The 57,671-nt window shown below is 40.0% G+C and carries 51 protein-coding genes and 1 tRNA gene; 45 read left to right on the top strand and 7 right to left on the bottom strand.

The window, feature by feature from the left end:
* Positions 1 to 52 precede the first annotated feature (52 nt).
* The 4 genes from H5S39_RS04010 (at position 53) to H5S39_RS03995 (ending at position 3,832) form a co-directional block, all read left to right on the top strand.
* Positions 53 to 1,522 carry an APC family permease gene (locus H5S39_RS04010; RefSeq protein WP_182596991.1) on the top strand — a complete coding sequence of 490 codons (1,470 nt, stop codon included), beginning with the start codon at positions 53 to 55 and terminating at the stop codon, positions 1,520 to 1,522.
* The gene (locus H5S39_RS04005) at positions 1,494 to 2,858 is read left to right on the top strand and encodes an aspartate aminotransferase family protein (protein ID WP_182597038.1); all 1,365 of its coding nucleotides are present in this window, start codon (positions 1,494 to 1,496) and stop codon (positions 2,856 to 2,858) included. Before H5S39_RS04010 ends, H5S39_RS04005 begins: the two co-directional genes overlap by 29 nt.
* A gap of 206 nt (positions 2,859 to 3,064) precedes the next feature.
* Positions 3,065 to 3,138, top strand: a tRNA-Thr gene (locus H5S39_RS04000).
* Between the two features lie 253 nt (positions 3,139 to 3,391).
* Positions 3,392 to 3,832, top strand: a complete 441-nt coding sequence (locus H5S39_RS03995) for a nuclear transport factor 2 family protein (protein WP_182596992.1) — start codon at positions 3,392 to 3,394, stop codon at positions 3,830 to 3,832.
* A gap of 84 nt (positions 3,833 to 3,916) precedes the next feature.
* On the opposite strand, the gene H5S39_RS03990 is transcribed toward H5S39_RS03995, so the two are convergent.
* Positions 3,917 to 5,191 carry a ClC family H(+)/Cl(-) exchange transporter gene (locus tag H5S39_RS03990; RefSeq protein ID WP_182597039.1) on the bottom strand — a complete coding sequence of 425 codons (1,275 nt, stop codon included), beginning with the start codon at positions 5,189 to 5,191 and terminating at the stop codon, positions 3,917 to 3,919.
* Positions 5,192 to 5,394: 203 nt separating this feature from the next.
* Between H5S39_RS03990 and H5S39_RS03985 the strand changes: the two genes are divergently transcribed.
* The 3 genes from H5S39_RS03985 (at position 5,395) to ndk (ending at position 9,429) form a co-directional block, all read left to right on the top strand.
* Positions 5,395 to 6,561 carry a cation:proton antiporter gene (locus H5S39_RS03985; RefSeq protein WP_182596993.1) on the top strand — a complete coding sequence of 389 codons (1,167 nt, stop codon included), beginning with the start codon at positions 5,395 to 5,397 and terminating at the stop codon, positions 6,559 to 6,561.
* Positions 6,562 to 6,577: 16 nt separating this feature from the next.
* Entirely contained in the window at positions 6,578 to 8,896 is a 2,319-nt protein-coding gene (gene helD / locus H5S39_RS03980; protein WP_182596994.1) for an RNA polymerase recycling motor HelD, read from the top strand.
* A gap of 89 nt (positions 8,897 to 8,985) precedes the next feature.
* Complete coding sequence (gene ndk / locus H5S39_RS03975; protein ID WP_182596995.1) at positions 8,986 to 9,429, top strand: nucleoside-diphosphate kinase; 444 nt, start codon at positions 8,986 to 8,988, stop codon at positions 9,427 to 9,429.
* Positions 9,430 to 9,693: 264 nt separating this feature from the next.
* Here ndk and H5S39_RS03970 read toward each other — a convergent pair whose 3' ends face one another.
* On the bottom strand, positions 9,694 to 10,641 hold the full coding sequence (locus H5S39_RS03970) for a DNA-methyltransferase (RefSeq protein WP_182596996.1): 948 nt from the start codon (positions 10,639 to 10,641) through the stop codon (positions 9,694 to 9,696).
* A gap of 281 nt (positions 10,642 to 10,922) precedes the next feature.
* On the opposite strand from H5S39_RS03970, the gene trpS reads away from it, so the two are divergent.
* From trpS to H5S39_RS03945, 5 genes are all read left to right on the top strand, one after another.
* Positions 10,923 to 11,945, top strand: coding sequence for a tryptophan--tRNA ligase (gene trpS / locus H5S39_RS03965; protein WP_182596997.1), 1,023 nt, complete (start codon positions 10,923 to 10,925; stop codon positions 11,943 to 11,945).
* 141 nt (positions 11,946 to 12,086) lie between these two features.
* Positions 12,087 to 13,028: a Ppx/GppA family phosphatase gene (locus H5S39_RS03960; RefSeq protein ID WP_182596998.1), complete on the top strand. Its 942-nt coding sequence runs from the start codon at positions 12,087 to 12,089 to the stop codon at positions 13,026 to 13,028.
* Positions 13,021 to 14,271 carry a hydroxymethylglutaryl-CoA reductase, degradative gene (locus H5S39_RS03955; protein WP_182596999.1) on the top strand — a complete coding sequence of 417 codons (1,251 nt, stop codon included), beginning with the start codon at positions 13,021 to 13,023 and terminating at the stop codon, positions 14,269 to 14,271. Before H5S39_RS03960 ends, H5S39_RS03955 begins: the two co-directional genes overlap by 8 nt.
* Positions 14,272 to 14,275: 4 nt before the next feature.
* Positions 14,276 to 15,235, top strand: a complete 960-nt coding sequence (locus H5S39_RS03950; RefSeq protein WP_182597000.1) for an HELLH-NELLK family protein — start codon at positions 14,276 to 14,278, stop codon at positions 15,233 to 15,235.
* A 5-nt stretch (positions 15,236 to 15,240) separates the two neighbouring features.
* The gene (locus H5S39_RS03945) at positions 15,241 to 15,939 is read left to right on the top strand and encodes an NAD-dependent protein deacylase (protein WP_182597001.1); all 699 of its coding nucleotides are present in this window, start codon (positions 15,241 to 15,243) and stop codon (positions 15,937 to 15,939) included.
* A gap of 57 nt (positions 15,940 to 15,996) precedes the next feature.
* Here the strand turns inward: H5S39_RS03945 and H5S39_RS11565 are convergent, their stop codons facing one another.
* On the bottom strand, positions 15,997 to 16,122 hold the full coding sequence (locus H5S39_RS11565; protein ID WP_259407319.1) for a hypothetical protein: 126 nt from the start codon (positions 16,120 to 16,122) through the stop codon (positions 15,997 to 15,999).
* A 265-nt stretch (positions 16,123 to 16,387) separates the two neighbouring features.
* Between H5S39_RS11565 and H5S39_RS03940 the strand changes: the two genes are divergently transcribed.
* The 15 genes from H5S39_RS03940 (at position 16,388) to H5S39_RS03870 (ending at position 31,171) form a co-directional block, all read left to right on the top strand.
* A complete protein-coding gene (locus H5S39_RS03940) occupies positions 16,388 to 17,236 on the top strand; it encodes a DUF72 domain-containing protein (RefSeq protein WP_182597002.1) in 849 nt (282 codons plus the stop codon).
* A gap of 77 nt (positions 17,237 to 17,313) precedes the next feature.
* The gene (gene metG / locus H5S39_RS03935; protein WP_182597003.1) at positions 17,314 to 19,341 is read left to right on the top strand and encodes a methionine--tRNA ligase; all 2,028 of its coding nucleotides are present in this window, start codon (positions 17,314 to 17,316) and stop codon (positions 19,339 to 19,341) included.
* A 1-nt stretch (position 19,342) separates the two neighbouring features.
* Positions 19,343 to 20,149 (top strand): TatD family hydrolase, encoded by an 807-nt coding sequence (locus H5S39_RS03930; RefSeq protein ID WP_375139109.1) that lies wholly within the window; start codon positions 19,343 to 19,345, stop codon positions 20,147 to 20,149.
* Positions 20,146 to 20,712 (top strand): ribonuclease M5, encoded by a 567-nt coding sequence (gene rnmV, locus H5S39_RS03925; protein WP_182597005.1) that lies wholly within the window; start codon positions 20,146 to 20,148, stop codon positions 20,710 to 20,712. Before H5S39_RS03930 ends, rnmV begins: the two co-directional genes overlap by 4 nt.
* The gene (rsmA, locus tag H5S39_RS03920; protein ID WP_182597006.1) at positions 20,705 to 21,598 is read left to right on the top strand and encodes a 16S rRNA (adenine(1518)-N(6)/adenine(1519)-N(6))-dimethyltransferase RsmA; all 894 of its coding nucleotides are present in this window, start codon (positions 20,705 to 20,707) and stop codon (positions 21,596 to 21,598) included. Before rnmV ends, rsmA begins: the two co-directional genes overlap by 8 nt.
* 93 nt (positions 21,599 to 21,691) lie before the next feature.
* Positions 21,692 to 21,937 carry a Veg family protein gene (locus H5S39_RS03915; protein ID WP_182597007.1) on the top strand — a complete coding sequence of 82 codons (246 nt, stop codon included), beginning with the start codon at positions 21,692 to 21,694 and terminating at the stop codon, positions 21,935 to 21,937.
* Positions 21,938 to 22,110: 173 nt separating this feature from the next.
* On the top strand, positions 22,111 to 22,962 hold the full coding sequence (ispE, locus tag H5S39_RS03910) for a 4-(cytidine 5'-diphospho)-2-C-methyl-D-erythritol kinase (protein ID WP_182597008.1): 852 nt from the start codon (positions 22,111 to 22,113) through the stop codon (positions 22,960 to 22,962).
* Positions 22,963 to 23,086: 124 nt separating this feature from the next.
* On the top strand, positions 23,087 to 23,998 hold the full coding sequence (locus H5S39_RS03905; protein WP_182597009.1) for a metal ABC transporter solute-binding protein, Zn/Mn family: 912 nt from the start codon (positions 23,087 to 23,089) through the stop codon (positions 23,996 to 23,998).
* Positions 23,999 to 24,005: 7 nt separating this feature from the next.
* On the top strand, positions 24,006 to 24,677 hold the full coding sequence (locus tag H5S39_RS03900) for a metal ABC transporter ATP-binding protein (protein ID WP_182597010.1): 672 nt from the start codon (positions 24,006 to 24,008) through the stop codon (positions 24,675 to 24,677).
* Complete coding sequence (locus tag H5S39_RS03895) at positions 24,678 to 25,475, top strand: metal ABC transporter permease (protein ID WP_182597011.1); 798 nt, start codon at positions 24,678 to 24,680, stop codon at positions 25,473 to 25,475.
* A 118-nt stretch (positions 25,476 to 25,593) separates the two neighbouring features.
* Positions 25,594 to 26,439, top strand: a complete 846-nt coding sequence (gene purR, locus H5S39_RS03890; protein WP_182597012.1) for a pur operon repressor — start codon at positions 25,594 to 25,596, stop codon at positions 26,437 to 26,439.
* 3 nt (positions 26,440 to 26,442) lie between these two features.
* Positions 26,443 to 27,810, top strand: coding sequence for a bifunctional UDP-N-acetylglucosamine diphosphorylase/glucosamine-1-phosphate N-acetyltransferase GlmU (gene glmU, locus H5S39_RS03885; protein ID WP_182597013.1), 1,368 nt, complete (start codon positions 26,443 to 26,445; stop codon positions 27,808 to 27,810).
* Positions 27,811 to 27,886: 76 nt separating this feature from the next.
* Entirely contained in the window at positions 27,887 to 28,876 is a 990-nt protein-coding gene (locus H5S39_RS03880; protein ID WP_182597014.1) for a ribose-phosphate diphosphokinase, read from the top strand.
* Positions 28,877 to 29,030: 154 nt separating this feature from the next.
* Positions 29,031 to 29,762 (top strand): hypothetical protein, encoded by a 732-nt coding sequence (locus H5S39_RS03875; protein WP_182597015.1) that lies wholly within the window; start codon positions 29,031 to 29,033, stop codon positions 29,760 to 29,762.
* Positions 29,763 to 29,845: 83 nt separating this feature from the next.
* A complete protein-coding gene (locus H5S39_RS03870; protein ID WP_182597016.1) occupies positions 29,846 to 31,171 on the top strand; it encodes a replication-associated recombination protein A in 1,326 nt (441 codons plus the stop codon).
* 48 nt (positions 31,172 to 31,219) lie between these two features.
* Here H5S39_RS03870 and yidA read toward each other — a convergent pair whose 3' ends face one another.
* From yidA to H5S39_RS03855, 3 genes are read right to left on the bottom strand one after another with little or no spacing between them, the layout of a single operon-like run.
* Positions 31,220 to 32,041, bottom strand: a complete 822-nt coding sequence (gene yidA, locus H5S39_RS03865) for a sugar-phosphatase (protein WP_182597017.1) — start codon at positions 32,039 to 32,041, stop codon at positions 31,220 to 31,222.
* A gap of 6 nt (positions 32,042 to 32,047) precedes the next feature.
* Positions 32,048 to 33,409, bottom strand: coding sequence for an HD domain-containing protein (locus H5S39_RS03860; RefSeq protein WP_182597018.1), 1,362 nt, complete (start codon positions 33,407 to 33,409; stop codon positions 32,048 to 32,050).
* A gap of 1 nt (position 33,410) precedes the next feature.
* The gene (locus H5S39_RS03855; RefSeq protein WP_182597019.1) at positions 33,411 to 34,235 is read right to left on the bottom strand and encodes a lipoate--protein ligase family protein; all 825 of its coding nucleotides are present in this window, start codon (positions 34,233 to 34,235) and stop codon (positions 33,411 to 33,413) included.
* Between the two features lie 127 nt (positions 34,236 to 34,362).
* Between H5S39_RS03855 and H5S39_RS03850 the strand changes: the two genes are divergently transcribed.
* The 13 genes from H5S39_RS03850 (at position 34,363) to H5S39_RS03790 (ending at position 49,095) form a co-directional block, all read left to right on the top strand.
* Positions 34,363 to 34,791 carry a YwiB family protein gene (locus H5S39_RS03850; protein WP_310735857.1) on the top strand — a complete coding sequence of 143 codons (429 nt, stop codon included), beginning with the start codon at positions 34,363 to 34,365 and terminating at the stop codon, positions 34,789 to 34,791.
* A 45-nt stretch (positions 34,792 to 34,836) separates the two neighbouring features.
* Positions 34,837 to 35,394, top strand: coding sequence for a DNA-directed RNA polymerase subunit delta (gene rpoE / locus H5S39_RS03845; protein WP_182597020.1), 558 nt, complete (start codon positions 34,837 to 34,839; stop codon positions 35,392 to 35,394).
* Positions 35,395 to 35,570: 176 nt separating this feature from the next.
* Complete coding sequence (gene pyrG, locus H5S39_RS03840; RefSeq protein ID WP_182597021.1) at positions 35,571 to 37,175, top strand: CTP synthase; 1,605 nt, start codon at positions 35,571 to 35,573, stop codon at positions 37,173 to 37,175.
* Between the two features lie 273 nt (positions 37,176 to 37,448).
* The gene (gene murA, locus H5S39_RS03835) at positions 37,449 to 38,726 is read left to right on the top strand and encodes a UDP-N-acetylglucosamine 1-carboxyvinyltransferase (protein WP_182597022.1); all 1,278 of its coding nucleotides are present in this window, start codon (positions 37,449 to 37,451) and stop codon (positions 38,724 to 38,726) included.
* Positions 38,727 to 38,818: 92 nt separating this feature from the next.
* Entirely contained in the window at positions 38,819 to 39,064 is a 246-nt protein-coding gene (locus H5S39_RS03830) for a type B 50S ribosomal protein L31 (protein WP_003665599.1), read from the top strand.
* A 101-nt stretch (positions 39,065 to 39,165) separates the two neighbouring features.
* Positions 39,166 to 40,482, top strand: a complete 1,317-nt coding sequence (locus tag H5S39_RS03825; RefSeq protein ID WP_182597023.1) for a PTS sugar transporter subunit IIC — start codon at positions 39,166 to 39,168, stop codon at positions 40,480 to 40,482.
* On the top strand, positions 40,466 to 41,350 hold the full coding sequence (locus H5S39_RS03820; protein WP_182597024.1) for an alpha/beta hydrolase: 885 nt from the start codon (positions 40,466 to 40,468) through the stop codon (positions 41,348 to 41,350). The genes H5S39_RS03825 and H5S39_RS03820 overlap by 17 nt, the downstream gene beginning before the upstream one ends.
* Positions 41,351 to 41,399: 49 nt before the next feature.
* Entirely contained in the window at positions 41,400 to 42,104 is a 705-nt protein-coding gene (locus H5S39_RS03815; RefSeq protein ID WP_182597025.1) for a class A sortase, read from the top strand.
* A 439-nt stretch (positions 42,105 to 42,543) separates the two neighbouring features.
* A complete protein-coding gene (gene ppsA / locus H5S39_RS03810) occupies positions 42,544 to 44,931 on the top strand; it encodes a phosphoenolpyruvate synthase (protein WP_182597026.1) in 2,388 nt (795 codons plus the stop codon).
* A 19-nt stretch (positions 44,932 to 44,950) separates the two neighbouring features.
* The gene (locus H5S39_RS03805; protein ID WP_182597027.1) at positions 44,951 to 46,741 is read left to right on the top strand and encodes a right-handed parallel beta-helix repeat-containing protein; all 1,791 of its coding nucleotides are present in this window, start codon (positions 44,951 to 44,953) and stop codon (positions 46,739 to 46,741) included.
* A gap of 15 nt (positions 46,742 to 46,756) precedes the next feature.
* Positions 46,757 to 47,536: a triose-phosphate isomerase gene (gene tpiA / locus H5S39_RS03800; protein WP_182597028.1), complete on the top strand. Its 780-nt coding sequence runs from the start codon at positions 46,757 to 46,759 to the stop codon at positions 47,534 to 47,536.
* 17 nt (positions 47,537 to 47,553) lie between these two features.
* On the top strand, positions 47,554 to 48,420 hold the full coding sequence (fba, locus tag H5S39_RS03795; protein ID WP_182597029.1) for a class II fructose-1,6-bisphosphate aldolase: 867 nt from the start codon (positions 47,554 to 47,556) through the stop codon (positions 48,418 to 48,420).
* An 18-nt stretch (positions 48,421 to 48,438) separates the two neighbouring features.
* Positions 48,439 to 49,095, top strand: a complete 657-nt coding sequence (locus tag H5S39_RS03790; RefSeq protein ID WP_182597030.1) for a histidine phosphatase family protein — start codon at positions 48,439 to 48,441, stop codon at positions 49,093 to 49,095.
* Between the two features lie 50 nt (positions 49,096 to 49,145).
* Here H5S39_RS03790 and H5S39_RS03785 read toward each other — a convergent pair whose 3' ends face one another.
* Positions 49,146 to 49,610, bottom strand: a complete 465-nt coding sequence (locus H5S39_RS03785) for a low molecular weight protein-tyrosine-phosphatase (protein ID WP_182597031.1) — start codon at positions 49,608 to 49,610, stop codon at positions 49,146 to 49,148.
* 128 nt (positions 49,611 to 49,738) lie between these two features.
* Here H5S39_RS03785 and H5S39_RS03780 point away from each other — a divergent pair, with 128 nt between their 5' ends.
* The 5 genes from H5S39_RS03780 to H5S39_RS03760 all read left to right on the top strand — a co-directional run.
* Complete coding sequence (locus H5S39_RS03780; protein WP_182597032.1) at positions 49,739 to 50,308, top strand: LemA family protein; 570 nt, start codon at positions 49,739 to 49,741, stop codon at positions 50,306 to 50,308.
* Positions 50,309 to 50,310: 2 nt separating this feature from the next.
* Positions 50,311 to 51,207, top strand: coding sequence for a zinc metalloprotease HtpX (gene htpX, locus H5S39_RS03775; protein ID WP_182597033.1), 897 nt, complete (start codon positions 50,311 to 50,313; stop codon positions 51,205 to 51,207).
* 193 nt (positions 51,208 to 51,400) lie between these two features.
* Positions 51,401 to 52,780, top strand: a complete 1,380-nt coding sequence (locus tag H5S39_RS03770; RefSeq protein ID WP_182597034.1) for a UDP-N-acetylmuramoyl-tripeptide--D-alanyl-D-alanine ligase — start codon at positions 51,401 to 51,403, stop codon at positions 52,778 to 52,780.
* Positions 52,781 to 52,852: 72 nt separating this feature from the next.
* Positions 52,853 to 54,343 (top strand): degradosome RNA helicase CshA, encoded by a 1,491-nt coding sequence (gene cshA, locus H5S39_RS03765; protein ID WP_182597035.1) that lies wholly within the window; start codon positions 52,853 to 52,855, stop codon positions 54,341 to 54,343.
* A 348-nt stretch (positions 54,344 to 54,691) separates the two neighbouring features.
* Positions 54,692 to 57,671 (top strand): beta strand repeat-containing protein (locus tag H5S39_RS03760; protein ID WP_182597036.1); only part of this gene is annotated, 2,980 nt, incomplete at its 3' end.

The raw sequence follows: 57,671 nt of genomic DNA, 5'->3' as shown, positions 1-57,671 counted from the left end.
TTTTCTTATAATTCTAATCATATTTTAATTATAAATGTAAAGGAGGATGATTATGAGTCTTTGGAAAACAATTACACGTAAAGAAGACCCGCGTGTTTATGATAGTAAAGACGGTCACTTAGTACGATCTTTGAAGGTGCGGGACTTTTTAGCTTTAGGTGTCGGAACAATTGTGTCCACTTCCATTTTCACTCTTCCTGGTGAAGTGGCAGCGATGCATACCGGTCCCTCTGTTGTTATCTCGTTCTTGCTGGCAGCAATCGTAGCAGGGCTAGTAGCCTTTGCCTATGCTGAAATGGCAGCTGCAATGCCGTTCGCCGGCTCAGCATACTCATGGATTAATGTTGTTTTTGGTGAGTTTTTTGGATGGATTGCCGGTTGGGCACTTTTAGCAGAATATTTTATCGCATTGGCTTTCGTTGGCTCGGGACTTTCTGCTAACTTCCGAGCACTATTCGTTCCGTTGGGATGGAAACTGCCTGCTTCACTTTCTAATGCGTTTGGTACTGAGGGTGGGGTAGTTGACCTCGTGTCAGTTGTTGTAATTGTATTGGTTGCTGTACTTATTTCCCGTGGGGCATCACGGGCAGCGCGGGTAGAAAACCTACTTGTTATTTTGAAAGTATTCGCAATCTTGCTTTTCATTGTTGTTGGCTTGACTGCTTTGAAGGCTAGCAACTTCACACCGTTCGTTCCCGCTTACCGTGAAACAGCTAATGGGGCTTTTGGGGGCTGGCAAGGTATTTATGCTGGTGTATCGATGATTTTCCTTTCATACATCGGTTTCGATTCAATCGCTGCTAATTCTGCTGAAGCAATCAATCCTCAAAAGACTATGCCACGAGGAATTCTTGGTTCATTGGTAATTGCGGTTGTTCTATTTGTCGCTGTTAGCTTGGTTCTAATAGGGGTATTACCATACGAACAATATGCTAATAGTGCAGAGCCTGTCGGACTTGCTTTGCGGGCTGCTCATCATAGTGGTGTTGCAACCGTTGTCCAAACAATTGCGGTTGTTGGTATGTTTACAGCTTTGATTGGAATGAGTATGGCTGGTTCAAGATTGATTTACTCATTTGGTCGTGACGGTATGCTGCCAAAATGGCTTGGGAAACTTGATGAAAGTAACCGGCCAAACCGTGCATTGTGGACCCTGACAATTGGGGCGGTTCTTATTGGAGCATTTTTCCCATTTGCATTCCTTTCACAATTGATCTCTGCTGGAACACTGATTGCATTTATGTTTGTTTCTCTTGGTGTATATGCATTGCGTCGTCGCGAAGGTAAGGATATTCCAGAACCATCATTTAAGATGCCATTCTACCCCGTATTGCCAGCACTCGGTTTTCTTGCATCATTCCTTGTTTTTATGGGTCTTGATTATCAAGCCAAACTTTATGCTGGGATTTGGTTCATCTTTGGCTTAATTATTTACTTTGCTTATGGAATGCGTCACTCGACAATGGCAAAGAAGGAATATGAACAAAATGAAAATGGTAAATACACAAAAGACGAAGCCTAAAGTAACAAATAAAGAAGTACTCACAAAAGAGAAAACAGCTTTTGCAACAGCAGCACGAATTAAATACTATGACATTGTATTAGATCATGGACATGGTGCAATCGTTACAGATATTGAGGGTAACGATTATATTGATTTGCTTGCTAGTGCTAGTTCAACCAATACAGGACATGCTCATCCACGGATTGTTGAAGCTATTCAACAACAAGCAGCAAAAATGATTCAATATACCCCTGCATATTTTGCTAATTCGCAGGCCGCACGTTTGGCACCACGTTTAGCTGAACTAGCTCCTATGAATGGCCCCGTTGAAGTAGTCTGGGGTAATTCTGGTTCTGATGCTAATGATGCAATTATTAAATTTGCCCGGGCATATACTGGACGGCAGTATATTGTTTCATTTACCGGAGCTTATCACGGTTCTACTTATGGTTCGATGACCCTTTCAGGTGTTTCACTTAACATGACTCGGAAGATGGGACCAATGTTACCGGGAGTAATAAAAGTACCATTTCCAAGTCCATGGGAACGATTTGTGGGCGAGAATGAAGAGGACTTTGTCGACCGCATGTTCAAGCAGTTCATGTTGCCATTTGAAACCTATCTCCCAGCCGATGAAGTTGCTGCAATCATTATTGAGCCGATTCAAGGAGACGGAGGAATTATTAAAACGCCTACGTCATACATGCGAAAGGTTTATGATTTTGCAAAACGTAATGGGATTCTATTTGCGGTTGATGAGGTTAATCAGGGGATGGGAAGAACTGGCAAGTGGTGGTCAATCCAGCATTTTAATCTTGAACCTGATTTGATGTCTGTTGGTAAATCATTAGCTTCGGGGCTACCGCTTAGTGCAATGGTTGGTCGAAAAGAAATCATGGAGTCACTGGGGGCACCAGCAAATGTGTATACTACTGCGGGTAATCCAGTGACAACGGCGGCCGCTAATGCAACACTAGATGTTATTCAAGATGAACATTTACTAGAGCGATCCCGACAATTAGGCGAAAAAGCAGCCGAATTCTTTAAGCAAGAGAAGAAAAAATATTCATTTATTGGTGATGTCCGGATGTATGGCCTTGACGGAGGAATTGATATTGTCGATCCTGTAACTGGGGAGGACGATTCAGAAGCAACGACAAAACTGATGTATCGGATCTTTGAATTAGGAGCGATTATTATTAGTTTGAGGGGGAGTATCCTTCGCTTTCAACCACCACTGGTAATCACAGAAGAAGAGTTGGATCGCGCGTTTGCAATGATTGACCAAGCATTTGCAGAATTGGCTGCTGGTAAATTGACCGCACCAACTAATGCGGCCGAATTGGGTTGGTAAAATTAGCATTAAAATGCCAAAAGGTTTTGCATACTAGTTTATCAAGACTCATAATTACTGGCCTTAAAAAACATAAGATAAAACGACCCAAATCGGCTATAGTAAGTCGTTTTGGGTCGTTTGCTTTGGGGACTAGGTGCTAAAAGATTAAGTTTGTTTCTTTTCCCCTATTGATTTAAACATAAATTTTTCGATATACTACAATTGCCATCTTAGCTCAGCTAGGTAGAGCACATCCATGGTAAGGATGAGGTCGGCGGTTCGAGTCCGCTAGATGGCTTTACAGACCGTCATTTAGTTTGTTAATCCTTGATATATCAACATTTTGTAACGGTATATCAAGGATTGTTTATGTTTGTTTAAGAATATTATGCACACGGCTGTGCACACAAAAAAAGCGTGTGCATAAGCTTGCATCGATATTAAGTTTATTTATGAAATTAAAATCCATTAGTATCTTCTTGACTGTAACGCAACGATATACCATATGCTCTAAACATAATATATTAAAGAATTCAAAGGAGCGAAAAATTATGGCTGATTCATCTGCAAAGACAATTAAGGATATTATTAGCTTAGAAAAAGGCGCACTTGATAAGTACTTTAATGGTGACATGAGTGGTTACTATGATATTTGGTCTCATGATGATTTTTCTTATTTTGATGCTGGTCATGATAAGCGGATTGATGACTTTAACGAGGTCAAACAATTCTTAGATGGGCGAGTTGCGGGTAAAATACATGCTGATTCCTATAAGTTTGTTAGTCCACGAGTTCAATTAAATGGGAATACGGGTATTTTAACCTATCAATTGTTTGCTGATACTAATTTCATTGATATGCAATACAATGTTGTGGAAGTCTTCCAGAAAAATGCGCAAGGAGAATGGAAAGTTGTCCATTCAACATGGGATACGATAACACCATTTTCACGAGAACTATCAAAGGCACGTAAGAGTGATGTTACGGTTTAGCTTTTTAAGTTGATTATGAATAAAACTAAAACAGGCTTCCGAATGGGGAGCCTGTTTTTGAGCTGAGATAAAAATAATTGCTTATCAAAATTTAAACATTTCCTTACGGAGAGAAGCATAAATTGGTTGTCCACCAAGGAGGTTACTAATGATGTAAGCAATAAACGTTAAAATTGTCATTGGCAAAATTTGGTCTACTGAACCGACCATTTCAGTTAATAGCGTAATAGCAGTAAAAGGTGCTTCTTCAATTGCACCAAAATAAGCGGCCATTGAAATAACGACAAGGTTAAGGTAACAGGCAGCAGGAATAACATTTTGATGAATCATGATTACGCCAGCAATTGCACCGATTAACGATCCTAAAACTAAAATGGGCATGAAAATTCCTCCAGGGACCGAGGCACCGTAACTAATCATTGAGAAACAAAACCGAACAACAAAGAAAATAATTAGTAGTCCTAGTAAACTAGTAAGATGGCTATCTTTATCGAGGTTGGCAATATAAGCGATGAAGTCATGACTACCGCCTAGAATTTTAGCGTTCCATAGTCCGATTGGGATTACAAGCAGTAGGGGAATTACGCTGTGGTAAATATCTGGAAACTTGACTTTACTATACCACCACCGAAGATTAAGCAGGGTGTACTGATAAAGATACGCAAGCAAGCCAATAAGAACACCGAGAAATAATAGCCACGGATAGCTTTCTTTAGGCAAATTTGCGTGAAGAGGTAAATATAGACAGGGACGGACGCCAAAAAATAGAATAGTAACAAAGTCAGAGGCAATGGCAGCCGCAAGCGCAGTGATGCATCCCTGGGGCTGAAAGTTAAAGGTTATTTCTTCCATTAAAAAGATTACGCCGGCAAGGGGGGCACTAAAGGCAGCGGACAGTCCAGCCGCAACGCCACAGCCAAGCAGGAATCGTTTCTCTTTCTCGCTCATCCGCATGTGTTCGCCTAATAATTGACCGATACAGGCACCCATTTGAATACAGGGACCCTCCCGTCCGAGAAAAAGCCCCGGACAAATAGCGAGTAAGCCACCAACAAATTTTCGCCACAAGACGCTCCATGCATTCATGTGATGTTCATTTAACAAAACGGCTTCGATTTGCGGAACACCAGAGCCAACTAGGTCTAAGAGTACCGGTTTAACAATTCGGCTAAGTAATAATACAATAAGCAGCGTTATTAAAATGTAAGGAATTAGAAGTTGGTGATGTTGAGCCATGAGGGGGTAAATTATTGTTAGCAATTTCAATGTCTGGTCAATAATCCACCGAAAAATTCCAACAATAAGTCCCGTTAGTAGCCCCACAATGATGCCTTTTCCGATTAATGAAACAAATGCCATCGACATTGGCTTATTTAGGACATCACGAGCTCGTTTAATAGCAGGTTGGCTACTATTCACAATTAATCCCTCCCTTTGATATCAAAATTATCATATTACCTTGTATTATACACTCACTAATAATAATTAGGATTGGAAATACAGCTATGTTAAAATCAAAACTATGTAGATAGGCACAATGAAAGAAAATTGGAGGAAAAGAAATGGAATTTATTGCGGTATTAGCAGGCTTACTGCTTGCAACACAGCTGGTGGCGCACTTATGTCGTCGAGTTGAGATTCCGGAAGTAATTGGGCAAATCCTAGTTGGAATCGTTGCCGGCCCAGCTGTTTTGGATTGGGTTCACCTAAATTCAATGATGAATGAGTTTCAAGAAATTGGGGTTATCATCTTGATGTTCATTGCTGGATTGGAAAGTGATCTCTCACTGCTGAAAAAGTATTTAAAGCCTGCTGTGATTGTAGCAATTGTTGGCGTAGTTATTCCAATTGTGGTAATGGGGCCAGTTAGTTATGCATTTGGCTTTACTAAACTAGAATCTCTTTTTATCGGGGTTATTTTCGCAACGACTTCTGTCAGTATTTCTGTTGCCGTGTTACGTGAATTTAAACGACTTGATAGCCGCGAAGGAGCAACAATCTTAGGCGCTGCGGTTGCCGATGATATTATCGGGGTTATTTTGTTGAGTATCATGATTAGTGTCATCAATGGTAGTAGCAATAGTGGTCATGGAAATGGTCAACCACTAGGAATTGTGCTATTGATGCAGTTAATATTCTTTGGGGGAACTTACCTGTTAATTCGGTGGCTAGCACCATATCTGATCCATATGAGTGACCGTCTATTAACAGTAGCTTCGACGTCGGTTATGGCAATGATCATTTGCTTGGGGATGGCAGCAATTGCCGATTATGTTGGCTTAAGCGGTGCAGTTGGTTCTTTCTTTGCCGGAATTGCGGTTGCTAACACGAAACATAAAGAGCTTGTTGATCGGAGTTTTGTTCCAATTGGTTATGCAATGTTTATTCCGTTATTCTTTGTCAGTGTAGGACTTAACATGCGCTTTGACAATCTTAGTGAGTCAATCGTTTTTGTTGTTGTAATGACGATCCTCGCTTGCTTAACAAAACTGCTTGGCTGTGGCGCCGGCGCCAAATTGGCAGGATTTAGCATTCCAAGTTCTTACGTTGTCGGTAGTGGAATGGTTGCTCGTGGTGAGATGGGGCTGATTACTGCGCAGATCGGTTATGAGGCGCACTTGTTATCACCGATGTATTATTCAGATGTAATAACCGTAATTATTGTAGCAACCGTTTTAGCACCGTTTATCTTAAAACATTCATTGAAGAAATCAGCAGAGGAACTTTAAGTAAAGAGGAGTTTTTATGGACAATCGTGAACGAGAAAAAGAACAAGCTCGTGTTGATGATGTCGAAAAACAGATTGACCAGCAAGTTATATCAACATCTAAGGCGGTTGAAGATGCACATAAAGAAACGCGGGCGGTTGAACGAAACTACAGCGAGAATGCTTCTATTAACCGTTACGAAGTTGATGATATCGCAGAATCGCGGTCGATGATTGAACAGCAACGGCAACTGGTTTCGCGGGCAGCAGAAAGTGAAACTATTTTAAAACATCAACTAAGAACTCTTAAAAATCTTAAGGGCTCTCCATATTTTGGTCGAATCGATATCCAAGATTCAGGAGAAAAGGATAGTGAAACTTTATATATTGGTACGTCATCGCTAATGAATGAGGATAAGACTGATTTCTTGATTTATGATTGGCGTGCTCCAATCTCAGGAGTGTATTATAACGGTACCCTTGGCCCAGTAAGCTATGAGACGCCAGCTGGAATTCAAAATACCGAGTTAAAGAAAAAAAGACAGTTTACTATTAAGGATGGGCAAATTACAAATATGTTTGATACCAATGAAACTGTTGGTGACGAAGTGTTACAAGCGGCCCTGGGTAAGCAGAATGACCAATATATGCATAATATTGTCGCGACAATTCAAAAAGAGCAAAACGATATTATTCGCGATACCCGAAGTGATCTTTTACTGGTTCAAGGAGTTGCTGGTTCAGGCAAAACATCTGCTATTTTGCAGCGGATTGCTTATTTGCTTTACCATAGCCGCACAGCACTGAATGCGGATCAAATTGTCCTTTTTAGTCCGAATAATTTGTTTAGTCACTATATTTCCGAGGTGTTACCAAGCCTTGGTGAACGTAATATGCGTCAGGTAACTTTAGAAGGATTTATTCGCCGGCGGTTTGAGGGATTGCAGGTTGAAACGTTATTCGATCGTTACGAAGAGCGGCAAAAACCACATCACCAGTCCCGTGTAGTTGCTGATTTTATTGAAAGTGAATCATTCATGACAGCAATTGCAAACTATGTAGAGAATATGACGATTGATCAGTTACAGTTTGCCGATATTCGTTTTAATGGGCAAGTATTTTTTGCTGCCCGTCATATTAAAGAGTTATATCGACAGTTACCCGCAACCATGGCTCCTGCTGATAAACTTGTCCAGTTGAAAAATAAATTAATTCGTGAACTTCAACGACGAGTAAAGGATGAAGCTAAAAAAGATTGGGTTGCTAAAGAATTAGATGCACTTGATCTTCAGCAATTACACAGCTTGTACGGTAAGAAAAATATTGATGACTTTAAAAATGAAGATGAACAATATGCATACTTGGCGCGACGGCTTGCCAAAAGGCGGTTAAGGGTGATTGCCGATGCAATTTATAACAATTACTTTCTTGATTTTTACAACCAATATAATCAATTTTTACAGTCTGTTAGTATTCCGCAGACAATTAGTCAGCGCGAATGGTCAAAGATGATGTTAGCCTTTCAAGAAGGAATTGAATATCACCGTCTTAAGCTGATGCATGCGGCACCACTGATGTATCTTCGGGACTTGATTTCGGGAACCGGGCAGAATCATTCTTTCCAGTATGTCTTTATTGATGAGATGCAAGATTATTCAACCGCAATGTTAGTCTACTTAAAGCATGCATTTCCACAGGCTAAATTTACGGTTCTTGGTGATAGTGAGCAAGCTTTGTTTAAGCCATTGCAATTACCGGAAGAACTATTGAGTAATTTAAGCACTGTTCTAAAGGCTAAACAGCCTAATTTGATTGCGTTACGTCGCAGTTATCGGTCAACGACGGAAATTACTGATTTTGCTAAGGCATTATTACCCGATGGCGATCAAATTATTTCCTTTACCCGTCACGGGAAGAAGCCACGGTTATTAGTGCGATATTCAGATAAAGAGATTCAGCAGACGGTAATTGAAGAAACTGCAGATCTTGTCACAAGGCACGAGACGGTCGCAATTTTGACTAAAAATCAAGAACAGGCAAGGGCTATTTATCAGCAATTACACCGTCAAAAGGTTAGTCATCTTCACTTGTTGAATAAGGATGATAGTGAATTGCCAAAGGGAACTTTGATTTTACCAATTTATTTAGCTAAAGGGCTTGAGTTTGATGCAGTAATTGCGGCAGATATTTCCGCTAAAAATCTTGAAAATACAGATGAAGTAGGGATGATTTACACGATGGCATCCCGTGCAATGCATGAGCTGGTTTTACTAAGTAATGGTCCGGTAAGTGAAGCAGTTAATGAAAAAGCAGGGCGTTTGCTGACGATTGAATATCAGCTGCCAAATAAGCAATAAATTCTCGCTATTAGATAAAAACGCTTTCAACGTCTGTTAACTTATGATAATCTAATGAATGTAAAGATAGAAAAAGGAGATGCTTCGCCATGGTTAAAGACGAATACACACTTGTATTAGTAAAGCCCGATGGAGTAAAGACTCGCCATATTGGTGATATTATTACTCGGATTGAACGGAAAGGGTACAATATTGAAGCCTTAAAGATGATTGAGCCATCGGAAGAAAAGCTTCGTCAACACTATTTCGATAAAGTTGATAAGCCATTCTTCCCTGAATTACTTGAGTACATGACAGAGGGTCCGATTGTTGGGATTGTCGTTTCAGGTACTAACGTCATTCAAGCTATTCATAATATGGCAGGAGCAACGAACCCTGGTGAAGCTGAATGGGGAACTATTCGTGGGGATTATGGACGTGAATGGCCTGATGGTAACTTACGAAATATCATTCATACTTCTGATAATGTTAAGAGTGCTTCTCGTGAAATTAGCATCTGGTTCCCTGAATTTAATATTAAAGACAAGCAGTAAGAATAATAAGAAGTTACTATAACCATTTATTCGTGTAAATTTTGCTAGGTAACTAAATTTCCTTTATTTTAAGGTAGGTTTAGTTACCTAGTTTTATTTATAAATGAGCAAAAATAAAGGATCTAGAATTCGGCCTTACCGGGTACTAGATCCTATTTTTCGATATTAATAAGAGCCACACATCCTGGCTTCGAATTCGTGCAAAACAGATTTACTGTGATGCTAAGGTTAGATTAATCTCTAGTTTCGTTCGTGTGGCGTAGTTTAATTTTTGTGCCGCATAACTTTCCGTTGAGCTGCCAGGGTATTTCGTTCCCAAAAGACACCATCGGTATATCCTTGGATGGTTTGATCATTTTTTACTTGATTGAGGCGATATTGTCCCCATGCACAGTAGAGAAGGCTTTGTTCAATCCCCAGATAATGACGATTGAGTTTAGCAGCAGTTACTAGACTTGAACCTGAACCGGCAAAAGGATCAAAAATAAAATCGCCAGGATTAGAACTGGCAAGGATAATCTTGGCAAGCAGTTTTTCTGGTTTTTGGGTGGGATGCCCTGTATTCTCTGGCATTGACCAGTAGGGGATAGAAATATCATCCCAAAAATTAGAAGGCATTGTGTCACGGAAATTCCCTGTTGAAGTAGCTTGCCAGTCTTTAGCCACTCCGTCTTTTTTATAAGGAGCAACAACCTGCCGCCGTTGCTTTACCCTGTCAACATTAAAAGTATACTTATTAGGATCAACGGTTAAAAACCAGATATCTTCCATCCCGTTTTTCCAGTTCTTTTGTGATCCGCGGCCTTTTTCGCGTTGCCAGGTTATGCGGTTTTGAATAGTAAAATTTTGTGCGAGGACGGGGGCCAGCGATATGCTTGTTGCCCAGTCGGAGAAAACATAAACGCTGGCGTTATCCTTTAAAAGCGGTTTCAAAAGGTTGATCCACTTTTGTGTATATTCTTGGTATTCTTCGGTCGTCATTTTTTTAAAATTCAGGCCATCGTATTGTTTATTGAGATTATAGGGAGGGTCAATAAGAGCAAGACTGACTTGATGGGGAGAAAGTTTTTTCATTACTTTAAAAGAATCTCCGTTAATAATTTTATCCCGGGTTCCTCTAATATTTTTAATAGGTTGCAGGATCTGTTCAAGTAATTCTGGCGAGGCCTCTTCTAATGAAAAGTCGATTGTTTTATTTCTCTTTGAGCGCATGTCAACACCACTCCCATTTTACCATTTAATATTATTATACTTGTCAAACAGGGGATTGTCTTGCCTTTTTAGGGGTGGTTGGATTAAAATTAATGGTATTAAGTAGTACGAGTTTTAGCGAGAGGCGGTTTGGTGCAAAGGCCCCCAAAGTACGAAATGGTCACAATCAAATAGATAATGAGCGGCAATATTTATTGCAATTTAGGTGGTACCGCGCGAGAAGCGTCCTATTTAGTTATTTTGGCTAATGGGTCGTTTTATTATTTTAGGAGGAATTTATAATGGCAGAAGAAAAACATGTGATCTTAACTGGCGATCGTCCAACAGGTAAATTACATATTGGACACTATGTTGGTTCATTAAAAAACCGGGTTGAGTTACAAAATACTGGTAAATATGACACCTTTATTATGATTGCGGATCAACAGGCGCTAACTGATAATGCTCGTGATCCAGAAAAGATTCGGCGAAGTTTACACGAAGTAGCACTTGATTACCTTGCAGTTGGGATAGATCCTAAGAAATCGACTATTTTAGTTCAATCACAAATCCCTGCCCTTAGTGAATTGACCATGCATTACCTTAACTTAGTTACAGTTTCCCGTTTGCGGCGTAATCCAACGGTTAAAACAGAGATTAAGCAAAAGAAGTTCGGCGAAAGTGTTCCTGCTGGTTTCTTAATTTATCCGGTTAGTCAGGCAGCTGATATTACCGCTTTTAAGGCTGATACAGTACCTGTTGGTGATGATCAGGAACCGATGCTTGAACAGACGCGGGAAATTGTGCGGACCTTTAATCGCATTTACCAGCAAGATATCTTGGTAGAACCAGAAGGGGTATTTCCACCAAAGGGTCAGGGACGAATTCCAGGACTAGATGGTAATGCAAAAATGAGTAAGTCACTTGGCAATGCAATTTATCTTTCTGATGATGCCGACACGGTTCAGAAGAAAGTAATGTCAATGTATACCGATCCAACTCATATTAAGGTTAGTGATCCGGGACATATTGAAGGTAATACGGTCTTTACTTACCTTGATATCTTTGATCCAGACAAAGAACAGGTGGCTAAATTAAAAGAACAATATCAAGCTGGGGGCCTAGGAGACGTTAAGATAAAACGTTATTTAAATGATGTTCTCGAAGCAGAGCTAGCCCCAATTCGTAAACGCCGTGCAGAATATGCAGCTAATATCGATTATGTTGACCAAGTATTAAAAGAAGGCTCTGCCCACGCCAATGAAATTGCTAACCAAACGCTTAAGGAAGTTCGTGATGCGATTGGGATTAATTATTTTGGTTAAAATTTGTTAATTAATAAAGCGAGACTAACGGATTAAGTTTTTTCCCTGGGTCTCGTTTTTTTCGTGTTTCGCATAGCAGAACATGGTAACATAAAAGGGATGTATTTTTACGAAAAATAATTAGTTAAAGCGGAGGTGAAAATGGTGGAAAACCTCGCAATTGTAGACCTCGGCTCAAACTCGGCTCGGATGGCAATTACTGAAATTGCTCCAGATGGACGGTTCCGTGAAATTCGACGGGTAAAGGAGAATACTCGCTTATCTGAAGGAATGGGCCGAGAAAAAATGTTACAAGAAGATGCAATTGAACGAACAATTGTAGCTTTAAAACGATTTAAGAAAATCTATCAAGAGATTCCGAATATTAAAGTGCGAGCAATAACTACGGCAGCAGTTCGTCAAGCGCGTAATCGGCAGGAATTCTTAAATCGTGTTCAACGTGAAGTCGGTATTCGCCTACAGGTTTTATCAGGCAAAAAAGAAGCATATTATGATTATTTAGGTGTTATCCGTACATTGCGACTCAACCACTGTTTGATTTTAGATGTAGGTGGGGCAAGTTGTGAATTGGTATTGGTACAGCAACGCAAAGCTCGTGATTTAATTTCGATTCCCGTCGGAGCGGTTAACCTTTCTGAACAGTTTCGTTTAAATGGCTATGTCCGATCGGCAGACCTTTTTCGTGCACAAGTTGCGATGAATGAACGACTTACTAAAATTCCATGGTTAAGGTATGCGACAAGGGTACCAATCGTGTTATTAGGTGGCGCCAATCGAACATTAGCACGAATGACTCAATCGTATCATCATCGTCATCGGCGAAATAATTCTATTCACGGATATCAGTTGTCTTCACGGGTGGTCTTTGCTACCTATCGCGAATTATTGAACCGTAACCTTGCCCAACGAAAACGAATGGCTGGCCTTGAGCCGGAGCGGGCAGATATTATTATTGGCGGGATGCTACCCTTAATAACGTTGCTTCAGCGAAACAGTGATGGACGGGTCATCTTTTCAGAAAGCGGTGTTCGTGAGGGAATTATTACTGAGTATGTGCGACAAAGGAAGCGACATCATGAATGATTGGCAACATGGCTTTTACAAATTAACAGCCGAGAAGCGACGGCAACGTTTGAAAGATGCGCGTCAATTATCAAATGCAGCTGAAAAACAGTTAGCTGAGAAGAGCTCTGCTTTAGGCAATGAATTAATTGAAAATTATATTACCGATTATTCATTGCCAGAAGGAGTTGCGTTAAATCTCACGGTTAATGACCACCAATATGCTGTCCCCATGGCAATAGAAGAACCTTCTGTCGTTGCTGCAGCTAGTAATGGCGCACAACGGGTTAGCCGTTCAGGCGGCTTTAGTGCTCCCCGACAAGATCGCCAATTGGTTGGTCAAGTGGTATTAGATGAAATTACGGATAAGAAGGCTACTCTTTTGTGGTTGACGGAGCATCAAGATACGATTCTTGCAATTGCTAATCAGGCCCATCCATCAATGCAGGCACGTGGTGGCGGAGCGAAGGAAATGACTATCCGCACGCCAGGCGACTTTATCAGTCTAGATTTAGGGATTGATGTATGCCAGGCGATGGGGGCAAATAGCGTTAATACAATGGTTGAAGCTGTCGCACAATGGTTAACTGCGAAGGGCTACCATGTTATTACTGCAATTTTGAGCAATCTCGCAACTAAAAGTCTGCAAACTGCTAGTTGCCGGGTTAATTTTAAACAATTGGCAACTGCACAAATAGATGGGCAGACAGTGGCAAAACGAATTGCCCGTTTAAGTGACTTGGCACAAGTAGATCCATATCGAGCTGCTACCCACAATAAGGGGATTATGAATGGGATTGATGCGGTGATGGTTGCTAGCGGTAATGACTGGCGGGCAATTGAAAGTGGCGCTCATGCCTATGCTGCTCGTGACGGACAATATCGTGGGCTGAGTAAGTGGACAATTGATGGTGATTGTTTGATTGGAACAATTACTATCCCATTACCGGTTGGAGTTGTTGGTGGCTCAATTGGATTGAATAAACTAACAAAAATAAACTACCAAATCAGCCAAATAAAGACTGCGGAAGAATTAGCGGCAGTTACTGCTAGTATTGGACTTGCACAAAACTTGGCAGCATTACGAGCACTAACAACAACTGGCATTCAAGCTGGCCATATGAAATTGCAATATCGCTCACTAGCAGTTAGTGTAGGGGCAACACCGATAGAAGTTCCCATAGTAGTTGCTCATTTAAAACAATATTCTCATGTAGATCAAGCGTTAGCGCGTAAGGTACTAGCAATGATCAGAAAGGACTAAATTAATGAGTGAAGAAGCAATAAAGTTAAATAAAGAAAATCAATTACTCCTTGACCAAGTAAATTCACTATATCCCGAGGGAAGTGTCTTTGTTCAATTTCACGGTGATAAATCAGGGTACGTTCGTCACGATCAAGCAACGCAACAGACGATTCCAGGGGCATTAGTTATTATTGTGACCGATTTAACGGCACCAAACTACACTGCATCTCACGAATTGCTTCATTTGTTAATGCTTTTAAAGGGATTCCCGCAAATCTTTTTCCAACTATCGCTTGGTGATAAAGAGCTAGATGAGCAGATGATGATTATGGCAACTGACCTGTATAATGTTGCAATGCACCGTGTTGTGGTAGCAGAGCAGCGTAAGCATGGCTTCATTGATGATCAGATTGAAGAGGAGTACTTAAAGGGGATTGAACACACCCTTACTCCAGAAAAAGAAGACGATGACGAACGGACATTGCGTCTTTTAACGCTTTTAGATGCGTTAGTATTCTATGGCGATAATTTGCCAAAGTATGAAAAAATACTACAGGAAAATTATCCAGTAGCATTAGCCGCTGCCAAGAAAATTTATAGCGAAATTACTAAAAAGCCAATTAAATCACCATTTGATATGCGTCGGACAATTATCAAGACTTATTCGTTGTTTGATGAACAGATGCAAGCATGGGGATTACCAGCTCTTCATAATAACGAATACACAACACTTTCACCAGTTCTAAGTGAGCGTCAATTACGGCTAGAGGTACGTCAAGTATTTGAAATTTATCATTCGGATATGAAGGAACGCGGAACCAATAAACGGGCATATGTCGGAATTCGCCGAAGTGATGGTCAAAACTCATTCACCATCCCAGCGCCTACTGATAATGCGCCTGAAACATTTAAAAAAATCTATGCTCAACCAGTAAAGGATTTTCTTGAACGTCATAGTATTCCATACATTGTAAGGAAGTGAGCTAGATGGATACGAAAATTCAACAGACGTTTGATGATGCAAATAATATTGTCTTTCTAACTGGAGCAGGTGTTTCAACTGCCTCTGGTATTCCAGATTTTCGGTCAGCAAACGGTTTATACACAAAAAACAAGAATGCAGAATACTATTTAAGTCACCGCTACTTTGTGAGTGATCCAGAAGGCTTTTATGAATTCTGTAAGAAAAATCTATATTTTCCTGATGCTAAGCCAAATATAATTCACCAAAAGCAAGCAGCCCTTACCCAACAAGATCGGGCAATTGTGATTACACAAAACATTGATAATTTATATGAAGAGGCGGGGACTAAGCATTTAATAGATTTTCATGGTAATCTGTTTCACGTCTACTGTGAAAAATGTCATGAAACTGTCCCAATCAGTGAATATTTAAAGAGTCGAATTCATCAAAAAGATAATGGGCCTTTACGTCCCGATGTTGTTTTATATGATGAGGGAATTAAGCAGGAGAACATTATTAATTCGGTTAAGGCAATGCAACAAGCGGACCTGATCGTAATAGTTGGTACTTCGATGAAAGTGTACCCGTTTGCAGGCTTGCTAGATTACCGTAATCCTAAGGCAAAAGTAATTGCTATCAATCAACAATTATTGCAGCTCCCAATTGAATTTCAGATGGTTCAAGCCGATGCAACCCAATTTTTTGCTGAATTGAAAGTATAATAAAAGAAGCTGCCATTGTCACTTAGACAATATCCAGCTTCTTTTTATTGCAAAACTTTATTCAAAGAAGACGACCTTCCCATCTACTTTGAATGGGAATGCTACTGTACCTATCTTTTTCTTTTTGGTAGCATCCTTTTCTTGGTAAAAAATGTGGTTAATGTCTTTGCTCTTTAGTAGCATTTTGATCGCTCCTTTCATATGATCCAACTGTAAAATAACATGTTTAAGGAGTAATTCCTAGGGAAAAGAGCAAGTATGAGAAGCGCTTTCATTTAGTGTGAAATAAAAAATGCATATTCTGCGCGGATTTTGACGGCAAAATGCATAAAAGTGATATTAAAGCGATTTGTACCGCTTGAAAATGAATATAAATTTATTTTTGCGTGAATAAGAATTTGCTAAGCGATTTGATGAGTATTTCTTAGGATTGAAAAGAGGGACTAATTTGAAAATAACAATGGGAATGACGACCTGGACGGAACATCCGGTCCTTATCCATAATGAACAACGCCCGGTTACACTGAACGAGTATGCTCAATATTTTCCGCTGGTAGAAGTTGACACATTTTTCTATGCCTTACCCCAAGTAACGACAATTCAAAATTGGTTATCGCAGGTACCGATAAATTTTCAATTCATCATTAAAGCAAACCAAAAGATGACGTTACATCAGCGGGGGCAGGACCGAGGAGAATTAGAGGAGGTTTTCCAACAGTATCGGCGGACAATTACCCCCTTAATAGCGACTGATCAGCTAAAAACAATTCTTTTTCAATTTCCGCCATATTTTGACGCGACAGTTCGTGATTTCTCCTATTTAAGGTTGATTCGTGCCTGGTTAGGTGATTTACCGATTGCCGTTGAGTTTCGTAATCAGACCTGGTATAAAACAGGGGTCTTTGATTCGGTGGAAGCTTTTTGTCGGGAACTGAATTTTACTTTAGTTGCTGCCGACGAACCGCATGATACACCAACGTCTGTTCCGTTCGTTTTGACAACGACTAATCCTGATTTTGCCATGTTGCGATTGCATGGCCGAAATCGTAAAGGATGGGATAATCAAGGGAAAGAGTGGCGGAAAACACGGACCCTGTATCGCTACTCAAAAGAAGAACTCGCCTTCTTTAAAGAACAAATTGAGTCTCTAAAACCACTACCGCGAGAATTAGGTATCATTTTTAACAATAATTCGGCCAAAGATGCTGCGCCTAATGCGCTAAGCTTGCAGAAAATGATGAATATTAATTTCTCAGGTTTAGCTCCTAAATCTCCAGAACAACTGGACTTGTTTTAGGATGGAGCAAGCTGTAATAAAATGCTATACTAAATGTTAAATCTTAATTAGTAATATCTTAGAAAGAGGGGCCTCATATGGCTGAACAAAAACCAACTTATTACATTACAACACCAATTTACTATCCATCTGGTAAGTTACATATTGGTAACTCATATACCACTATTGCATGTGATGCAGAAGCACGGTTTAAACGGTTAATGGGTTATGATGTTTTTTATTTAACCGGAACCGATGAACATGGGCTTAAAATCGAACAAAAGGCCGAAAAGCTTGGGATGAAGCCGCAAGAATATGTGGATCAAATGGCGGCACAAATTAAAGAGCTATGGAAAAAGCTAGAAATTACTAATGATAAATTTATTCGGACAACTGATGATTACCATGAAAAGGCAGTTCAAAAGATTTTCCAACAACTTTTGGACCAGGGAGATATTTACAAGGGCAAGTATACTGGCTGGTATTCGGTTGATGACGAAGAGTACTTTACCGAAAGTCAGCTAGCAGAAGTTTATCGTGATGATAATGGTAAGGTAATCGGTGGAAAAGCGCCATCAGGTCATGAGGTGCAGTTAGTCGAAGAGGAATCATATTTCTTCAAGATGAGCAAATACGCTGATTGGTTGATGGAATATTATAAGGAACACCCTGATTTTATTGAACCTCAATCACGAATGAATGAAATGATCAACAATTTCTTAAAGCCGGGATTAGAAGACTTGGCAGTTACACGAACATCATTCAACTGGGGAGTTAAAGTTCCTAGTGACCCGAAGCATGTGGTGTACGTATGGATTGATGCATTATCAAATTATATTACAGCCCTTGGTTATGGTAGTGATGATGATCACCTCTTTAAAAAGTACTGGCCTGCTGATGTACACATGGTTGGTAAGGAAATTGTTCGTTTCCATACTATTTACTGGCCAATTATGCTTCATGCATTAGGGTTACCATTACCTAAGCATATTATTGGTCATGGGTGGTTGACCATGCGAGATGGTAAGATGTCCAAGTCTAAGGGAAACGTAATTTACCCTGAAACCTTAGTTGACCGTTATGGACTTGATGCTACCCGTTACTACTTATTGCGGGCAATGCCATTTGGAAATGATGGTGTCTTTAGCCCAGAAGATTTTGTAGATAAAGTCAACTACGATTTAGCTAATGATCTAGGAAACCTTCTTAATCGGACAGTTGCGATGATTAACAAGTATCAAGACGGAAAGCTTGTTGGAACTAATGAAGCAACGACTGACTTTGATAGTGACCTTGAACAAACAGCTGCTGATGTTATTGCTGAATATAAGAATCTAATGGATAAGACCCGCTTTGCCGAAGCGCTGGCAGCTATTTGGAAACTTGTTAGTCGAGCTAATAAGTACATTGATGAGACTGAACCATGGGTTTTAGCAAAAGACGATAGTAAAAAAGCAGTATTATCGGATGTAATGACACACTTAGCCAAGAGTTTGCGAATTATTGCAGCATTGATCCAACCAATTATGCCAAATGCGCCTAAGGAAATTATTAGCCAACTTGGTATTCACAATACTGATTTGACATTAAAAGATTTGGACTTTGATGATTTTCCAGCAACTGCGCAAGTTGTTGCTAAGGGAACACCGATATTCCCTCGACTTGATGTCAAAGCAGAAGTGGAATTTATTAAGAGTAAAATGACTGCTAATGAAAAGAAAAAGGGGCGTAAAGCAATGGCTGAAGCAAAGCAAAAAGCACAAGAAAAACAAAAAGAAGCAGAAACCGATGGCAAAAAGCAAATTCGAATCGATGTCTTTGATAAAGTCGAACTAAAAGTTGCGCAAATTACTGCGGCTGACCATGTTGAAGGAGCAGATAAGCTGCTTAAGTTCCAAATGGATGATGGTACTGAAGAAGGTCGGCAGATTCTTTCAGGAATTGCTAAGTGGTATCCAGACCCATCGGTATTAGTTGGTAAAAAAGTTTTAATTGTTGCTAACTTGAAGCCACGGAAGATGCGGGGCGAGTTAAGTCAAGGAATGCTCTTGTCAGCTGAAAAAGATGGTAATGTTCAAGTAGTAACTGTTCCAGATAATCTTGTACCAGGAATGGGCGTTGAATAACGTGAAAGAAAAGCATCAAGGACAGATTTATGACTCACATACGCATCTAAACGATGATGCCTTTTATGATGATGTCCCTGCATTTATTGATAGAGCGGCTCACTACGGCGTTACTGAAATGAATATTGTCGGATCGAACCGGGAATTAAATCAGCGCGCACTTAAGTTGGGACATCGGTATGACAATCTTCATCCAATCATTGGGTGGCATCCCGAAGATATTGCGGGGTGGAATGAATCAACTAAACGTGAATTACAGCAGCAACTTCGTGATCCACTGGTAGTGGGCATCGGTGAAATTGGATTAGATTATTATAATGATGACCATTCACCTCACCAGCAACAGCAAGATATTTTCATGGAACAGCTTATCTGGGCGCGTAAGCTTCACTTGCCGGTGTCTATCCATTGTCGTGATGCTTTAGCTGATACTTATGACATTTTAAGCAATGCTCATATTGATGAGTTTGGCGGTGTTATGCATAGCTTTAATGGTTCTGCAGCGTGGGCAGAAAAATTTATGGCCCTTGGGATGATGATTTCGTTTAGCGGAGTTGTTAGTTTTAAAAATGCAATTGAGGTTCATGAGGCGGCTCAAGTTGTTCCGCTGGAAAAAATGATGGTGGAAACTGATGCTCCTTACCTTACTCCGTTACCATATCGTGGTAAACAGAACGAACCGGGTTTTACCAAATTTACGGTAGATACGATTGCAGCGTTAAAGCAAGTTGATGCAGGCAAGGTAGCCTATAAGACCTTTGAAAATGCACGACGATTATTTTTGCAGAATGAAGAAAGAGGCCTATGATTAGAGTAAAAGAAGTTATTGTTGTTGAGGGCAAAGATGACACTAAGCAGATTTTAAAGGCAGTTGATGCTGATACTTATGAAACTAATGGATCTGCAATCTCTCAAGCTGATCTTACAAAACTAGCAAAATTACAAAAAAGTCGGGGACTAATTGTTTTTACCGATCCTGACTTTAATGGTGAACGGATCCGGAAAATTATTAGTAAGGCAATCCCAGGTGTCAAACATGCTTTTATTAAACGTAAAGAAGGCGTTCCAACCGAAGCACACGGCAGTTTAGGGGTAGAACATGCAGCTCCCGCGGTAATAGAGGCATCACTAAAACGTCTTTATACGCAGGCACCAGTTCAGCAAAAAAACTTTGATAATCGTGATCTTCAGCAGGCTGGACTTATTGGTCAAGCTGATTCTCGTAAGCGTCGTGAACGGTTAGGACAGATTTTAGGGATTGGTTATAGTAATGGCAAGCAGCTAGTGCACCGTTTGAATATGTTTCAAGTTGATAAAAATGACTTTATAAAAGCTGTTCAGCAAATAAATCAGGAGGAAAAACATGAGTAATTCACCGGAAATTGGCAGTCGGGCACGAACACATGCGATAATGGAAAAATATGGTATTCGGACGAAAAAAAGTTTCGGGCAAAATTTTCTTACTGACTTAAATGTGCTAAAAAACATTGTTAAAGCGGCTGATATTTCCAGAAACGATAATGTGATTGAAGTCGGCCCGGGAATTGGGGCATTAACAGAACAATTGGCTCAACAAGCGGGGGAAGTACTGGCACTTGAGATTGACCAAGACTTAATCCCAGTCTTAGATGAAGTATTAGCTCCTTATGATAACGTTAAGGTTGTAAAACAAGATGTTCTCCAATCAAACTTGCCAGAACTAATTAAAAAGGAATTTACAGATCCGACAAAGCCAATAAAAGTAGTTGCTAATTTACCGTATTACATTACTAGCCCGATTTTAATGAATTTATTGGCAAGTCCGGTAAAATGGGCAACAATATGTGTAATGATGCAAAAAGAGGTTGCGCAACGGCTAACTGCCAAGCCGGGAACAAAACAATACGGGGCGTTAACATTGGCAATTGAGTACCAGATGAATGCTAAAATTGCTTTTGATGTGTCACGCAAAGTCTTTGTTCCATCACCCAATGTTGATTCAGCAATTGTTGTTTTACGGCCGCGGACAACTGCTTTACTTGTTCAACCATTTGATAAGCAAAAATTGTTTGGCTTTATTCGGGGATGCTTTGCTCATCGGCGAAAGAGTCTGTGGAATAATTTGCAGAGTATTGTCGGGAAAGAACCGGAAATCAAGGCAAAAATGACCACAATTCTAAGTGATTTGAATATTTCGCCACAACTTCGACCGGAAAAATTAACGTTAGAACAATTTATAAATCTTGCTAATGCCCTTCACCAGCAGGATTTACTATAGCCAAAGACGGTTGACCTTCCTAAAGCAGTGTGGTACAATATTGCTTTTTGTGTAAAATAAGTGTATGCTAGTCTACAGTGAGGTGAAGGAGTCGTGCCTAATAGCATTGTAGAAATTAAAAAAAAGCTAGACGACCGGATTGGCGAGCATGTATTAGTAAAAGCGCAAGCTGGACGTAAACGTATTACCACCCATCACGGCATCTTAAGTAAGACTTATCCGGCAGTATTTATTATTCATCTAAATGATGATAAAGGAAAGCTGGACCGGGTTTCATACAGTTATACTGATTTATTAACGAGAAATATTTCCATCGCATTTGATGAAGAAGCGGAATAGCGTCATTAAAAATTTATCTTGCAAAGACAAACAGCCCTTAGTGTTCAATATAGCGAATACTAAGGGCTGTATTAATATCAATACTAAATTACAGAGAAAAAACAGTAGTTGCAAGGATTACAGTAGCGTTAGTATAATTTAATTAACTAGCATTAATTAAGGAGGGTTGTCGAATGATAGTTACAGAAAAAGCACCTGCAAAGTTAAATTTAAGCTTAGATACTCCTATGCGGTATTTTGACGGTTTTCCCCGATGGGATATGGTAATGGTTTCGGCAGACCTAGCAGATTATGTAACTGTTGAGACGCATCGGCGACCTGCAACGATAAAAGTTTATACTAATAGTGGCTTTCTTCCTAATGATCAACGTAATTTAGCATATCAAGCAGCTCATATTTTACGAAGTCGTTTTCATCGCAAAGAGGGTGTAACGATTAAAATAAAAAAGCAAATACCGGTTGCCGCAGGGCTAGGTGGTGGTTCATCGGATGCAGCAGCTGTTTTGCGGGCATTAAATAGTATCTGGCAGCTAGGATTAAGCTTAGCTGAATTAGCTCAGATTGCCTTGACGATTGATTCAGACGTCCCTTACTGTGTGTATAATAAGTTAGCCCATGTGACGGGACATGGTGAAAAGATTGACTTGCTGCCGCCACAGCCTCATTACTGGGCGGTAATTGCTAAGCAACAAATTAGCGTATCAACTCCCCAGATTTTGCGGCAGATTAATTACGAAAAGATTAAGCATTTGGATAATGCGGCACTTATTAAAAATTTAGAAGAGCAAAATTGGTTTGAAGCTGTAAAGTATATGGGAAATGTTCTTGAACCATTGACAATGGAACGTTACCCAGAGATTGGTCGGTTAAAAAATAAAATGAAAGATTTAGGCGCCGACGTGGCACAAATGAGCGGTACAGGACCAACCGTATTTGCAATATGTCATACAGAGTCGCGTGCTAAGCGAATCCAAAATAGTATTCGTGGCTTTTGTCGAGACGTTCACGTGGTAACTTTGCTTTAAATAACGGATAGTTAGAGGTTAGGTTAATTCCTAGCCTTTTTTCTTATTGCATTTTATGAATATTTTGTATATGATGTTAGTTGTTCTAAATAGTAATCATTCCGATTAAAGTAGAGGAAGAGAAATGAAAAAATATGTTATTAGTGTAAGTAGTATTATTGTTCTACTATTGATAATCCTAGGGCTGTCATTTGTACCATGGAAGTCATTAGGAAAGGACGAAAAGCCGATTAGAGTTGTAACAGGGTTAAATTTTTACGGAGAAGTAGCGCAAAAGGTTGCGGGTAACCATGGAGAAGTGATTTCATTTATTGACAATGCTTCGGTTGATCCCCATGACTATCAACCGAGTACGAAACAGGCCCAACAAGTAGCAAATGCTAATATTGTGATTGAAAATGGATTGGGCTATGATAGTTGGATGAATAAACTAGTCAAATCTAGTGATAATCGCAATAAAATTAAGGTAATTGACGTTGCGTCATTAATTGGTAAAAAGGATGGAGACAATGAGCATATTTGGTATAATCCATCTACTGTAAAAAAATTAGCTAATGATTTAGCAAATCAATATAGTAAGCTTGATCCTCAACATGCGGGAGAATACAAAGCAAATGCTCGAAAATATCTAAAATCTTTAAAACCGCTTGATAATGAAATTGCGAAGGTAAAGAAGAATGTTAATCCCAATAATAATCAAGTAGCAGTTAGCGAACCGGTTTTTGATTATGCATTAGAAGCAGCAGGTTATCAAGTTATGGATGAGCATTTTGAAAAAGCGGTTGAGGATGGTAATGATCCATCACCGAAGGACATTGAAGAAATTCAACAGGCAATTACTAATCATCAGATTGCTTTCTTTGTTGATAACTCTCAAACCAGTGATAAAGTAATTGATAATTTGGTTAAATTGGCGCGTGAAAATAATGTTCCGGTATTGAAAGTTACAGAGACAAAACCAAATGGTGATAATTATACGGAATGGATGTTAAAGCAGTATCGGGCCTTGTCAGAAATTCAACAAAAGGAGAATTAAAGAGAGAATGACAGTTGTATCAGTCGATGATTTAACAGTTGCTTATGGAAGTCATACGGTAATTGATCATCTGAGTTTTACGATTAATGAAGGTGATTTCTTAGTAGTTGTTGGTGAAAACGGTGTTGGGAAGACAACGTTGGTTCGCTCGATGTTAGGCTTCTTAAAGCCAAAAAAGGGCACAATCGATATTCCGCAAAATACCAAAATTGGGTATGTACCACAGTTTCGCAATATTGACGAAGAATATCCGTTATCGATAAAAGACTTTGTAGCATTAAATACAAAGCCAAGAATTATTCCGTGGCTAACTAAAAAAGAACGGGATCGCGTCAACCGAATGATTCGCGAAAATAACCTTGTTAATATTGCGGAACGACCATTGGGATTAGCATCAGGGGGCGAAAAGCAGCGGGCATATCTTGCACAAGCATTATTGCCTGATCCAAACCTCCTTATTCTTGATGAATCAACTGCCAGTTTAGACAATGAAATGAAATATGAACTATTGGATTTAGTTACTCGTTTTCAACAAAATGGTTTAAGCGTGATGTTTATTACTCATGATTGGGACCTAGCACAACAATATGGAACTCGTTTCTTATACATGACAGGGAAATCTTATGAGACAGGACCAATTAATGAATTGCCTGTTCCCGCCAAAGGAGGTACAAAGTAGATGCTTACATTAAGCTTTATGCGCCATGCGTTTATTGCTAGTACCTTTATTGCAATTATTAGCGGGATGATTGGCGTTTTTGTTGTTGCAAGAAATTTATCATTCTTAACTCATACATTATCAGAAATTGGCTTTGCAGGTGGAGCTTTTGCTGTCTTTGCAGGTTGGCCAGCATTAAATGGGATGATCTTGTTTACTATGCTTAGCTCAGTGATTGTTGGTCAAATGAGTATTAAAGAATCACGACGCGAAGCTGTTATCAGTGCAGTTTCTGCATTATTTATCGGAATGGGAATCCTATTCTTATCGTTAAGCAGTCAATCTGCGAGTTCTGCGACTAGTATTCTTTTTGGTAGCGTAGTAGGAATCAGTATGAATGAAGTATGGCAATTGATTTATCTTTCAATTCTAGTTCTTGTAATCCTTTTGCTGTTATATCGGCGTTTAAAATTTGATTCATTTGATACCATTGGAGCGCGGGTTAGTGGGATTAATGAAACGGTAATTTCTGTAATCTTTTTACTGTTGTTGGCCCTAAGTGTTAGTGTGGCTGCTCAGATTGTTGGTTCATTGTTAATCTTTATTTTACTGACTTTACCAGCAGCGAGTGCGAAGTATTTTACTCATGGTGTTGCTCGCATGATAATTCTCGCAATTTTGTTCTCGCTATTAGGTACGTGGTTAGGATTACTACTTGGATACCTTACTGATTGGCCAGTAAGTTTCTTTATTGCAGTAATTGAAGCTGCAATTTATGTTTCCGCTTTACTATACGGTCGATTTATGGAAGCAGATTAATTTATCAAAGGAAGTGTGAAATAAAATTGCACTTCCTTTTTATTTTTATCCTAAAAGACGAACATTTTATGGTAAAATCAATGTTAATTAATCCTTTTTTGAGAGGTAGAGGAGAATTATGAAAATTAGACGAAGCAATCGGTTGGTTGATATGACACGTTACCTGCTTGAGCATCCACGATCTTTGGTGTCGTTAAAGTTCTTTGGTGAGCGCTATGATTCAGCTAAGTCATCAATTAGTGAAGACCTTGGAATTGTTAAGCATGCTTTTCAAACGTGGGGTCAAGGCCGGCTAGAGACCATTCCGGGTGCAAGTGGTGGAGCAGTTTTAACACCATTTTTTTCTGAAGAAAACGCCCAAGCGGCCATTAATACTTTAGTTGAGAAAGTTAATGACGATTCGCGCCTTCTTCCAGGGGGGTATGTATATTTATCGGACCTGATTGGGCAACCAGAGACTTTGCGACAAATTGGTAAGCTGATTGCAACACAATATGTTGAAACGGATGTTGACGTTATTATGACCGTTGAGACGAAGGGAATTCCAATTGCCCAAAGCGTTGCAATGTATATGAATAAACCATTTGTGATTGTTCGCAATAGTTCTCATATCACGGAAGGACCGACAGTGAGTGTAAATTATGTGTCTGGTTCAGTGCAACGAATCAAGAAGATGGAATTATCACGACGCACCCTATCATCAGGAGCAAATGTATTAGTTGTTGATGATTTCATGAAAGGGGGCGGCACAATCACCGGAATGAAGTCCTTGATTAAAGAATTCGATGCTAACCTCGTTGGAATTACTGTTTTTGCGGAAGGACATCCGGTAAATAGTCAACGATTAGTGGATAATTGTACTTCGCTGATTAAAGTTGAGACGATGGATGGGCCGGAGAAAAAGATTCATGCTCAGGCTGGTAATTTCATGGAAAATGTATTTAGTAAGAAAATGGGGAATTAAAAAATGACAAAACGCAATGCAATTATTTTAGCTGCTGGTAAGGGAACACGGATGCGCTCAAAGCTTTATAAGGTTTTACACCAGGTATGTGGTAAAACGATGGTCGATCATGTACTTACCCAACTTGAAAAAGCCAAAATTGAAAATATTATTACGATTGTTGGCTTTGGTGCCGAAACAGTAAAACAACAATTAGGAAATCGTACACACTACGCCCTGCAGAAACAGCAATTAGGGACAGGTCATGCTGTTATGCAAACAAAGGATTTGCTTGCAGATGAAGATGGCGAAACGATTATTGTTAGTGGTGACACACCGTTATTTACTGCGGATACTTTTGAAAAACTATTTGAATACCACGAACAGCGTCATGCAGCAGCAACAATTTTAACCTCAATTGCTCCCGACCCAACAGGCTATGGGCGGATTGTCCGCAATGATGTTGGAATTGTTGAACGAATTGTTGAACAAAAGGATGCTTCATCTGAAGAACAAGCAATCAAGGAAATAAATACCGGTGTTTATTGTTTTGATAATAAGAAACTCTTTAAAGCTTTGGATAAGATTACTAATGACAATGCACAGGGTGAGTACTATTTGACAGATGTGATTGGTATTCTTAAGCGAGAGAATGAGATTGTAACTGCATATAAGATGGCTGATTTCGATGAATCAATGGGGGTAAATGACCGCATTGCGCTTGCACGAGCTAATAAAGTAATGCGTAAGCGTATCAATACTCATTGGATGCGGGAAGGTGTCTCAATGATTGATCCAGAATCAACTTATATTGATGCTGATGTTAAAATTGGTCGTGATACAGTAATTGAAGGTGGCGTAGTTATTAAGGGAAACACCGTCATTGGTGATGACTGCTACATCGGCGCAGGTTCGCGGATTACTGATTCGCGGATTCATGATGGGGTGAAGATTATTTCTTCAACCTTGCAAGAAGCTGAAATGCATAATGGCAGTGATATCGGTCCTAACAGTCACTTGCGGCCTGAAGCTGAGATTGGTGAGAACGTTCATATTGGTAATTTCTGTGAAGTTAAAAAGGCCTACATTGGTGAAGGAACAAAAGTTGGTCATTTGACTTATATCGGTAATGCAACACTAGGTAAAAACATTAACGTTGGTTGTGGTGTTGTATTTGTTAACTACGATGGGACAAATAAACATCATACTAACGTCGGTGACCACGCGTTTATTGGCAGCAACAGTAATTTAGTTGCCCCGGTTAATATTGCAAAAGATTCATTCATTGCTGCTGGTTCTACTATTACTGATAATACTGAGCAATATGACATGGCAATTGCCCGCGCACGCCAGGTTAATAAAGAAAATTATGCTAAGAAGCTACCTTGGTAACTTGCTTTTTGGTGCGCTAATTTATATTATGTAATTGGTAGGTTGTATAACTTTTATTAATCCAGCGGAGGACCTAATGACACAGCAATATTTTGATCAAAATTTAAAGATTTTTGCGTTAAATTCAAACCGACCATTAGCTGAAAAGATTGCTAAACACGTTGGCGTGGATTTGGGTAAACTATCGGTTAATCGTTTTAGTGATGGTGAGATTCAAATTAACATTGAAGAAAGTGTACGTGGCGATAATGTTTATGTTATTCAGTCGACTTCTGCACCTGTTAATGATAATTTAATGGAATTATTAATCATGGTTGATGCGCTTCGCCGTGCTAGTGCCAAGACGATCAACGTAGTAATGCCTTATTATGGTTATGCTCGTCAAGATCGGAAAGCACGGAGCCGTGAACCAATCACTGCCAAGTTAGTTGCAAACATGTTGCAAAATTCAGGAGTTGATCGGATTATTGCTCTTGATCTTCATGCAGCACAAATTCAAGGGTTCTTTGACATTCCTGTTGACCACTTAATGGGGGCACCCCTATTAGCGGAATACTTTATCAATCAGGGAGTTGCCGATAATGCAGTTGTTATTTCCCCTGACCATGGTGGGGTAACACGTGCACGGGCACTTGCTGAATTTTTGAAGTCGCCAATTGCAATTATTGATAAGCGCCGACCACGTGCTAATGTTGCTCAGATTATGAATATCATTGGTGACGTTAAGGGTAAAAAATGTATCATGATCGATGATATGATTGATACTGCGGGGACGATTAGCTTAGGATCCAAAGCGCTAATGGAAGCTGGGGCTAAAGAAGTCTATGCTTCATGTACACACGCCGTCTTATCCGGCCCCGCAATTGAACGGTTAAGCGAATCTCCACTTAAAGAAGTGGTAGTTACTGATTCAATTCAGTTACCAAAAGAAAAGCAAATTGATAAGATCAAACAGGTGTCGGTAGCACCATTAATTGGCGCGGCAATTAAGCGAATTAATGAAAACCGTCCTGTCAGCCCATTATTTAAACAAGTATTCCAAAGTGTACAACTGGAAAATAATTAATATTCAAAAGTCTTGGCAGCAATTGGCTGTTGCTGAGGCTTTTGCTATTTTATAAGGATAATGTTGGCTAATTAAAAGAAATTAAAGATTAGTGAAAGCTAAACAGCGATTACTAATTCATGGTATAATACGATGAGAAATAAGGAGGAGAAAAATGACAACAATTAAGTTTTTCAAAAAAGCAATGGTTGGAACGGCTGCTTTAGCCACTGTTTTTGCATTAGCTGGTTGTGGTAAGCAATCAGCTTCCAGCAATGATACTAGTTCTTCCAGCACATCGTCTGTTCGTTCTTCCGAAAGTAAAGCTTCCAAGGCTTATCGTACAGCTAATAAGCTTATCAAAAATCACGATTACCAAGGAGCATATGAACAATTAAATAGTCTAAATGATCATACCGCTCAAACGGAAGCACTCGCTGATGACTTACAAAGCTACATGGACGCTGAGAGAGCATATAAAAACGGGGACTACGATAGTGCCAAGGATAATTTAAAGTCCCAAAAGTCTACTAGTACGGCAATGCGGAATGCTTATGCCGACTTACAAAACAAGGTAAGCACTGCTAAGGGTACTAATAATACTTCTGCTACCTCATCAAGCACGCAGACGCGTAACAACAATACTACAACAAGTAAGAGTAATAGCGGTCAACAAGCAGCAGCAAACCAAGCAGTCTCAGATGATACTAGTGATAATGTAGTAAATGCTTTCGCAAACAAGATGGGCTTCAGTGGCTCTGAAGGTTACCAGATTATGCCAACTGGTAAGACTGGCAATGTTTACAAGTTTGAAGTTCGACAAAATAATAGTGATAACACCGTTGCTAACTTAATTGGGATTTACCAATATAACAGTCAAACAGGTGCTGTGACTAAGATTGCTTAATTTTAATGATAACGATATAAAAGCAAGGGACAGTGACAAGAGGCTAGTCTCCTGCTTTTTTCATATTCAAAGGAGGGAGAAGTATGCACCAAGAATCATTATTTAACCAGGATAGCGAGAAAAATACGCCCCTAGCTAACCGGGTGCGTCCAACTAATATCGATGAATTCGTCGGTCAGCAGCACCTCCTCGGCAAGGATAAGATTTTGCGAGAAATTATCACTAATGATCAATTATCGTCGCTGATCTTTTGGGGACCGCCCGGGGTTGGTAAAACGACTCTGGCTGAGATTATTGCCAAACAGACGAAATCGCATTTTATTACCTTTAGTGCGGTGACTAGCAGCATTAAAGATATCCGTAAAATTATGGAAGAAGCCGAACAAAACCGTGAATACGGCGAACGGACCGTTTGTTTTATTGATGAAATTCACCGCTTTAACAAGGCACAGCAAGATGCCTTCCTCCCCTTTGTTGAACGGGGGAGTATTATTCTGATCGGGGCAACCACTGAGAACCCCTCATTTGAAATTAACGCTGCTTTGTTGAGTCGTTGTCGGGTGTTTGTCCTCAAGTCACTAGCAGTTAGTGACATCGAAAAAGTATTAGAACGAGCATTAACTCATCCGCACGGCTTTCCAGAGTTGACGATCAAATGTGAAGAGGGAGTAATCCCTTTAATTGCCCAGTTCGCTAATGGGGACGCGCGGATTGCCCTGAATACCCTTGAAATGGCAGTCCTAAACGGTGAACGAGATGGGCATAAAGTCACGTTAACCATGGATACCCTTAAGCAGCTAATTAATACTAAGTCGCTCCGTTACGATAAGAAGGGTGAGGAACACTATAATATTATTTCGGCCCTTCATAAATCGATGCGGAATAGTGACGTTGATGCAGCTATTTACTGGTGTTCGCGGATGATTGACGGGGGTGAGGATCCCTTGTACATTGCCCGCCGGTTAGTGCGGTTTGCTAGTGAAGATATTGGATTAGCAGATACAAATGCCCTCCAGGTAGCAATCAATACCTTTGAAGCTTGTCAGTTTCTTGGGATGCCAGAATGTGACGTCCACCTAACCGAGTGTGTGATTTACCTGTCGTTAGCTCCTAAATCTAATGCGGCCTATGTTGCCCGGCAAAATGCCCACCGTGCAATAAAAAAGACGGGAAATTTGCCCGTACCGCTAACGATTCGTAATGCGCCAACAAAATTAATGAAAGATTTAGACTATGGCAAAAATTACCAATACGCTCACGATACTAAAGATAAATTGACAACGATGAAAACAATGCCGCCTGAATTAGATGGTCAAACATTTTATCAGCCAAGTACACAGGGTCGTGAACCTCGTTTTCAAGCCCGAATGGATCAGATCAAAGAGTGGCATCGCCAACATGATAAATAAAACGGTGATTGAACTAGCATTAAAACTAGCTAGCAATCACCGTTATTTTTAATTTAATACGTATTTTTCAATTGCCTGCCCAACCCCGTCATGATTATTATCAGCAGTTGTCGCGTCAGCAATCTTCAATGTTCCAGGAATGGAATTGCCCATTGCTACGCCAAGCCCAGCAAATTCAATCATGGAATCATCATTTTGTGCGTTGCCGAGTGCCATTATTTCATCTTGCTTAATGTCAAGTTCTTTACTAAGAACACGGAGAGCATTACCTTTACTTGCTTGCTTATTCATAAATTCAAGATAAAAATCTTCACTCCGAACGATTGAGAAGCGGGCGGTCATATCTTTTGGTAGGTCCTGCCATGCTTGGTCAATGCGTTCTTTTTCGTCAACCATCATTGCCTTAGCGATTACATACTGGTCTTGAATTTTGGATAATTCTTCAAAAGTTCGGTAGCGAATTGGCATACTAACAAGATCAGATTCGTAAACAGTATAGGGACTAAGGTCGCGGTTAATGGTATAGATATAATCGCGTGTTTCAATCTGCGACTTAACTCCCTCCTTAATGCAATAAGTCTGCCAATTAGCATAATCGTCAAAAGACATTGTATAGTTTACAAATACATTGCCGCTGGTTGATTGTGCTAGTGCGCCATTGAAGCTAATGACAAATTCATGATCAGAGTCGTTTAACTCTAGCTGGTTAAGGTAGGCCTTAACACCAGTCATTGGTCGTCCCGTGCATAAAACGATCTTAACGCCGGCTTTACTTGCTTCCTTAATCGCAGCAACTGTTTTAGGCGTCACTTCCCGTTGATCATTAATTAATGTTCCGTCAATATCAATTGCAACTAATTTAATTGCCATTATAAATTACTCCTTTGGTTTGATAATATGATTGTTTTTAATATAGCGTTGGAATTCTTCATAGATTGGTTCGAAGATTTCAATACTATCTCGTGACTCAAGCATCTCCTTAGGGAAGAAGAAACGTTGGTCGCCTGCTTCACGGCCAGACACGCTTGCGACAAGGGTACTGACTTGTGATAATTCAATAAAGTCGCCATTGGGCTGGAGAAGTTCAATTTGTGTTTGAGCATTAGAGTCTTGTGGGTGGTAAGTATCATAGGGTAACTTGAAGCTATCATTAACGGCGGTATAGTACTGACTGTTAAAGCCGGCCGTTTGAATTAGATTACGTAAAGCGGGCAACAGGTTTTGAGTATCTTTGTCATAAACTACTGACTTGAAAGGTCGGCGGTTGAGAAAACGGCTAGCTAGGTCACTTAAGATATCATCACGGGAATGTGTCCAGTGAATAAAATAAGTTGTAAGGACCCCGTCGTCTAAGGCCAGATAGTCATCAAGGCTGAAATGGTTGTTAAAAAATGGCATTAGCATATGCGGGGTGAAATCCGGCTCAAAATCATTTGGATGTTGATAAATATATTTGGCCCTCATTAATAGGTGGTCGAGGATAACTTCCATCGAACGAGAAACGGGGTGAAAGTAGACTTGGAGATACATTTGCAGTCGGCTGATAATATAATCTTCAACAGCATGCATCCCCGAAATCTCAAAGGCAATCCCGCTCTCAACCGGGCGCATGACGTGAAGGACACGGTCGAGGTCAAACTTACCATAATTAGTTCCTGTATAGTATGCGTCTCGTTGTAAATAGTCCATCCGATCAGCGTCAACTTGACTGGAAATCATTTGGACAACTTGGGGATTGCTATAGGTGTGGTCAATCACACTTGCTACTTGGTGGGGGAAATCTGGAGAAACTCGCCGCAAGATCTTGTTTATATTTGTGCTGCTGTCAGTAATCAGCTGCCGTGTTATTTGCTCATGATTAGTATGGAAAATATGCTCAAAAGTATGGGAATAAGGTCCGTGACCTAGATCGTGGAGTAAAGCGGCACACAAAGCGACTGGCCGTTCTTTATCATCCCACAGACCGTCATTTTTTTGTTGGCTTGGATAATTACGTTGAAAATAATTACACATTTGCCGTGTTATTTCATAGACACCAAGACAATGCCCAAAGCGTGAATGTTCGGCGCCGTGAAAGGTAAAAGAAGAAGTTCCTAGTTGTTTTATCCGTCGCAACCGTTGAAATTCAGGCGTATTAATTAAGTCCATAATTATCTGATTATCAACGATGATTTGCCCATGGATTGGGTCACGGAAAACCTTCTCGCGGTGCAATTTTTCATCATAGAAGTGGTTCATATTAATCCTCTTTCCTTAATCGCTCTTGAAGTTGGTTCATACTGGTCAATTCTTTGTTCAAGGTTGTGATAAAATTTGGCGACCACATAAGGTTATTAAGACTTGTATTATCAAGAAGTTCACAAGAATTTTTGATTTGCTGAATCGCGCCTGTAACTGTTAATGGTGACTGGAGGACTTGCTCAACGGTTGTCATTGCTGTCGGCCAAACATCCGGAAAGTGCCATTTATTTACGGCATTTTGTAAGCCTGCATCATAGAAATCACGAATAAGGGCCCCTCGTTGTTGCTGGTTGCCACATACACTGAGATATAACATGACGACTACCCCAAATTTATTTCGTCGCTGGGAGATTCCCCCGATTTTTTGACCGTTTACGCTAATATCAAAGCTACCAGGACAATATGAATGACTAATCTCGCCAGTTGAGAGGTTAAGCTTAGGAAAAGCAGTCTGAATTAAGTTAACCATCTGCTGATAGGCTTCATCGATTGATAATTCATGTCCTAACAGGTGCCAAGGATAAAAGATTGATAGGTTTAAGATTCCGTCGTCGCTAACAACTGCCAACCCACCTGAATTACGCATAAAATAGTGCTGGTTGCGGTGGGTTAATAACTGGAGAGCGTCTTGGAGATGGGGAAGTCGCTGATCTTTTAGACCGAGAATAACGGTATCTTTAAGTGTCCAGAAATGGAGCAGTGGATGTGAAAATTGTCCGGCAGAGCGGAGTAATGCATTTGTGTAGATAAACGACGAGAGGTTATTTGCGGGTGTTAGATGTTGGGTAAATTGCTGAAAACGTTGAATATTTGAGTTAGACATATGACTTCTTCTTTTCTATAGAATTATATATTAATATTATACAAGAACTAACGATAGCGTGGGCGTTTTAGAGCGTATTTGTCGCTAAAAAGGGTATAATAACGATAATTGAACGAAGAGGGAGGAGATTATAATTAAGAGGGAAAGACCAGTTAAGGTAAAATTATCAACAACGATTACTCAAGATGGTCAGCAGGAACATTTTGATTTTGTTGAAGCGGGCAGCTTTGTTGAAATTAATGGCAAATATTATCTAAGGTATCTTGAACACCAGGATGGCCAAGAAACGCCTGTTCAAATTAAATTTGAGGATGAATTAGTGCGCCTTAGGAGACGGGGAAGCAGTGAAACAAACTTATTCTTAGATCCGCGCCAGGAAACAGTAATGCGTTACCGGACTCAATATGGTATCCTCAACCTTAATGTTGTTACAGAACATTTGGAAAAAGAAGTTGATGTTCAACAACCGGCAGGCCAAGTATCTATAAAGTATCAGTTAAAACAAGCCGGACAAATTATTGGAAGTTATCAGCTGGAATTGCAATTTGCGGGATAATATTGTAAGATGTAGTTTAGACTTTTTGAAGGGATGTGCACCAATTTGGATTTAAAGGTTTTTGACGGTCAGGATAAATCAGAACTTTCCATGATTGAGGTCGCACACGCTATTTTAGCTCATCATGGGGAAGCAATGGCGTTTGTCGACTTGACCAACGAGGTTCAACAATATCTGGGTAAGAGCGATGAGGAAATCCGTGAACGCCTTGCACAGTTCTACACTGACTTAAATGTTGATGGCAGTTTTATTTCCCTTGGTGACAACACCTGGGGTCTGCGTGCATGGTACCCATTTGAATCTATCGATGAAGCTACTATTGGTGAAAACGAAGATGAAGATGAGGATGATCGTCCAAAGAAGAAGCGCCGTAAGGTTAATGCTTTCCTCGCAGACACCGATGATGATGACGACGTGATCGATTATGATAACGATGATCCTGAAGATGAGGATCTCGATGATGACGACGATACTGAGTCAGATGATGATTATGATGACGATACCGATGATTTCGGTGATGAAGATGATGACCTTGACGATGGTATTGAAGGTCAATTATCTGAATTGCACGATGAGGAAGATGATGAGGAGGACAATGATTAATTTTCAAGTTTAGGCTTGACTATTTATCACTGACCTTGTATTATCTTTCTTGGGCGCCTGTAAATGCAGGCCAATAAGTTCGTAGATATATAAGCTCCCTATTTCATTACTTTTTTGAAATGGGGAGTTTTTCTATTATTTATTACACCCGCAAATATAAAAAGGAGTAGACGACAATGACAAAATACATTTTTGTGACTGGTGGAGTTGTATCATCATTAGGAAAGGGTATCGTTGCAGCCTCTCTCGGACGACTATTAAAAAATCGAGGACTAAAGATTGCTATTCAAAAGTTTGATCCATATATTAATGTCGACCCAGGTACGATGAGCCCATATCAACATGGTGAAGTTTTTGTTACTGATGATGGGACTGAGACAGACCTCGATCTTGGACACTATGAACGGTTTATTGATAATGACCTCAATAAGTATTCAAATGTTACAACGGGTAAAATCTACTCTGAAGTCCTTCGTAAAGAACGGCGCGGTGATTATCTTGGTGGAACGGTTCAAGTGATCCCGCATATTACAAACGCAATTAAGGATAAAATTAAGCGTGCCGGTGAAAGTACTGATGCAGATGTAGTAATTACAGAAATCGGTGGTACCGTTGGTGATATCGAATCACAGCCATTTATGGAAGCTATTCGGCAGATGAAAGAAGAGGTCGGTAGTGATAATGTATTATACATTCACACTACATTAGTTCCATACCTCCGTGCTGCTGGAGAAATGAAGACAAAGCCAACTCAGCATAGTGTTCGTGAACTACGTGGTTTAGGAATCCAACCAAATATCTTAGTAGTACGGACCGAAAAACCAATTACTGATGATATGCGAAAGAAGATTGCCTTATTCTGTGATGTTGATCCGAAGGCCGTTGTTGAGTCAATGGATGTTCAGACCTTATACGAGATTCCGTTGAACTTACAAAAGCAGGGAATGGACCAGTTAGTTGTTGACCACTTTGGCTTAGATGCCCCTAAGGCAGATATGAAAGAGTGGACTGAAATGGTCGACCATATTGAACATGGCTTGACTAAGACGGTAAAGATTGCAATGGTCGGTAAGTATACTGACTTACAAGATGCCTACATTTCAGTTAATGAATCATTACGTCACGCAGGCTACCCAGTTAATGCCAAGGTAAAGATTGACCACTTTAATGCGGAAGATATTACTCCAGATAATGTTGACGAAACATTAAAAGAATATGATGGGATCCTTGTTCCTGGTGGCTTTGGTAACCGTGGGGTTGAAGGAATGATCACGGCAATTAAGTATGCACGAGAAAATGACGTTCCTTACCTTGGTATTTGTCTCGGAATGCAGACAGCATGTATTGAGTTTGCACGTGATGTATTAGGTTACAAAGATGCTAACTCTACTGAATTCGATCCGAACACCAAACATAATATTATTGATTTAATGGCTGACCAAGCAAACGTTGAAGATATGGGAGGAACTCAACGTTTAGGAGCATATCCATGTAAGCTTAAAGAAGGTACTGTTGCAGCGGCAGCCTATGGCAATCAGTCAATGATCAGTGAACGGCACCGGCACCGGTATGAATTCAATAACGAGTATCGTCAGGAAATGGAAAACCACGGATTGGTGATTTCAGGTGTAAATCCTGATCGTAACTTAGTTGAAGTAGTAGAGATTCCAGATAAGAAATTCTTTGTGGCAGCGCAATATCACCCAGAGTTTAAGTCACGCCCAAATCATCCAGAAGGACTATTTGCGGCCTTTGTAAAAGCGGCGGTTGAGGACAAATAAATTTTTAAATTGTATAATAATTTTGATGCAAGAGATGGGGGCATATATTATGTTACTTCTCTTGTTTTTTATTAGTAAAATTGTTAAATTTTAAGTTAATTGAGCGTTTTTACCCCTGATTCTGCGATTTTTTTTAAGATTGTTTATAAAAGGTTGTAATTCGCTTGATATTTCATTATCATTACAGTTGACTGTTTTGTAACTGAAATAATCATTAACTTAGCTTAAATGAAAAACAGACTAACTAAAATTTTTAAGTGAGGAAACGCAGAAATGAAGAAAATGATCATTCAAGGAGGAAACCGTCTATCTGGCGAAGTCACGATCGGTGGTGCAAAAAATAGTACAGTTGCATTAATTCCTGCTGCTATTCTTGCAGATACCCCAGTAGAATTTGACACCGTTCCAGATATCTTGGATGTTCACAATCTGATGATTATTTTGGAGTCAATGAATGTAAAGTCCGAGTTTAATCACGGAGTTTTAGATATTGATCCAACACAAATCGTAGAAGCTGAACTTCCAAGTAAGGCAATTAAAAGTCTTCGGGCTTCCTATTATTTTATGGGTGCATTATTGGGTCGTTTCCATCGCGCGACATTAACATTTCCGGGAGGCGATAATATCGGCCCCCGACCAATTGACCAACACTTAAAAGCATTTAAGGCACTTGGAGCAACCGTTAGCGAAGAAAAAGGTACTGTTCATTTAGATGCACCGAATGGCTTACATGGGTCACGGATCTTTTTAGATATGGTATCTGTTGGTGCAACGATTAATGCTACTTTGGCAGCTGTTCGCGCTGAAGGGACGACGATTATTGAAAATGCTGCTCGTGAACCGGAAATTATCGATTTAGCAACATTTCTAAATAATATGGGCGCCAAAATTCGTGGTGCAGGGACAGACACAATTCGTATTACGGGTGTAAAGACTTTACAGTCAATGAATACTCATACGATTATTGCTGATCGAATTGAAGCGGGGACGTATTTGTCGTTAGCTGCTGCTTTAGGCGATGGCGTAATGATCCACAATGTTATTCCAGAGCATTTAGAATCATTTACTAGCAAAATGATCGAGATGGGTGTCGATTTGCAAATAGATAGTGATAAGATTTATGTTCCTAAATCAGAACACTTACGACCAGTAAATGTCAAGACAATGCCATTTCCTGGATTTGCAACTGACCTACAGCAACCGCTAACCCCGTTGATGTCATTAGCAGATGGTGATAGTACGATTGTTGATACTATTTATCCCAAGCGAATTAAGCATATCTCACAATTACAAAAGATGGGAATGAAGATTGAAGCTCATGATGGAATGATTGTTGTTCAGCATACAGAACAACTACATGGGGCAGAAGTGACTGCCGGTGAGATTCGAGCAGGAGCCTCATTGACGATTGCTGGATTAATGGCGCAAGGACAGACGATTATTAATAATGCCGGAAATATTTTACGAGGATACGATCGAATTGTGTGGAAGCTTAATCGCCTTCATGCCAATGTTTCGATTGAGGATGATTCGTCAATAAAGATTAGTTAGAAGTTGCGTAGTTCTTTAAATCGTGGTATCCTGTTAAAGTTGATTATCTATGTTTCAGGCAATGATTCATGGCAAAAGGAGCGTAATAAATTATGAAACAAGGAATTCATCCAGATTATCATCCAGTAGTATTTGAAGATTCATCTACTGGTTACAAGTTTCTCTCTGGCTCAACAGCCACTTCAAGTGAAACTGTTAAATGGGAAGACGGTAATGAATACCCATTAATTCGGGTCGAAGTTACTTCTGACTCACACCCATTCTACACTGGTAAGCAAAAGTTTACCCAAGCAGATGGTGCAGTCGACAAGTTCAACAAGAAGTACGGTCTCAAGTAGTCAGACTTCTTATTATTTGCAAAGGGGTTATAGCAAAACAGCGGTTTTGTTATAACCCCTTTTTCTTAACTTTAAATAATTAACCAAGGGATGGGATCAGATTGCGCGAACAAATAATAAATAAAGTAGTTAAACTACACCGTTATTCATTTGTTAGGGTAACGCGACAAACATTGCTTATGCTTTTTCCCATTGTTTTCATTGGTACAATGGCAAAAATGCTTTTAAAAACAGTTTTTAAGTCAGATGGTTTTATCTTCAATATTGCCTTTTTAGGTATAATTCCACAGAGCGTGTTGCGAATAATCCAATTCGTCTTAGGCAGCATTAGTCAACTAACTTTAGGGATGATTGGGATATATACGGTTTATATGGCTGCCAAGTTTACTGCAAAATTATATCATCGTGATGGTAAATTTGCGGGTATTACCGGAATACTAGCACTCACGTTAATGGCCTACCGTTATGGTAAAACGCCAGCAACGTACCCGATTAATTTTTATCAACGATTATTAGGCGGTAATGGTTTGTTAATCGTTCTAGTTATCGGTTATGCAATCGGACAGCTTTATCACTGGTTAACTCCGCCTAAGTATGGCGATAATACAAATTCATTTCCGTCATTACAAGAGCGGGCATTTAGTTCAATGCTCCCGATAATGATTGCTACTATTATCTCAATAGTGATTGCGATGCTTCTAAACTCAAGTACAATTTATCATGCATGGGCTACTAGTTATTCTTCATTGGTTAATGTTGCGCAAGATCACCGCCAATTATGGCTAACCTTAATAGCATCATTTGGCCTCGAATTGATGGATTGGTTAGGACTGGGTGTGCCGTATAATTATACGATGTTGACAGCCAGTGAGTCATTTACGGCTAATTTAAATTATGCGCTTGCCCATGGAACACCGTGGAATATTCCTTACAAGTATCTTGGAAGCTCATTATATAATTCGTTTGCTAATTTTGGTGGCGATGGGTTAATTCTCGCACTAATTGTGGCAATCCTCATTACTTCCAATGGGACGTATATGCATCGGGTAGCACGGTGGACCGCCTTGCCAACACTGTTTAATTTTAATTATGCAACAATGATCGGGTTGCCGATTGTCTTTAACCCTTTATTTCTAGTACCATTTATGTTTTTGCCGTTATTTAACATCCTGTTTGCTAGTCTGGCAATTGCGATCCATTTAATTCCGCCAACGCCGTACCCAGTCCTTCAAGGGACCCCAGGACCACTGATTGGCTTTCTGGGAACAAATGGTAATTGGGGTATCTTAATTTTTTCATTAGTCTTACTTTGGCTGGATATTATGGCATATATTCCGTTCGTTAAAATTGCGCTCCAAGTTGAAAAACGGCTAAACCTACAAGAACAGGACGTGGTCAGTCATGAAAAAAATGACTAATACAACTTTGCATAGCCGGATTGTGCTGATTACCTTAATGGCAATTTTGATCTTAATGGCAATCCCTGCTTATTTTTGGATGAAAGATACCAATAAATATTTAGCAGCACAGCATAATTCACGGATGTCGCCAATAATTATGGTTCCAGGAAGTTCAGCTACTCAGAATCGGTTTAACCCGTTGATTCGGAAAATAAATGAAGATAGCTCTAAGAAGCATAGTGTTTTACGGCTGGAAGTAAAAAATAACGGCAAGATTGTTTCACAAGGGTGGATTAATCGTGGTGATAATGAACCGATTATTGTGATTGGTTTTGAGAACAATCATGATGGTTATCAAAATATAAAAAAACAGGCAAAAATGGTTAACCAAGTTTTTGAGCGTTTAACTGATGAGTATAATTTTAATAATTTTAAAGCGTTCGGTCATTCTAACGGGGGACTCGTATGGACATATTGGCTTGAACATTATTATTCCAATTATGAAGATGCAATTACGATTAAAAGTTTGATGACCTTGGGAACGCCGTATAACTTTGCTGAGTCGTCGGTCAGTCATCCGACCCAAATGTTTTCTGATTTTGTAAAATATCGTTATCGAATTCCAAAAAACTTATTAGTTTATTCTGTTGCAGGGACAGAGACATATAATTCTGATGGCTTAGTACCAGAGGGAAGTGTTGATGCTGGTAAATACATTTATCAAAAGCAAGTAGCACACTATACTAGCATGACAGTAACTGGTAAAGATGCTCAGCATTCAAATTTGCCACAAAATAAGCAAATAGTACGCTTGATTGAAGAATATTTATTAGATCCGGCAGATAATGGTGCCCCACAAAATAAGCGAGGGTCTACTCAAAACTAGGTCGGCAGGTTATACTAAGTTTAATAATAAAAAGTAAGAGGTAGGTATTTTGAAAAATAAGAAAAAACGGTCACGAGAATGGCTACGGTGGACGGCCGTTGTTATTTTACTGCTTGTATCAGTTGTTCTAATATTTAATCAGCAAATAAAATATTATTTAGTTGGTAGCTATAAGCCAGAGATTACACAGCAAACAGTTCAACAAAACCAAAAGAAAAAAGCAACGTATGATTTTAAGAGTGTGCAAGACCTCAATCTTCAAACAGCCGCAAAAGCACGCGCGAATAAGCAATCAATCAACACAATTGGCGCGATTACCGTTCCAGCCATTAAAATGACAATTCCGATTGCTAACGGGGTTGATAATACAACCCTCGCACTAGCTGCGGGAACGTTGCGTCCAGATATGAAAATGGGTGAAGGAAACTATGCGTTAGCTGGTCATAACATGGCTCATGGGAGTAAAATCCTTTTTTCCCCGCTTTACTACCACGCGAAGGTTGGGCAGATGATCTATATTACCAATATGGATCGTGTGTATGAGTATAAAATTTACCAACGTGAATTTATTGCTGCTACGCGGGTTGACGTGGTAGACAATACACCAGAGAAAATAGTTACATTAATTACCTGTGATGCAACGGGAGCAAATCGGTTAATGATTCGGGGAAAGTTTGTTAAATCAGAACCGTTCAAACAAGCGCCACAACAGGTACAGAAGAATTTTAGCGAAAAGTATACAACTGGACGATAAAAGACATTTATGACTTGTTTTCACGTCGTTATAAGCATAAAGCGGCATCTAAGGTCGGGGTTACCAGACTTTAGATGTCATTTTTTTGTATCTTCATTTCTTGTTTGTGAATACTGTTAAACTGCCGTGGTAATAGCAAAATTAAGCAAAAATACGAACAATAATTGCCGTATATTGGTCAGTCATCGTTTTATCTTAATTAGTGGCCTTGCTAAGAAATTTATCATTCCTATTTTGATTGAATTTGGAATCGATTACAAATTCAGTAAAATACAAGGACGATTAAAAACAATGAAATTAAATGAAATTTTAGTAGAAAAATTGGGCGAGCGGATAGGAATGCCACCGTTTGCTCAATTTTTTTAATTGAATAAAATTCTTGACACTTTTTCGGGAACCACCTAAGAAAGAGATACATTGAATTTAAGGAGATGCAGTAATGGAAAAACGCGAACAGAAAAATGTTTTATGGTTTGATGAATTGCATCGCTCAGACGTCAATCTCGTTGGTGGAAAGTCATCATCACTAGGAGAAATGACTTCATCAATGAAAATTCCCGTTCCATACGGTTTTGCGACGACAACTTATGCTTACCATCAATTTATGAATGAAACGGGACTAAATGAACAAATTAATAAATTATTAACTGAATTTAATGACTATGAAAATGCGGATAAACTTCACCAAGTTTGCAGTCAGATTCGCAAAATGATTATTGAGGCACCAATGCCATTTGAAATTGCGACAACAATAAAACGTGCATATGATGAACTTTCTGAAAAGATGGGTGAAACAGAACCGTTTGTGGCTATCCGCTCAAGCGCGACTGCTGAAGACCTACCTAATGCGTCATTTGCGGGACAGCAGGAATCGTATTTGAACGTGCAGGGAGCCGCAATGGTGCTTAAGAAGGTTCAAGAATGTTATGCTTCCCTGTTTACTGACCGCGCAACTTATTACCGGCATAAGCAGAACTTTCCTCATGAAAAAGTTGCCCTATCCGCCGCGGTTCAAATGATGGTTTTCTCAAAGGCATCAGGAGTTATGTTTTCGGTCAACGTTGCTAATGGGGATGATACAAAAATCGTCATTGATTCAATCTGGGGACTAGGCGAATACATTGTTCTAGGCAAGGTAACACCTGACCACTTTGTAGTTAACAAGGATAACCTGCAGGTACTTGAACGATCGGTTGTACCAAAGCAGGTTGAATTATTGCAAACCCCGGGTGGTGGTGTTCATGAAGAACAGGTGCCGGAATCACGAGCAGCAAGGCCGGCGCTAACAGAAGACCAAATTCGTGAACTAGCAGGATATGCTAAAGAAATCGAAGAGCATTATGGCTGTTATATGGATATGGAATTTGCTCTGGATGCCCGGACTAATCGGTTGTGGCTAGTCCAAGCGCGACCGGAAACGGTATGGTCAAATAGAAATAATCCACAACCAAGCGAGCAACAAGCAGTGCTGGAAAGTAAGGATAAGAATAAAACCGCGGTTAAGGGGCTGCCAGCAAGTCCAGGTGTGGCTACCGGTAAAGTTCATGTCATTGCCGATCCCAAAGATATTGATCAATTTGCAGAAGGAGAAGTACTTGTAACGTTAATGACTTCCCCGGATTGGGTTCCCGCAATGAAAAAGGCAGCCGCAATTATTACCGATAATGGTGGGATGACATGCCACGCGGCGATTGTTTCACGTGAAATGCAGATTCCATGTATCGTTGGGACCAAGAGTTGTGGTGAAGCAGTTACTACGACTCTTCAGGATGGCGACCAAGTAACGGTTGACGCACAAAACGGGGTTGTTTATTACGGAGACGTCCAAGAAAAATTTGCCGGGACGAAACAAGAGAATCCAGCTAATGAAGCTGCCGAATATTTTGCTCCCACTGCGACTGGCGTAATGATGAACTTAGGGGATCCTGAGCTTGCCCAAAAGTATGCCAGCCTGCCAGCTGATGGGATTGGCTTGATGCGCGAGGAATTCTTATGGACAACTTATATTCACGCCCATCCGCTTTATCTCATTGAAACTGGTCATCCAGAAAAGGTGGTTGATATGTTAGCCGATGGAATTGCGAAGGTTGCTCGAGCAATTGCACCGCGGCCGATGGTTTTACGTTTCTCTGACTTTAAATCTAGTGAGTATCGCAATTTGACTGGCGGTGATAAATATGAGCCTCATGAACCCGCAGACTTACTCGGCTGGCGTGGCGCTTCCCGGTACTATGATTCAAAGTATATTGAAGCGTTTAAGCTAGAATTAGCAGCGGTAAAAAAAGTTCGTGATGAATTTCAATTAAAGAACCTAAATGTCATGATTCCGTTTGTTCGAACAGTAGCGGAAGCGGCGAAGGTCACCGCATTAATGAACGTGGAAGGTTTACACCGTGGGCCTGATTTTAAGGTTTATATGATGGCTGAAATTCCAAGCAATATTATTCTTGCAGACCAGTTTAACGAGTATGTTGACGGTTATTCAATTGGCTCAAATGATTTAGCAATGTTGATTCTGGGGTGTGACCGGAACAATGATACGGTCGCACACCTCTTTGATGAACGAAACCTTGCCGTCAAACGAGCAATTAGTCATTTAATTAAAGTTGCTCATCAAGATAATAAAACCGTTTCTATCTGTGGGCAGGCGCCTTCAGAATACCCAGCGTTAGCTAACTTCTTAGTTCAGCAGGGAATTGATTATATTTCAGTCAATCCAGACATGGTAAAGGAAACAAAACGGAACGTGGCGCGGTTTGAACAACGAATAATCCTTGACCAAGCGACTGGTAAGGGACGGCAAGAAGCCACGGTTTATGAATGGTAATTGGAAAGGATTGAAAAAAATGAAAATTTTTGTTGATATTAATGCTTCTGAAAATGGTAATGGTTCACAAGAATATCCTTTTAAGATGATTCAACAGGCGGCTAATATTGCGCGCCCCGGTGACTATATTCAGGTCATGCACGGAGAGTATCATGAGACCGTTCATCCGCAATATTCTGGGACTAAGGATAAGCCGATTATTTATGCCGCAGCAAAGCAAAGTCAGACAATTATTACTGGCGCTGATCGTGTAACAGGGTGGCAACAAGTTAATGACAGTGTTTGGATGATTAAGTTGCCGAATACCGAGTTTGGTGACTATAACCCGTACAATGTTCTTGTTAACCAAACCTTTAACCATGCAGGCGAAATCTTTCTTAACAATAAGGCCATGTACGAGGTTGACCAGCTGGCAGAAGTGATGGCACCAAAGGAAAATCCTCTTTCACGGGATAGCGCGTTTACGCTCTACACTTGGTATACAGAACAATCACGTGAAGAAAATGCCACGGTAATTTACGCGAACTTCCAGGATAAGGATCCAAACAATGAGCATGTAGAATTAACATTTCGTGAAACGTGTTTTTATCCCGACAAAAAGGAAATTAACTACCTTATCCTTTCCGGCTTTACGATGACCAAGGCAGCCTGCCAATGGGCCACTCCTAAATACAATAAAGGAATTATTGGCACAAATAGTGGTCAGGGCTGGAAAGTCGCAAAGTGTGATATATCGCATGCAAAATGTTCCGGAATTTCTTTGGGACGTGATGTTGTCCCAACCGTTGATGATCGCAAGGTTGTTCCACACCGGATTAAGAATAATACCATCCACGATTGCGGTCAGACAGGAATTATGGGAGTAGAAGGAAATCCTTCGCCAATTATTGAGCATAATAGTATTTACAATATTAATACGCGCCAAAATCTTGTTAGTGACGATGTGAGTGCGATTAATCTTTCGCCAGCGATCGATGCTAAGATTCTACGCAATTGTATTCATGATTGTACCCGCGGAATTTGGTTAGGCGGAAAGGTAGAAGATACGCAAATTTCACGGAACGTTTTCTATAACAATAGCCTCCCTAAGCCATTTGAGGTTACAGCTGAAAATCAGGATGACTTAATCGCAGGCCTTGGTGAAGATATTAAAATCAAGGATTCTGATGGGGTTACTTTAGTAGATAACAACTTTTTGCTATCAGATTGTGCTCTTAAGTTAGAAACCAAGGGAATCTTGCTGGTTCATAACCTGATTAACGGTAGTGTGGAATGGTTAAGCAATACAAATGTCCAAGAGAACGACCCATACTACCATCGCCTATATCAAGAGAATGATGAGAATAAGGACCCATATAGTTCTTCGTGCTTCTATAACAATGTCTTTATTCGTAAGAATCTCCGTGACGAGATGGCAAAATTAATTGCCCTAGCACGCGAACAATCTGACCAGCAAGAAAATATTGATAATCATACCAGTGATGATAATGAAGTATTTGTTGCCCGTTCAAGTAAACAACGCGACCATATTAATACCAATAAGGCCGGTAATGTTTATCTAAATGATCAGACAGCGGATGTCACGGTTGATGTTGATGCTGGTGAAGATGGAGTATTTATTAATAGTAATATTTGTAATTATCTGGATGAGGACACGAGCCGTGTTGTTGCGGTAGGCCAGTCCGCTAACACTGCGATGGACTTTGATATCGATTTTCTAGGAAACCATCGTGAAGGGGTAAGCGTTACTGCTGGCCCATTCGATACGAAAGATGAATACAGTCACCGGTTATTTAGGTTGCTGTTTTAAGGAGGAAGGATAAGAATGCGCAAGCCGTTTATTATTGCTAACTGGAAGATGAACAAGAACGTTCATGAATCGGTAGACTTTGTTAGGGCGATTAAGGAAAAGCTACCGGCAAATAAAGAAATTGGGATTGCGGCGCAGGCTGTTTCCTTATACAACATGAAAAAAGTAGCCGGAGCTTCAAACTTGCAAATTATTGCTCAAAATGCAGCCGCAGAACTTGAAGGACCCTATACGGGCGAAATTAGTATGCGTAGTTTAGCTGATGCCGGAGTTACTTATGTTATGTTGGGGCACCTAGAGCGACGACGGTTATTCAACGAAAGCAATACCGCAATTAATCAAAAGGTCCTCGCAGCGCTTAAGGCAGGGATCGTACCGATAATTTGTACTGATGAAGAAATGGTACAAACAGAAGTTAACGGAAAGATTCATTATGTTTTTCAGCAGTTGAAGAGCGTATTGCGTGATGTTCCGGTAAATAAATTGTCACAGATTGTTATTTCCTATGAGCCAAGCTGGGCTGTTGGCAGTAGTCATCAAGCTAATCCGGAAATAGCAGAAGAAGGATGTCAAGCGATTCGGCAGAGTCTTGCTGATACTTATAACAATGATATAGCGGATAAGATGCGAATCCTGTATGGCGGCAGTGTAAATCCCCACAATATTTATCAAATCATGAGTAAACCAAATGTTGATGGGGCACTAATTGGTCGGGCAAGTCTTGATATTGATAGCTTTTTACAAATGATCAATTACGTTGAATTAGCCAGCAAAGAAAAATTACAGGTAATTTAGTTGAGGAGGAAGTAGTAATGGCTTATTTTGATAATGGAAACAAACTTTTTGACGACGCGCGAAAGAATCAGTATGCAATCGGGGCATATAATATTAATAACCTCGAATGGACGCGGGCAATTTTACGGGCCGCTGCAGAGACGAATACCCCTGTACTAATCCAGGTTTCAATGGGGGCTGCTAAGTATATGGGTGGCTATAAATTCGTTAAGGATATGGTAGAAGACCAAATGGACGCCATGAATATCAAGGTTCCGGTCATCTTGAATCTTGACCATGGCGATTATGAGGCAGCGATAAAATGCATTAACCTTGGATATTCATCAGTAATGTTTGATGGTCACAAATTACCAATTGAAGAAAACTATGCACGAACAAAAGAAATCGTTCAATTAGCTCATTCTCGTGGTATTGCTGTTGAAGCAGAAATCGGCAAAGTTGGTGAAAATCAAGATACAAGCAGCGGTGAATTAGCGGATGTTGAAGATGCAATGGCCTTTGCAGCGATGGGCGTTGACCGTCTTGCTTGTGGGATTGGTAACATTCATGGGATCTATCCTGCTGACTGGCAAGGACTTAATTTTGCGCGGTTACAAGAAATTGCTGAGGCGATTGATATTCCGTTGGTTCTACATGGTGGTTCTGGAATCCCTAAAGACCAAGTACAAAAGGCGATTTCGATGGGGATTGCAAAAGTTAATATTAATACTGAATTCCAATTGGCTTTCCAAGATGCTACACGGAAGTATATCGAAAACAATTTAGATTTAAATAAGGACAATAAGGGATATGATCCACGAAAATTATTGCTTCCCGGGACTGATGCAATTACTGATAAAATGAAAGATATGATTGAATGGTTAGGCACGCCAGCAGTTGCCTAGAATAATGGAGGTTGTGGAATGGCAATTACAGTTTACTTTGTTCGACACGGGGAGACGTATTTTAACCGGTTCGCCCGTTTGCAGGGATGGTCAGATACTCCTTTGACTGAAAAGGGAATTGAAAACGCGCGGAAAATAGGTGAAGTACTTGCTGACTTACGGATAGACTATCTCTTTTCTAGTGACTTAAAGCGGGCGGTGGATACGGCCAGAATTTTAATTGCTGACCATCCGACGGCAACGATGAAAGAGCCAATTCAAAAAGAGTTTTTCCGTGAAGTCTTCTATGGTTCCTTTGAAGGGCATAGTAATGAGGAAGGAGCAATATGGGCCAGCTTCCTTGGTGAAAAACGGTTCCGGCGAATTGGCGAACTAGTTGATGAGTTTGGAGTTGAAAAGGCACATGATTTGCTTAAAGCGGCCGATCCAGCCCACCTCGCAGAAGATAGCACTGAGCTAAATGCGCGTGTAAAACAAGCAATTGCCTTCCTACGTCACTTACCGGACAATCGTAATGTTGTGGTTGTTGCTCATGGCTCAATTATTCAATATATTGCAGGAATGTATGGGGATGCGCACCGAAAGTATGAGAATCTGCATAATGGTGCCGTGATGAAGATGATTTTAACCGACGATCAGACGACAATTGCTTCGTACAATCAATTTGAATTATAAGAAAAACGGAAAGGAACGCTGGAGATTAAGCGTGACTTTCCGTTTTGTAGTTAGTGTAAATTTTTAGATATTTTATCCAGCCATTGTGGCAAAGTCTCATTTAAACTATTATAGGTATCTTCAAAGCGGTGGGTATACCATGGATCAGGAATTTCCTGGCTCGCCTTACCGGGGATTACTTCATAAGCTAGATGAATTTTATCGCGGTCTTTTGCCGGAGCGATTCGTTGAAGATTATACTTATTCATATTGTCCATACAGATAATATAGTCTGCCCACGCAAAGTCTTGCGGCGTAATTGGCCGGGAAATTAAACCGTCAGTTGATAGGCCGTGGGCATGCATTGTTTTGACTGCGCCAGGATGCGGACCGTTGCCTTCTTCTTCGCTGCTTGTTCCAGCAGAATCGACGTTAATCTTATTATTTAGGCCCGCTTCATCAACCATTTGCTTGAACATTGCTTCGGCCATTGGGGAGCGACAGATGTTTCCTAAACAAACAAATAAAACGTTCATTTTATCACCTCATTTTCTATCTATCATACCGAAAATTATTATATTTTGCTAAAACATTTATCAGTAATGACATAAGACTTAAGATTTTGGTAAAATTAGTGATAAATATTAATTAAGGAGGAACTCCAATGACCCTTATTATAATAATTGTTGTCATTGTTTTGCTAATTGCAATATATGCGGGACTATACAACAGTTTGATTCAACTGCGGACGCACGCTCAAGAATCATGGAGTCAGATTGATGTTCAGCTACAGCGACGAAACGACTTGATCCCCAACTTGATTTCGACGGTGAAGGGATATAGCAAGTACGAAGCTGGTACGCTAGAAAAGGTTACTAAGTTACGGACCCAGTTAAACAATATTCCTGATAGCGATCACGCGCAAAAGATGGAAGTTTCAAATGAATTAACAGGAACGTTACGGACATTATTTGCCGTCGCCGAAAATTATCCTGATTTAAAAGCGAGTGCGGAATACCAAAAGTTAATGGAAGAATTGACAAATACGGAAAATAAGATTGCTTATTCCCGTCAGCTATACAACAGTACGGTTGCAGCGCTTGATGCTAAGATTCAATCATTTCCAAGTAACATCATCGCTAAAATTCATCACTTCCAGCAAATGGATTACCTACAAGTACCAGCAGAAGCAAAAGCTGTGCCGAAAGTTTCGTTTGATGATTTAGGTGATTAAACATGTTATACCAACAAATTGCCCGTAATAAACGTAAAACCATTCTAGTGATGTTTGGCTTCTTCATGTTAGTGGCATTAATTGGTGCAGCAGTTGGCTACTTATTTGCTCGTACAGCGGTTGGTGGAATGATCGTTGCGGCGATTATCGCGGTCATTTATATGGCGGTAATTATTGGTCAATCGACGGACGTGGTGATGCGGATGAACAATGCAACTGAAGTACGTTCAGCAAGTGATGCTCCTGAATTATGGCATATTGTTGAAGATATGGCGCTAGTTGCTCAGGTGCCGATGCCAAAAGTTTACATTATTCATGATCCAAGTCCCAACGCATTTGCAACGGGAAATGATCCTCAGCACGCGGCGGTTGCAGCCACAACCGGTTTAATGGAACGGATGAATCGTGAGGAATTAGAAGGGGTAATGGCCCATGAAATGACCCACGTCCGCAATTATGATATTCGTTTGCAGACGATTGCATTGGCGTTGGCTTCTGCGATTGCAATGCTTGTTAACTTTGCTGGTAATTTTTGGTGGATTGGTGGCCGGAGCAGTAATGATGATCGTGATAATCCATCAAGTATCTTTGCATTAGTCGGTTCAATCTTACTGATATTTCTTGCGCCGATTGCAGCAACGATTGCTCAGATGGCCCTTTCCCGTAATCGAGAATACTTAGCAGATGCCGGTGCCGTTGAATTGACGCGTAATCCGCAGGGGATGATTAGCGCGCTTGAAAAACTAAAGACGGCTGTTCCGATGAAGCATGTCGATCCAAGTAGTTCAGCGTTGTACATTAGTGATCCAGAAAAAAATGCCAAGCATCATCCCTTCTCTAATCTTTTTGATACTCACCCGCCACTAGATAAGCGGATTGCCCGATTAAGAGAGATGTAATGGTATATTAAATCTGCCACCACTTGGCAACAACTAGTAATAAGAGGTTGGGAAAACATCTTGTTTTTTCCAACCTCTTAATAATATCTAGCTTCAATTTATCTAACATTCGCGTTTTTAATCGCCTTATACTAGCGAGGGTGATATAATTAAAAAGCTAGACCAAAGTATCAAAAGAAGAGGTATCTTTTTCATGAAAATGAAATTAGCGGAAATTGCTAAGGCGATCAACGCGCAGAATGATATTGAACAATGGAAAGACATAGAAGTGACCAACGTGTCATTTGATAGCCGTCACCTAGAGCAAGGGAGCTTATTTGTTCCGTTGCAAGGGGTTCAAGATGGTCATCAATATGTACCAAGTGCTTTTGCTAATGGTGCAGTAGCTAGTTTGTGGGCCAGCGACCATGAGATAACGGACCAGACGCATCCGTTATTAGTTGTTAGTGACCCTCTTAAAGCATTGCAGCAATTAGGTAAATATTATTTACATAAAATCAATCCTATAGTTATTGCGGTTACGGGGAGTAATGGCAAGACGACGACGAAGGATATGATTGCATCAATTTTGAGCACACAGTTTAATGTCACCAAGACATATGCTAATTTTAACAATGAGATTGGGGTTCCAGTGACCCTGCTCAATATGGAAGCCAATACTGAAGTAGTAGTTGTTGAGATGGGGATGGACCGGTTTGGTCAACTCGACTTTTTGAGCAAACTTGTTAACCCAGATATTGCGGTAATCACGATGATTGGTGAAGCTCATATTGAATTCTTTGGAACTCGTGATAAGATTGCAGATGCAAAGATGGAAATTACCCACGGGTTAAAGGCAGATGGGATGCTTGTATTCAATGGGGATGAACCACTGCTAGAGGAACGTGCAAAGGATATTCCTCAGCAACAGACACGCTTTGGTCGGCAGCTAAGCAATGACTTGTATGCGACAAGTGTTAAAGAACAACCACGTCAATTGACATTTACGGTAAATGAATGGCCTGAGGAGCAATTTATGATTCCAATGGTTGGTGAATATAACGTTAATAACGCGTTAGCAGCAATTGGTGTTGGCCATATTCTACACATTACGCCGGCTCATATGAGAGAAGCGCTTGCTAATGTTGAATTAACCGAGAATCGCGCTGAATGGGTTGATGGAAAAAATGGTGAGCAGATCCTAAGCGATGTTTACAACTCAAACCCAACAGCTGCCAAACAGGTCCTCAAGACCATTTCAGCGATGCCTATAAACGGTCGTCGAATTGCCGTTCTTGGTGATATGCTTGAGTTGGGAAATGCAGCGCCACGGTTGCACGCAAGTTTAGCAGAAGAGATTGACCCACAAAAGATTAATAGTGTTTACCTTGTTGGTGAACAAATGAAGAATCTTAAAGATAAGTTGATCCAGGACGGTTACCCTGCAGATAATATTCATCATTATGCTGCGAGTGACCTTAATCAATTAATTGCCGACCTTACATCGACTCTGACGGGTGATGACCTTGTCTTATTAAAGGCTAGTCATGGGATTCATCTTGAAGAAGTTCTTACGGCATTAAAAGCAGAATAAGTAATATATGTTGCCAGTCGATTGCTGATGCTTATATCATGAGTCGGCTGGTCATTTTTAGGAGGAAAATTTTTGAAGTTTAGTGAATTAGGCTTATCAGATAGCCTATTAAAAGCAATTAAGCGGAGCGGATATGAAGAAGCAACGCCAATCCAAGAACAAACGATTCCAATGGTTTTAGATGGCAAAGATGTTATTGGCCAAGCGCAAACTGGGACAGGAAAGACAGCTGCTTTCGGGTTGCCAATCATTGAAAAGGTAGATACTGATAACCCCAATATTCAGGCAATTATCATTTCCCCAACTCGTGAACTTGCCATTCAGACACAAGAAGAACTTTACCGGTTGGGAAAAGACAAGCGTGTCCGTGTTCAAGTTGTTTATGGTGGGGCAGATATTCGTCGCCAGATTAAGAGTTTAAAGCAGCACCCACAGATCCTTGTCGGGACACCAGGCCGATTACGTGACCATATTAACCGTCATACCGTTAAGCTTGATCACATTAATACGTTGGTCTTAGATGAAGCAGATGAGATGCTTAACATGGGATTCCTTGATGACATTGAAGCAATTATTAAGGAAACTCCTGAAGAGCGGCAGACACTGCTCTTCTCCGCAACGATGCCACCAGAGATCAAAAAGATTGGGGTTCAGTTTATGACTGATCCAGCGACTGTGCGGATTAAAGCCAAAGAATTGACGACTGACCTTGTTGATCAATATTACGTTCGCGCACGTGATTACGAAAAATTTGATATTATGACCCGGTTGATTGATGTGCAAGATCCCGATTTGACGATTGTCTTTGGTCGAACCAAACGCCGGGTGGATGAATTATCAAAGGGATTGATTGCCCGAGGATACAATGCTGCCGGAATTCACGGTGACCTCACCCAGGATAAGCGGTCAAAGATTATGTGGAAGTTCAAAAATAATGAGCTTGACATTTTGGTAGCCACCGATGTCGCTGCCCGGGGACTTGATATTTCTGGTGTGACCCATGTGTACAATTATGATATTCCATCTGATCCCGATAGCTATGTTCACCGGATTGGTCGGACAGGTCGGGCCGGACATCATGGCGTGTCATTAACGTTTGTCACCCCTAATGAGATGGATTACTTGCATGAAATTGAAAAGTTAACTCGTGTCCGAATGTTACCATTGAAGCCACCAACAGCTGAAGAGGCATTCAAGGGACAAGTGGCATCTGCCTTCAATGATATTGACGAATTGATTGCTCAGGATTCAACTGACCGTTACCAAGAAGCAGCAGAAAAATTACTTGAAACTCACAATGCGACCGACCTTGTTGCCGCCTTGCTCAATAACATGACGAAGGAAGCAGCGAGCGAAGTACCAGTCAAAATTACACCGGAACGACCATTGCCACGGCGTAATAAGCGCAATAACCGCAATGGTGGCCGAAATAATTACCATGGTGGCAACCACTATCGTCGAAAGAATTACCGCCGTCGTCATGGTGGCCACCGCAATGACAACCACGGTAAGAGCCATTCAAGCCGCCACTCATTTAATATCCGTCACCGAAAAGAAGATTAATAGATAGATAACACTTTTCAGTAAATCTTACTGGAAGGTGTTATTTTTTAGCTTATATTCAAATCTTCATGACCATTGGGCAAAGGTTTTATAAATCCCTTAATATGGTTGCTGGCAAAATTTAGATAAGTTATACTTATCATGTAATTGTTTTTAAGGAGAAGTCTTTAGTGTTCATTATGGGGAAAGATTTCTTTAAAAAGGCATTAGATGAAGGATAGTGGCTACTTTTAACTGATATCTGAAAATAAAAGTTATTAATCCAGTTGATAAGACGATTAATTAACAGATTCATCTAGTTAAAGTGGCTTTTTTTAGTAGAAAAATTATGAATCGGGGGATATGCATATGGTTTCCAAAAATAACCGAAAGTTAATTGCTGAAAAGAATCGGAAGAATGAAAAACAACGGTTCGCACTTCGTAAGTTAAACGTTGGAGTTGCCTCAGTATTACTAGGAATCACTTTTAGTGTCTACGGTGGCGGTCAAATAGTTGCGCACGCGGATACCGGAAATAGCGTTGATCATGCAGATACTACCAATACTGATGATCAGCAGTTATTGGCTGACCAAAAGGAAGTTACTTTGACTACTAAGGCTGGTGACCAAACATCCGCAAATCAAACAGCCACAGATGAAAAAGCAAACCAAAAGACAGAAGAAGGCCAGAATTCAGCTACTAATGACAATACGAATGAAAAACAAAATAATACAGCTGTAAATAATGATGGTTCTGCTAAGCAACAAACTAGCTCTAATCAAGTAAGTGAAAAGTCAGTGACTGCTAGTGGTGATAAAGGTTCAGTAGCTCTTGCAAGTACTGACCAGGATACTGATAAGCAAGCAGCTAATGCTAGTGATAACGGTGGTGCTGCTCAAATAGCAACCGATGCAGATTCAACTACTAATGATCAAAAAGACCGTGATAAAACTGCTGATACCCAGAATAGCGAAAAGAAAACTAACACTATTACTCTTGGAAAGGGCAGTATGATAACTAATGGTGAATTACTTAAGACGTCTTTAGTACAGGACGCACATACTGCTACAGTTACAACTGCTGCAGAGTTTAAGAAAGCAATTAGTGATAAGAACATTAATACTATTAATGTCGCAGCAGACATTACAGTTCCTAGTGGTAGCATCTCTGCTCGTGATCTAACTATTCAATCTGACCCAAATTCTAACAAGAAATATACTCTTGATTTCCAAGATAATTACTATAATATGTCTTCTAATAACACTGTAACTTATAGTAATTTAAATATCTTTAGTAGAAGCTACTGGGGTCTTATTTGTAACGTTCAGAACACCATCTTTAAAGATATTTACTTTAAAGGCTCACAATTAGTTTATACTAACAAGGCTTCAACTATTACCTTTGAGGGAACTAATACTGCCCAAACTGTTAACTCCTATGTTGGATTAGATGGTAAAGAAGTGTATACAGATCAAGCTAATTCTAAAACTAACAATAAACAGCAAATTATTGAGTTCCGTAATGTTGCTGGAAAAGTTGTCTTTGCTAGTGGGACCAATACTACTTTAAGAACTGTTAGTGGTAATCCGATCCAAATCGATGGTAAAGGCTCTTCAGTTGTAGTTGAAGATAATGCAAACGTTACTTTGAACCCACATACTGGTAATCGGGTTGAAGGATTTAACTCAAGTACACAGACTATTGCTCGTGGACTTTATGTTAATAAAAATAGTTCAGTAAGTATCGGCAAGAATGCTATTTTAACTATTAACACGGAGAAAACCGGTAGCGATAAATACGTTTCAGGTGGTCTTTACCTTGGTGACGGTTCAACAATCACCAATAATGGTAGCTTGATTATCAATAATAACGGCGATCCTACTGCATCTAACGAAAAGAGAGTTGGACCAATCTACCTAGATGGTGCCGCAACTATTACTAATAATGGTACATTACAGGTAAATGCTACTAATTTAGACACTTATAGTGGTGGTTTAATCAACGCTGGTACTGGTACCGTTGACTTAGCTGCTCACTCAAACTTTAGTATTTCTGGTGATGGTAGTGGTGATATTACTGCTATTAACCTATCTGGTGGTAAATTCACTTCAGATCAACCAGGTGAATTTAATATTGATTTATCGAAGAATACCGGATCCAATAAAGCTTTAATTCAAAACGGTACTATTAACTTTACCCGTGTTAAGACTAAATTAGCTGATGGTCAAGAGTCTGCGCCTATTAAGTCTATTAAAGTTACATTTAAGAATGGTGTGCCAACTGTTGATAGTATCGTTGGTCCTAATGAAACCGGGGTTAATAATGTAGTTTCAACTCTTACTAATCCAGATGTTTATAAGAGTACGGCATACTTTACTGCATCTGGTGAAGATGTAAATATCAATTCAGTTAAGCTCGAAAATGGTACAAATGATAACAAGCAAATTGCAGGTAATGTAACTTCTGAAAGCGGTAATGGAGACATTTACGTTAACGTTACTATTAAGAATGGCGATGGAAGTACTGTAACACTTCCTACAACTGCATCTGTAGATCAATATACAGTCAATAGCGACGGGAATAATACCACTAAATTAAATTACACTACCAAGACTGATGAGAATGGTAATTTCACTGTCCCATTAGTAGATGCTAATGGAAATAAAATTACTTTAACTAAGGGTGCAACAATCACTGTTAATGCTACCAAGAATTATGTTGATGCTACTCCAGATACTATTACATATAGTCCTGCAGATAAGACTAAACTTGAAGAAGCTCTCAATGAAGCATCTACTGTTGAAAATAGTGATGCTTATAAGAATGCAGATTCAGATCTTCAAAAAGCATATACAGATGCAATTAAAGCCGGGCAAGATGTAGATAAAAATGATTTGGCAACCGAAGAACAGGTATCTACTGCCTTAACTAACATTACTAATGCTAGAAATGCTTTGAATGGTATGGCTAACCCTACCGATAATAAGTTGAACACAACTACTGATAGCACAACTGGTACTAAGACGACTACATTAACTGGTAAAGCAGAAGCAGGTTCAACAGTTACTGCTAAGAAATCAGATGGCACTGTAATTGGTACTGCACAAGCTGGTGATGACGGCACATATAGTATTGTCATTCCACAAAAAGATATTAATGGTACAAATATCAAAGTATCCGCCGCTAAGGACGGCAAAAAGTCTAGCGATACTAGTGTTGAAACTAGTGTTGACAAGACAGCATTGACCAACGATGTGAATGGTCAAAGTGCAACGCACAACGATCCAAGTTACATCAACGGCAGTGAAGAAGCTAAGAAGGCCTATGACAAGGCTGTCAGTGATGGTC

Source organism: Limosilactobacillus rudii, from assembly GCF_014145455.1.
GTDB classification, from domain to species: Bacteria; Bacillota; Bacilli; order Lactobacillales; family Lactobacillaceae; genus Limosilactobacillus; species Limosilactobacillus rudii.
The sequence above is the reverse complement of the archived record's forward strand: the minus strand, read 5'-3'. Positions and strand labels throughout refer to the sequence as shown.

Coding starts and splice junctions, on each gene's coding strand:
- H5S39_RS04010 (WP_182596991.1), top strand. CDS start 53: ATGAGTCTTTGGAAAACAATTACACGTAAAGAAGACCCGCGTGTTTAT.
- H5S39_RS04005 (WP_182597038.1), top strand. CDS start 1,494: ATGGTAAATACACAAAAGACGAAGCCTAAAGTAACAAATAAAGAAGTA.
- H5S39_RS03995 (WP_182596992.1), top strand. CDS start 3,392: ATGGCTGATTCATCTGCAAAGACAATTAAGGATATTATTAGCTTAGAA.
- H5S39_RS03990 (WP_182597039.1), bottom strand. CDS start 5,191: ATGGCATTTGTTTCATTAATCGGAAAAGGCATCATTGTGGGGCTACTA.
- H5S39_RS03985 (WP_182596993.1), top strand. CDS start 5,395: ATGGAATTTATTGCGGTATTAGCAGGCTTACTGCTTGCAACACAGCTG.
- helD (WP_182596994.1), top strand. CDS start 6,578: ATGGACAATCGTGAACGAGAAAAAGAACAAGCTCGTGTTGATGATGTC.
- ndk (WP_182596995.1), top strand. CDS start 8,986: ATGGTTAAAGACGAATACACACTTGTATTAGTAAAGCCCGATGGAGTA.
- H5S39_RS03970 (WP_182596996.1), bottom strand. CDS start 10,641: ATGCGCTCAAAGAGAAATAAAACAATCGACTTTTCATTAGAAGAGGCC.
- trpS (WP_182596997.1), top strand. CDS start 10,923: ATGGCAGAAGAAAAACATGTGATCTTAACTGGCGATCGTCCAACAGGT.
- H5S39_RS03960 (WP_182596998.1), top strand. CDS start 12,087: ATGGTGGAAAACCTCGCAATTGTAGACCTCGGCTCAAACTCGGCTCGG.
- H5S39_RS03955 (WP_182596999.1), top strand. CDS start 13,021: ATGAATGATTGGCAACATGGCTTTTACAAATTAACAGCCGAGAAGCGA.
- H5S39_RS03950 (WP_182597000.1), top strand. CDS start 14,276: ATGAGTGAAGAAGCAATAAAGTTAAATAAAGAAAATCAATTACTCCTT.
- H5S39_RS03945 (WP_182597001.1), top strand. CDS start 15,241: ATGGATACGAAAATTCAACAGACGTTTGATGATGCAAATAATATTGTC.
- H5S39_RS11565 (WP_259407319.1), bottom strand. CDS start 16,122: ATGCTACTAAAGAGCAAAGACATTAACCACATTTTTTACCAAGAAAAG.
- metG (WP_182597003.1), top strand. CDS start 17,314: ATGGCTGAACAAAAACCAACTTATTACATTACAACACCAATTTACTAT.
- rnmV (WP_182597005.1), top strand. CDS start 20,146: ATGATTAGAGTAAAAGAAGTTATTGTTGTTGAGGGCAAAGATGACACT.
- rsmA (WP_182597006.1), top strand. CDS start 20,705: ATGAGTAATTCACCGGAAATTGGCAGTCGGGCACGAACACATGCGATA.
- ispE (WP_182597008.1), top strand. CDS start 22,111: ATGATAGTTACAGAAAAAGCACCTGCAAAGTTAAATTTAAGCTTAGAT.
- H5S39_RS03905 (WP_182597009.1), top strand. CDS start 23,087: ATGAAAAAATATGTTATTAGTGTAAGTAGTATTATTGTTCTACTATTG.
- H5S39_RS03900 (WP_182597010.1), top strand. CDS start 24,006: ATGACAGTTGTATCAGTCGATGATTTAACAGTTGCTTATGGAAGTCAT.
- H5S39_RS03895 (WP_182597011.1), top strand. CDS start 24,678: ATGCTTACATTAAGCTTTATGCGCCATGCGTTTATTGCTAGTACCTTT.
- purR (WP_182597012.1), top strand. CDS start 25,594: ATGAAAATTAGACGAAGCAATCGGTTGGTTGATATGACACGTTACCTG.
- glmU (WP_182597013.1), top strand. CDS start 26,443: ATGACAAAACGCAATGCAATTATTTTAGCTGCTGGTAAGGGAACACGG.
- H5S39_RS03880 (WP_182597014.1), top strand. CDS start 27,887: ATGACACAGCAATATTTTGATCAAAATTTAAAGATTTTTGCGTTAAAT.
- H5S39_RS03875 (WP_182597015.1), top strand. CDS start 29,031: ATGACAACAATTAAGTTTTTCAAAAAAGCAATGGTTGGAACGGCTGCT.
- H5S39_RS03870 (WP_182597016.1), top strand. CDS start 29,846: ATGCACCAAGAATCATTATTTAACCAGGATAGCGAGAAAAATACGCCC.
- yidA (WP_182597017.1), bottom strand. CDS start 32,041: ATGGCAATTAAATTAGTTGCAATTGATATTGACGGAACATTAATTAAT.
- H5S39_RS03860 (WP_182597018.1), bottom strand. CDS start 33,409: ATGAACCACTTCTATGATGAAAAATTGCACCGCGAGAAGGTTTTCCGT.
- H5S39_RS03855 (WP_182597019.1), bottom strand. CDS start 34,235: ATGTCTAACTCAAATATTCAACGTTTTCAGCAATTTACCCAACATCTA.
- pyrG (WP_182597021.1), top strand. CDS start 35,571: ATGACAAAATACATTTTTGTGACTGGTGGAGTTGTATCATCATTAGGA.
- murA (WP_182597022.1), top strand. CDS start 37,449: ATGAAGAAAATGATCATTCAAGGAGGAAACCGTCTATCTGGCGAAGTC.
- H5S39_RS03830 (WP_003665599.1), top strand. CDS start 38,819: ATGAAACAAGGAATTCATCCAGATTATCATCCAGTAGTATTTGAAGAT.
- H5S39_RS03820 (WP_182597024.1), top strand. CDS start 40,466: ATGAAAAAAATGACTAATACAACTTTGCATAGCCGGATTGTGCTGATT.
- ppsA (WP_182597026.1), top strand. CDS start 42,544: ATGGAAAAACGCGAACAGAAAAATGTTTTATGGTTTGATGAATTGCAT.
- H5S39_RS03805 (WP_182597027.1), top strand. CDS start 44,951: ATGAAAATTTTTGTTGATATTAATGCTTCTGAAAATGGTAATGGTTCA.
- tpiA (WP_182597028.1), top strand. CDS start 46,757: ATGCGCAAGCCGTTTATTATTGCTAACTGGAAGATGAACAAGAACGTT.
- fba (WP_182597029.1), top strand. CDS start 47,554: ATGGCTTATTTTGATAATGGAAACAAACTTTTTGACGACGCGCGAAAG.
- H5S39_RS03790 (WP_182597030.1), top strand. CDS start 48,439: ATGGCAATTACAGTTTACTTTGTTCGACACGGGGAGACGTATTTTAAC.
- H5S39_RS03785 (WP_182597031.1), bottom strand. CDS start 49,610: ATGAACGTTTTATTTGTTTGTTTAGGAAACATCTGTCGCTCCCCAATG.
- H5S39_RS03780 (WP_182597032.1), top strand. CDS start 49,739: ATGACCCTTATTATAATAATTGTTGTCATTGTTTTGCTAATTGCAATA.
- htpX (WP_182597033.1), top strand. CDS start 50,311: ATGTTATACCAACAAATTGCCCGTAATAAACGTAAAACCATTCTAGTG.
- H5S39_RS03770 (WP_182597034.1), top strand. CDS start 51,401: ATGAAAATGAAATTAGCGGAAATTGCTAAGGCGATCAACGCGCAGAAT.